The 56628-nt window shown below is 66.8% G+C and carries 51 protein-coding genes (2 of these 51 cut by a window edge); 33 read left to right on the top strand and 18 right to left on the bottom strand.

What is annotated here, in order from left to right; translation table 11 throughout:
* From SCA01S_RS00665 to SCA01S_RS00630, 7 genes are all read left to right on the top strand, one after another.
* Window positions 1–224, top strand: partial view of an efflux transporter outer membrane subunit gene (locus SCA01S_RS00665; protein WP_062781843.1) — the 3' end only. Its footprint begins 1180 nt before the window's first position; only the last 224 of its 1404 coding nucleotides appear in the window; its start codon lies beyond the left edge, outside the window; the stop codon is at window positions 222–224.
* A 152-nt stretch (window positions 225–376) separates the two neighbouring features.
* A complete protein-coding gene (locus tag SCA01S_RS00660; RefSeq protein ID WP_245652395.1) occupies window positions 377–1810 on the top strand; it encodes a polysaccharide pyruvyl transferase family protein in 1434 nt (477 codons plus the stop codon).
* Window positions 1810–3231, top strand: a complete 1422-nt coding sequence (locus SCA01S_RS00655; RefSeq protein WP_084390693.1) for a glycosyltransferase family 4 protein — start codon at window positions 1810–1812, stop codon at window positions 3229–3231. Before SCA01S_RS00660 ends, SCA01S_RS00655 begins: the two co-directional genes overlap by 1 nt.
* A gap of 735 nt (window positions 3232–3966) precedes the next feature.
* The gene (locus SCA01S_RS00645) at window positions 3967–5220 is read left to right on the top strand and encodes an outer membrane beta-barrel protein (RefSeq protein ID WP_062781838.1); all 1254 of its coding nucleotides are present in this window, start codon (window positions 3967–3969) and stop codon (window positions 5218–5220) included.
* A 15-nt stretch (window positions 5221–5235) separates the two neighbouring features.
* Window positions 5236–6579, top strand: coding sequence for a cell wall hydrolase (locus SCA01S_RS00640; RefSeq protein ID WP_062781835.1), 1344 nt, complete (start codon window positions 5236–5238; stop codon window positions 6577–6579).
* Between the two features lie 93 nt (window positions 6580–6672).
* The gene (locus SCA01S_RS00635) at window positions 6673–8289 is read left to right on the top strand and encodes a SulP family inorganic anion transporter (RefSeq protein WP_084390691.1); all 1617 of its coding nucleotides are present in this window, start codon (window positions 6673–6675) and stop codon (window positions 8287–8289) included.
* A 17-nt stretch (window positions 8290–8306) separates the two neighbouring features.
* Window positions 8307–8936 (top strand): ParB-like protein, encoded by a 630-nt coding sequence (locus SCA01S_RS00630; protein ID WP_084390690.1) that lies wholly within the window; start codon window positions 8307–8309, stop codon window positions 8934–8936.
* 18 nt (window positions 8937–8954) lie between these two features.
* Here the strand turns inward: SCA01S_RS00630 and SCA01S_RS00625 are convergent, their stop codons facing one another.
* The 3 genes from SCA01S_RS00625 to SCA01S_RS00615 form a co-directional block, all read right to left on the bottom strand.
* Window positions 8955–9821: an SMP-30/gluconolactonase/LRE family protein gene (locus tag SCA01S_RS00625; protein ID WP_062781832.1), complete on the bottom strand. Its 867-nt coding sequence runs from the start codon at window positions 9819–9821 to the stop codon at window positions 8955–8957.
* 84 nt (window positions 9822–9905) lie between these two features.
* Entirely contained in the window at window positions 9906–11702 is a 1797-nt protein-coding gene (locus tag SCA01S_RS00620; RefSeq protein WP_062781829.1) for an IlvD/Edd family dehydratase, read from the bottom strand.
* Window positions 11703–11711: 9 nt separating this feature from the next.
* Window positions 11712–12848 (bottom strand): aldose epimerase family protein, encoded by a 1137-nt coding sequence (locus SCA01S_RS00615; RefSeq protein ID WP_412103042.1) that lies wholly within the window; start codon window positions 12846–12848, stop codon window positions 11712–11714.
* Window positions 12849–13040: 192 nt separating this feature from the next.
* Here SCA01S_RS00615 and SCA01S_RS00610 point away from each other — a divergent pair, with 192 nt between their 5' ends.
* A complete protein-coding gene (locus tag SCA01S_RS00610; protein WP_157088811.1) occupies window positions 13041–14336 on the top strand; it encodes a sugar MFS transporter in 1296 nt (431 codons plus the stop codon).
* 133 nt (window positions 14337–14469) lie between these two features.
* On the opposite strand, the gene SCA01S_RS00605 is transcribed toward SCA01S_RS00610, so the two are convergent.
* The gene (locus tag SCA01S_RS00605; RefSeq protein ID WP_022674850.1) at window positions 14470–15291 is read right to left on the bottom strand and encodes a FadR/GntR family transcriptional regulator; all 822 of its coding nucleotides are present in this window, start codon (window positions 15289–15291) and stop codon (window positions 14470–14472) included.
* Window positions 15292–15404: 113 nt separating this feature from the next.
* Here SCA01S_RS00605 and SCA01S_RS00600 point away from each other — a divergent pair, with 113 nt between their 5' ends.
* The 4 genes from SCA01S_RS00600 to SCA01S_RS00585 are packed head-to-tail and all read left to right on the top strand — an operon-like array spanning window position 15405 to window position 20490.
* Window positions 15405–16931, top strand: a complete 1527-nt coding sequence (locus tag SCA01S_RS00600) for an aldehyde dehydrogenase (NADP(+)) (RefSeq protein ID WP_084390689.1) — start codon at window positions 15405–15407, stop codon at window positions 16929–16931.
* Between the two features lie 29 nt (window positions 16932–16960).
* Window positions 16961–17959 carry an AraD1 family protein gene (gene araD1, locus SCA01S_RS00595; RefSeq protein ID WP_062781818.1) on the top strand — a complete coding sequence of 333 codons (999 nt, stop codon included), beginning with the start codon at window positions 16961–16963 and terminating at the stop codon, window positions 17957–17959.
* A 3-nt stretch (window positions 17960–17962) separates the two neighbouring features.
* Window positions 17963–18889 (top strand): Gfo/Idh/MocA family protein, encoded by a 927-nt coding sequence (locus tag SCA01S_RS00590; RefSeq protein ID WP_062781815.1) that lies wholly within the window; start codon window positions 17963–17965, stop codon window positions 18887–18889.
* Window positions 18890–18924: 35 nt separating this feature from the next.
* The gene (locus SCA01S_RS00585) at window positions 18925–20490 is read left to right on the top strand and encodes an alpha-N-arabinofuranosidase (protein WP_062781812.1); all 1566 of its coding nucleotides are present in this window, start codon (window positions 18925–18927) and stop codon (window positions 20488–20490) included.
* 108 nt (window positions 20491–20598) lie between these two features.
* On the opposite strand, the gene SCA01S_RS00580 is transcribed toward SCA01S_RS00585, so the two are convergent.
* Entirely contained in the window at window positions 20599–22833 is a 2235-nt protein-coding gene (locus SCA01S_RS00580; RefSeq protein ID WP_062781809.1) for a TonB-dependent receptor, read from the bottom strand.
* Window positions 22834–23271: 438 nt separating this feature from the next.
* Between SCA01S_RS00580 and SCA01S_RS00575 the strand changes: the two genes are divergently transcribed.
* The 6 genes from SCA01S_RS00575 (at window position 23272) to SCA01S_RS00550 (ending at window position 29358) form a co-directional block, all read left to right on the top strand.
* The gene (locus tag SCA01S_RS00575) at window positions 23272–24285 is read left to right on the top strand and encodes a sugar phosphate isomerase/epimerase family protein (RefSeq protein WP_043610597.1); all 1014 of its coding nucleotides are present in this window, start codon (window positions 23272–23274) and stop codon (window positions 24283–24285) included.
* The gene (locus tag SCA01S_RS00570) at window positions 24285–24674 is read left to right on the top strand and encodes a C-glycoside deglycosidase beta subunit domain-containing protein (protein WP_062781806.1); all 390 of its coding nucleotides are present in this window, start codon (window positions 24285–24287) and stop codon (window positions 24672–24674) included. Before SCA01S_RS00575 ends, SCA01S_RS00570 begins: the two co-directional genes overlap by 1 nt.
* A gap of 15 nt (window positions 24675–24689) precedes the next feature.
* Window positions 24690–25190, top strand: a complete 501-nt coding sequence (locus SCA01S_RS00565) for a nuclear transport factor 2 family protein (protein WP_245652394.1) — start codon at window positions 24690–24692, stop codon at window positions 25188–25190.
* A 171-nt stretch (window positions 25191–25361) separates the two neighbouring features.
* On the top strand, window positions 25362–26465 hold the full coding sequence (locus tag SCA01S_RS00560; RefSeq protein ID WP_062781803.1) for an LLM class flavin-dependent oxidoreductase: 1104 nt from the start codon (window positions 25362–25364) through the stop codon (window positions 26463–26465).
* Window positions 26466–26470: 5 nt separating this feature from the next.
* Window positions 26471–27028, top strand: a complete 558-nt coding sequence (locus SCA01S_RS00555) for an NADPH-dependent FMN reductase (protein ID WP_062781993.1) — start codon at window positions 26471–26473, stop codon at window positions 27026–27028.
* The gene (locus tag SCA01S_RS00550; protein ID WP_062781800.1) at window positions 27025–29358 is read left to right on the top strand and encodes a glycoside hydrolase family 3 C-terminal domain-containing protein; all 2334 of its coding nucleotides are present in this window, start codon (window positions 27025–27027) and stop codon (window positions 29356–29358) included. Before SCA01S_RS00555 ends, SCA01S_RS00550 begins: the two co-directional genes overlap by 4 nt.
* Before the next feature lie 164 nt (window positions 29359–29522).
* Here the strand turns inward: SCA01S_RS00550 and SCA01S_RS00545 are convergent, their stop codons facing one another.
* The 8 genes from SCA01S_RS00545 to SCA01S_RS00510 all read right to left on the bottom strand — a co-directional run bounded on the left by SCA01S_RS00545 (window position 29523) and on the right by SCA01S_RS00510 (window position 36217).
* Window positions 29523–30074 (bottom strand): F0F1 ATP synthase subunit B family protein, encoded by a 552-nt coding sequence (locus SCA01S_RS00545; protein WP_022677866.1) that lies wholly within the window; start codon window positions 30072–30074, stop codon window positions 29523–29525.
* Entirely contained in the window at window positions 30067–30561 is a 495-nt protein-coding gene (locus tag SCA01S_RS00540) for a F0F1 ATP synthase subunit B family protein (protein ID WP_022677865.1), read from the bottom strand. The genes SCA01S_RS00545 and SCA01S_RS00540 overlap by 8 nt, the downstream gene beginning before the upstream one ends.
* An 86-nt stretch (window positions 30562–30647) precedes the next feature.
* Window positions 30648–30875: a F0F1 ATP synthase subunit C gene (locus SCA01S_RS00535; RefSeq protein ID WP_022677864.1), complete on the bottom strand. Its 228-nt coding sequence runs from the start codon at window positions 30873–30875 to the stop codon at window positions 30648–30650.
* A gap of 59 nt (window positions 30876–30934) precedes the next feature.
* Window positions 30935–31717 carry a F0F1 ATP synthase subunit A gene (locus SCA01S_RS00530; RefSeq protein WP_022677863.1) on the bottom strand — a complete coding sequence of 261 codons (783 nt, stop codon included), beginning with the start codon at window positions 31715–31717 and terminating at the stop codon, window positions 30935–30937.
* Window positions 31718–31808: 91 nt separating this feature from the next.
* On the bottom strand, window positions 31809–32126 hold the full coding sequence (locus tag SCA01S_RS00525) for an AtpZ/AtpI family protein (protein ID WP_022677862.1): 318 nt from the start codon (window positions 32124–32126) through the stop codon (window positions 31809–31811).
* Window positions 32127–32335: 209 nt separating this feature from the next.
* On the bottom strand, window positions 32336–32728 hold the full coding sequence (locus SCA01S_RS00520) for a YdbL family probable chaperone protein (protein WP_022677861.1): 393 nt from the start codon (window positions 32726–32728) through the stop codon (window positions 32336–32338).
* Window position 32729: 1 nt separating this feature from the next.
* Entirely contained in the window at window positions 32730–33008 is a 279-nt protein-coding gene (locus SCA01S_RS00515) for a YnbE family lipoprotein (protein ID WP_084390687.1), read from the bottom strand.
* Window positions 33005–36217 carry an intermembrane phospholipid transport YdbH family protein gene (locus tag SCA01S_RS00510; RefSeq protein WP_062781794.1) on the bottom strand — a complete coding sequence of 1071 codons (3213 nt, stop codon included), beginning with the start codon at window positions 36215–36217 and terminating at the stop codon, window positions 33005–33007. Before SCA01S_RS00510 ends, SCA01S_RS00515 begins: the two co-directional genes overlap by 4 nt.
* Window positions 36218–36345: 128 nt before the next feature.
* Here SCA01S_RS00510 and radC point away from each other — a divergent pair, with 128 nt between their 5' ends.
* Window positions 36346–37095 (top strand): RadC family protein, encoded by a 750-nt coding sequence (gene radC, locus SCA01S_RS00505; RefSeq protein WP_062781791.1) that lies wholly within the window; start codon window positions 36346–36348, stop codon window positions 37093–37095.
* Between the two features lie 54 nt (window positions 37096–37149).
* Here the strand turns inward: radC and dapA are convergent, their stop codons facing one another.
* A complete protein-coding gene (gene dapA, locus SCA01S_RS00500; RefSeq protein WP_022674870.1) occupies window positions 37150–38031 on the bottom strand; it encodes a 4-hydroxy-tetrahydrodipicolinate synthase in 882 nt (293 codons plus the stop codon).
* 167 nt (window positions 38032–38198) lie between these two features.
* On the opposite strand from dapA, the gene SCA01S_RS00495 reads away from it, so the two are divergent.
* The 6 genes from SCA01S_RS00495 to SCA01S_RS00470 all read left to right on the top strand — a co-directional run bounded on the left by SCA01S_RS00495 (window position 38199) and on the right by SCA01S_RS00470 (window position 42427).
* Window positions 38199–40244, top strand: coding sequence for a lytic transglycosylase domain-containing protein (locus SCA01S_RS00495; RefSeq protein ID WP_084390686.1), 2046 nt, complete (start codon window positions 38199–38201; stop codon window positions 40242–40244).
* Between the two features lie 150 nt (window positions 40245–40394).
* Window positions 40395–40883 (top strand): transcription elongation factor GreB, encoded by a 489-nt coding sequence (greB, locus tag SCA01S_RS00490; RefSeq protein WP_062781788.1) that lies wholly within the window; start codon window positions 40395–40397, stop codon window positions 40881–40883.
* Window positions 40880–41539: a histidine phosphatase family protein gene (locus tag SCA01S_RS00485; protein WP_062781785.1), complete on the top strand. Its 660-nt coding sequence runs from the start codon at window positions 40880–40882 to the stop codon at window positions 41537–41539. The genes greB and SCA01S_RS00485 overlap by 4 nt, the downstream gene beginning before the upstream one ends.
* Window positions 41539–41739 (top strand): DUF4169 family protein, encoded by a 201-nt coding sequence (locus tag SCA01S_RS00480; RefSeq protein WP_022675981.1) that lies wholly within the window; start codon window positions 41539–41541, stop codon window positions 41737–41739. The genes SCA01S_RS00485 and SCA01S_RS00480 overlap by 1 nt, the downstream gene beginning before the upstream one ends.
* On the top strand, window positions 41739–41942 hold the full coding sequence (locus SCA01S_RS00475) for a hypothetical protein (protein ID WP_022675982.1): 204 nt from the start codon (window positions 41739–41741) through the stop codon (window positions 41940–41942). Before SCA01S_RS00480 ends, SCA01S_RS00475 begins: the two co-directional genes overlap by 1 nt.
* Before the next feature lie 131 nt (window positions 41943–42073).
* The gene (locus SCA01S_RS00470) at window positions 42074–42427 is read left to right on the top strand and encodes an invasion associated locus B family protein (protein ID WP_354489619.1); all 354 of its coding nucleotides are present in this window, start codon (window positions 42074–42076) and stop codon (window positions 42425–42427) included.
* Between the two features lie 55 nt (window positions 42428–42482).
* On the opposite strand, the gene SCA01S_RS00465 is transcribed toward SCA01S_RS00470, so the two are convergent.
* Window positions 42483–43160 (bottom strand): outer membrane protein, encoded by a 678-nt coding sequence (locus SCA01S_RS00465; RefSeq protein WP_022675984.1) that lies wholly within the window; start codon window positions 43158–43160, stop codon window positions 42483–42485.
* Between the two features lie 200 nt (window positions 43161–43360).
* Between SCA01S_RS00465 and SCA01S_RS00460 the strand changes: the two genes are divergently transcribed.
* Complete coding sequence (locus tag SCA01S_RS00460; RefSeq protein ID WP_062781780.1) at window positions 43361–44080, top strand: 2OG-Fe(II) oxygenase; 720 nt, start codon at window positions 43361–43363, stop codon at window positions 44078–44080.
* Between the two features lie 58 nt (window positions 44081–44138).
* Window positions 44139–45416, top strand: coding sequence for a dual-specificity RNA methyltransferase RlmN (gene rlmN, locus SCA01S_RS00455; protein WP_022675986.1), 1278 nt, complete (start codon window positions 44139–44141; stop codon window positions 45414–45416).
* A 115-nt stretch (window positions 45417–45531) separates the two neighbouring features.
* On the opposite strand, the gene SCA01S_RS00450 is transcribed toward rlmN, so the two are convergent.
* Window positions 45532–46368 (bottom strand): PhzF family phenazine biosynthesis protein, encoded by an 837-nt coding sequence (locus SCA01S_RS00450; protein ID WP_062781777.1) that lies wholly within the window; start codon window positions 46366–46368, stop codon window positions 45532–45534.
* Window positions 46369–46549: 181 nt separating this feature from the next.
* On the opposite strand from SCA01S_RS00450, the gene SCA01S_RS00445 reads away from it, so the two are divergent.
* Complete coding sequence (locus SCA01S_RS00445) at window positions 46550–46906, top strand: glycine zipper 2TM domain-containing protein (RefSeq protein WP_022675988.1); 357 nt, start codon at window positions 46550–46552, stop codon at window positions 46904–46906.
* Window positions 46907–47027: 121 nt separating this feature from the next.
* Complete coding sequence (locus SCA01S_RS00440) at window positions 47028–48347, top strand: SAM-dependent methyltransferase (protein ID WP_084390704.1); 1320 nt, start codon at window positions 47028–47030, stop codon at window positions 48345–48347.
* Here the strand turns inward: SCA01S_RS00440 and SCA01S_RS00435 are convergent.
* Both SCA01S_RS00435 and SCA01S_RS00430 read right to left on the bottom strand, forming a co-directional pair.
* On the bottom strand, window positions 48305–50377 hold the full coding sequence (locus SCA01S_RS00435) for a S46 family peptidase (protein WP_245652393.1): 2073 nt from the start codon (window positions 50375–50377) through the stop codon (window positions 48305–48307). The two genes, SCA01S_RS00440 and SCA01S_RS00435, sit on opposite strands and share 43 nt — an antisense overlap.
* 816 nt (window positions 50378–51193) lie before the next feature.
* Window positions 51194–53602: a TonB-dependent receptor gene (locus SCA01S_RS00430; protein ID WP_062781774.1), complete on the bottom strand. Its 2409-nt coding sequence runs from the start codon at window positions 53600–53602 to the stop codon at window positions 51194–51196.
* Window positions 53603–53770: 168 nt separating this feature from the next.
* Here SCA01S_RS00430 and SCA01S_RS00425 point away from each other — a divergent pair, with 168 nt between their 5' ends.
* The 4 genes from SCA01S_RS00425 to pyrF form a co-directional block, all read left to right on the top strand.
* Complete coding sequence (locus SCA01S_RS00425) at window positions 53771–54514, top strand: DUF2490 domain-containing protein (RefSeq protein WP_370525384.1); 744 nt, start codon at window positions 53771–53773, stop codon at window positions 54512–54514.
* 209 nt (window positions 54515–54723) lie between these two features.
* A complete protein-coding gene (gene purB, locus SCA01S_RS00420; protein ID WP_062781771.1) occupies window positions 54724–56037 on the top strand; it encodes an adenylosuccinate lyase in 1314 nt (437 codons plus the stop codon).
* An 87-nt stretch (window positions 56038–56124) separates the two neighbouring features.
* Window positions 56125–56442, top strand: coding sequence for a LapA family protein (locus SCA01S_RS00415; protein ID WP_022675994.1), 318 nt, complete (start codon window positions 56125–56127; stop codon window positions 56440–56442).
* On the top strand, window positions 56439–56628 hold the beginning of the coding sequence (gene pyrF, locus SCA01S_RS00410; protein ID WP_054131949.1) for an orotidine-5'-phosphate decarboxylase. Its footprint extends 494 nt past the window's final position; only the first 190 of its 684 coding nucleotides appear in the window; its start codon is at window positions 56439–56441; its stop codon lies off the right edge, out of view. Before SCA01S_RS00415 ends, pyrF begins: the two co-directional genes overlap by 4 nt.

Below are 56628 nucleotides of genomic sequence, written 5' to 3'. Positions count from 1 at the left end.
TCGATGACAAGGTCGCTGCGCAGGAAAGCAATCTTGCCAACGCCGAAAAGGCGGCGCGCATCACCCAGTCGCTCTATCAGAACGGCATCAACACGTTCCTGGAACCGCTCGACGCCGAACGTACCGCCTACACGGCGCGGCAGGCGCTGGTCACCGCGCGGCTGGCGCGGGCGACCAACATGGTTACGCTGTATGAAGTGCTCGGCGGCGGGCTGACGCCCTGATCGGGGCGCCGATCGGTCCGTAACGGTCGGGTTGTGGCTGCATCGATCCTTGCCGCAGCGCAGCAGGACAGGAACACTAAGGGCATCGGGACAAGGCCGCGCGCGGCCGTTCCGGTGCCCTGCTGTTTTCCGGCCCAAGGACGCTGCCTGCGATGTCGCTCTCATCCGCTTCCCCTGCCCCGCTTGCCGCGGACCTGCCGGCCAGCATGTCGGCAGCGCGGCGGCCCTTGCGCGTGGCGCTACTCAACGTGAAGTACAGCCCCAACCTGGGCGATGGGCTGCTGGCCGAATGCCTTGAGCGCGAACTGGCCCATGCGCTGGGCGGGGCCGATGTCTATTCGATCGACATTGCCGGGCGCCATGGCTGGTCGGCCGCATCGGCGAGGCGGCGGCGGCGCATGCTGGCCGTGCTCGAGGCGGTGCCGCCGGCGCTGCGCCGCGTGATGGCTGGCGTTGCACTGATGGCGTTGAGCCGGCTGGCGCTGCGCCGGCATGTCGCCCGCGCCCTGGACGGGGCCGATGCCGTAGTGATCGGTGGCGGCAACCTGTTGACCGATGCCGATCTCAATTTCCCGATCAAACTGCGCAGCGCCGCCGCAGAGGTTTCCCGGCGTGGGTTGCCGCTGGCGGTCCATGCCGTGGGCGCCAGTGCGCACTGGTCGCCGCGCGGGCGGGCGCTGTTTGCCCGCGCATTGGCCCGCCGCCCGCTGGCGCATGCCGCCGTTCGCGATGAAGCCAGCCGCCTGGCCTGGGCTGGCCAGTTGGAAACCCGTGGCGCCGTGGCGGCAGAGGTGGTGGGTGATCCTGGCCTGCTCGCCAGCCTGCACTATCCGCGCGGGCCATCTGCCCCTGCCGAGGCAGCCCCGGCCACCGGCGCCCCGCGCGAACGCCGCGTGGGGCTGTGCATCACCGATCCACTGGCGCTGCGCTATCACGTGGGGCAGCATCACGGCGCAGCGGCGCAGGCTGCTGGCGCCTTGCACGATGCGGCGGTGATCGACTGGTACGGCGCGCTCGCCACCGCCCTGGCGCAGCAGGGGCTGCACGTGATCCTGTTCACCAACGGCAGCCCGGAAGACCGCGCCTGCCTTGCCCGCAACGCGCCGCGCTGGACAGCCGAACGCGCTGCCGCAGATTGGCGCGGCGGTGTGCCGCGCCAGGGCCATGGGCGTGTCAGCATGGCCGCGCCTTTTGCCGCGCCGGCCGATCTGGCGGGGTTCGTTGCCGGGTGCGATCTGGTCATCGCCCACCGCATGCATGCCTGCATCGCCGCCCATTCGTTTGCCGTGCCCACCATCGGGCTGACCTGGGATGACAAGCTCGCCAGCTTCTTTGCCCTGGCCGGGCGTGCCGCCTATGCCGTCGATGGCCCGGCGATGACGGCGGCCGCGATGGTCAACCTCGTGCACGCAGCCCTGGCCGAAGGGGTGGACCGCGCGGCGCTCGCCAGCCTGATCAGCCGCACCCGCGCCGATGTGGCACGGCTGGCCCGGCGCCTGGCCCATGCAGCGCAGCCTCGCCTTGCCAAGGGCCCAGCGCCGCACCCGCGCGCAACGGCAAGTGCCAGTGCAGTGGTGCCAGCCTGATGCGCGGGACGACGATCGATCGTATCGTGGTGATCAACGATCTGGCGCGGCCGATGGGCGGCGCCAGTGCGCTGGCGCTGTCCTCTGCCCACGCGTTCCGCGCGCTGGGGCATGACGTGACGCTACTGGTTGGCGATGCCGGCGACGATGGCTGCCTGGCGGCAGCGGGCATCGCATGTGTTGCGCTGGGCCAGGGACGGCTGCTTTCCCGCCCCCGGATGGAAGCGGCGCTGGCCGCCTTGTGGAACCGCCGCGCGGCGCAGATGGTCGCGCGCTGGATCGCGCAGCATGATACGCCGCGCACGGTCTATCACCTGCACGGCTGGCTGCAGATCCTGTCCCCGGCCGTGTTCCATGCGCTCGCCCCGGTGCGCGATCGACTGGTCATTTCCGCGCATGATTTCTTCCTCGCCTGCCCCAACGGGGCCTTCGCCGATCTGCGCACCGGGCAGCCCTGCCCGCTGGTGCCGCTGTCGCGCGCCTGCATCACCGCCAATTGCGACCGCCACAGCCGCAGCCACAAGCTGTTGCGGGTGCTGCGCCATGCGATCCAGACGCGGGTGTTTGATCCTGCGCATGCGCCGCCGGTGCTGGCGATCCATGCCGCCATGGCGCCGCTGCTGATGCGCGCCGGCATTCCCGCGCAGGCGATCCACGCCCTGCCCAACCCGGTGGTGCCATGGTCGGCCACGCGCATCGCTGCCGAAACCAACCGCGAAGTGCTGTTCGTTGGCCGGCTGGAGGAAACCAAGGGGCCAGACCTGGCCGCCGCCGCCGCCCGCGCCGCCGGAGTGCCGTTGCGCCTGGTGGGTAGCGGCGCGCTGGAAGCAACGCTGCGCGCCCGCCATCCTGAGGCGCGCTTCAGCGGGCGCCTATCCCCGGCAGAGATCGCCCGCGTGGCGCAGCGCGCGCGGCTGCTGGTGATGCCCAGCCGCTATCCCGAACCCTATGGACTGGTGGCGATGGAGGCGGCGCGCTCGGGCATTCCGGTGATCCTGCCGCCCACCGCGCTGCTGGCGGGCGATCTGGTGCGCCATGGCGCGGGCCTGGCAATCGACCCGCGCGACACATCAGGCTTTGCCGCGCAACTGGCGGCATTGGCGCAAGACCATGCCCGCATCCGCACGATGAGCGAGGCGGCCTTTGCCCTGCCCGATGATCTGGCGCTATCGCCCGATGCCTGGGTTGCGCGGCTGCTCGATTTCTATGCCGCACGGCTCGCCGCCCGGTCCGTGGCAGAACACGCACAGGCGCAGGGTCAGCCGTGCGACGAGCGGCGCCAGCGTGCCGCCGACGGGCCAGACGCATCGCCACCATCAGCCGGTTGGCCCGGCCTTGGCCGCACTGGCCGCACCCGGCCATTGAGCACGGCCGAACTGGCCAACGGCGCACGCCGTTCGAGATCGCGCAGCAGCGAATAGGGATGGCTGCGCGCCAGGTTGCGCCAGTGCTGGATCTTGACGGACAGCAGCACCACCGCCAGCGCCGCGACCGACACCGCCCAGCGCCACACCTGCATCTGCCCAGATTGCGCGGCAGCCAGGAATTCGGCCACGCTCATCCACACCGCCTGCGCGCCGAGCAATTCCGGACTCGGCTGGTCCGGCACGGCCAGAAGGATCAGCAGCCCTAAAACATAGGCCATGATCGCCGTACTCTCGGCCGATGCCCAGCCGGTGACATAGCCGGCGGTCATCAGCGTGGCCATGGCGAGCGCCAAGGCGCGGCCAAGGCGGACGAGTTGCACAGGAGCAAAGCGGGCAAGCAGGTGGTTCACCCTGCCATGGGTGGCACAGCAGCCCTCAACGAATGCTTGCGCACGATCGTTAATGCCCAGGCATATGCGCTACGCACAACGCCTGAGGAAGACTATCCCGGCTTTGGCAGCAATCTGCCCCACGCCTTCGGCATACCAGACCGCTGAATCGCTTGGATTTGACCGGATCGCTTGATCGTCAACGCGCAGTTTCAGCCACCATGTCGGGCCAAGTGGCTCGGCAATGGGGGCGATTGCTGCCGCGAGGGACGCGCCCCGGTGATACCAGACAGCCATGGCGATGGTGGCAGGAGGCATGGTGCAACAGCAGCGACAGGGGGGTGGCGCGCTGGCGCGTGGGACGGCGGCTGGTTGGAGGCACCGGGCGCGCTGGGCACGAATGGCAGCGCGGTGGGGTGCGCTCGCCGGGGCGCTGTCGTGGCCGATGCTCGCCGCGGGGCAAAGCGCGCCAGAGCGCCGCGCCGGCCCCGAAACCGTGGAGAACCGCATTCGGCCGGGCATGGAGGGCACCGGGCTCATGGCCGGATCGCTGCGAATCCTGCCCACGGTGGCGTTCGGCGTAGTGGCGACGGACGATCTCTATGCCCGCCGCGTGCCACGCGTGGCCGATGTCGGGGCCAACCTGGCCCCGGCCGTCACCGTGCAATCGCAATGGAACCGCCATTCCCTCACGCTGCGTGCCGATGGTCTGTTCGAACGCTATACCCGCCACGGCGCCGAAGGCACCGATCGCTATGGCGCCGGCGCTGCCGGGCGGATCGACATCGGGCGCGATACGCGGGTGAATCTTGACGCCGCGATCGATCGCCGGATCGAGGCGCGCGGCACCACCGGCGATACGCTGTTCGGCGTCAAGCCGATCGCCTATCGCCAGGTAAGCCTGGGCGGCAGCGTGGAGCAAGCCGTGGGCGCCACCCGCTTGGCGTTCGACCTGCGGTTCGATCGCTTCCACTATTTCAACCGGCACGATGGCAACACCACCATCGTGCTTGCCCCGCGCGACTATCAGGCGCTGGCTGGTGGAGCCAAGCTGGTCCGCCCGATCTCTTCGGCGGTGGCAGTATCGCTCGCCCTGCGCCTCAACAGCACGCGCTATCCCCATGAAGATCGCACGCAGCCCAGCCGGCGCGGCCATGGCTATGCCGTGATGGCCGGCATTGCCTTTGGCCAGGATCGCCTGCTCGAAGGGCAAGTGGCGCTGGGCTATCTGCACCAGCGCTTTGCCAGCCGGGCCTATCCCACCATCACCGGGCTGGCTTACGATGCCAATGTCCAATGGCACGTCACGCCGCTGACCACCGTGTCGCTCGCCGCCGACAAGACGATCCAGCGCTCCCCAATCATCGATGTCGCGGGAATCGAGCAGCAGCAGTTCAGCCTGGGCGCCGCGCACGAATTGCTACGCACGCTGATCCTGCGCCCCAGCGTGAGCTATACCATCAACCGCTTCCGCGGCGGGGCGCGGGTCGATCGCTATGCCAGTGCCGGGCTTGCGGCGACGTGGCAGGCCGCGCCCCATGTCATGGTGGAAGGGGCGCTGCGCCATGCCCTGGGCCGCACCAGCGCGCCCGTGGCCAAGCCGCGCGAATATGACCAGAACCGCGCCACGATCACCTTGAAATACGTGTTCTGAAAGAGTCGCGCCGCGATGGCCAGCCTGCCGCTTGATCCGCATCTGACGCCCGATCACCACGGCCCTGACGGCGCCGATGATCCCGCAGCGCGGCGCGCCGAACTCGCGCTGCGGGCGGCCATCGCCTTGCTGTTTCTGGTGGCGCTGGCGGCGGCGTTGCGCCTCTTCGCGCCGGGCCCGGATCATGCCGCGCTGCGCCTCGATCTGGCTGGCGCGCCGGCCGCGCTGCATGGCCCACCGCCCCCCGCGCTGCCCGATCCGGCTGCGCTGCTGGACGTAAGCGCCCAGGATGCCCGCGCGTCCAATGCGGCCGTGCCGATTGCGGTAGCGCCAGTGGCCGCCGCGCCCTTTGCAGTGGGCGAGGCAGCGCCCGCAGCACTGGAACGGGCACGAGATTGCCTGGCCGCCGCCGCCTGGTACGAGGCGGGGGATGATCCTTCGGGAGAGCGGGCCGTGGTGCAGGTCGTGCTCAACCGCGCGCGCCATCCCGCCTTTGCCGGCCCCGGCGGCATGGCCAGCGTGTGCGGCGTGGTGTTCCAGGGATCGCAGCGCCAGACCGGTTGCCAGTTTTCCTTCACCTGCGATGGCAGCCTGGCGCGCCGCCATCCCGGTCTTGCCGCCTGGGCGCGCGCACGCGCCATTGCCGGGGCGGCGCTTGCTGGTGCGGAGGACCCGCGCGTGGGCTGGGCAACGCATTACCATGCCGATTACGTCGTGCCGAAATGGCGCGACGGGCTGGCCAAGCTGGCGCAAGTGGGCGCGCACCTGTTCTATCGCTGGCCGGGTTGGTGGGGCACCGGCCCGGCGTTTCGGCTGAGCGGCACCAATCTCGCGGGAGAGCCGGTGGAGCCAAGCCTCGCCGCCCTGTCTCCAGCGCATGACGGCACGCTCGCTGCGGCTGACCCCACCCTCCTCGCCGGCCTGACAGACACTGACGACGCGGTGACGGTCGACACCCGCCTGGCTGCTATAAACCAGTTGCCGGGTACCGCTCTGCGCGATGCCGGCCCCGCGGCAGCGCTGGCGCCCGGCCGCGCCGCGTTGATGGCGCTGCATGGCGGCGGCGATGACACGCCGCTCGACGGCGCGCCGATCCGCATCACCTTTGACGCCGCGCTGTTTCCCGGCCGCTATGCCATCCAGGCGCTGGAGGCCTGTGGGCACCGGCCGCGGTGCACCGTGCTGGGCTGGCGTGGCGCGCCGGGGAGCCTCGATACGCTGGCCTTTGCCTATCGTCGCAATCGCAACAGCGGCGGCGAAGGTGCCTGGTGGGATTGCACCCTCACCCCGCGCACCGATCGCGCGCAGTGCCTGCCGCCCGCTGGACAGCGCCAAGCCCTGCTCTCCAGCGGCGGCTGAGCATACTGGGCGTCGTCAACCCTTGCCCGCCGCGCGGCCCGGCTTCACAAGGCGTTGGGGGCCGCGGCGGCGCAGCTGGCAGGAGAGTGGGCAATGGCGGGACTGGCGCGCAACGCCTTGGCAGGGCTGGCGATGGCCGGGCTCATGCTGCCCGAGGCGGTCGCCTATGCCGGGATTGCCGGGCTGGCACCGGGCCGCGCGCTGATTGCGGCCGTGGTCGGCGGGCTGGCCTATGCCCTGGTCGGGCGCAGCCGCTTTGCCGTGGTTTCGCCCACGTCGTCTTCCGCCGCGATTCTGGCGGCGAGCCTGGCCAGCCTGGCGACGGGCCAGGCCGGAGCAGCGATGCTGGCGGCCAATGCCACGGCGCTGACGCTGCTGGCCGGCGCCCTGTTCCTGGCCCTGGCCGCCGCGCGCCTGGGCAGCCTGGCCGGGTTTGTCGCGCGGCCGGTGCTGCGCGGCTTTGCCCTTGGGCTGGCGCTGACCATCATCATCCGCCAGTTGCCGGCCTTGACCGGGCTGCCCGCGCCGCAAGGCAGCGTGGGTGTGGTTGGCTGGACCATCCTGCGCCAGGCAGGGCAGTGGCACGGCGCCACGCTCGCCTGTGGCCTGGGCGCGCTGGCGCTGCTGTTGCTGCTGCGCCGCTGGCCCGGCGTGCCTGGCGCGCTGATCGTGCTGGTCCTGGGCATTGCCGCGGCCAGCCTGCCGGGCTTTGCCGCGTTGGGCGTAGCGCAGGCCGGCCCCGCCCCCCTGCTGCTCGCCGCGCCAGTGCTGCCCGGTGATCCGGCGCAATGGCTGCGCCTGGTGCCGCTGGCCGCGCCGCTGGTACTGATCCTGTTTGCCGAAAGCTGGGGCACGATGCGCAGCCTGGCCCTGGCGCGCGGCGATACGCTGGATGCCAATCGCGAGCTGGCCGGGCTGGGCCTGGCCAATGCCGCCGCCGCGCTGGCGCAGGGCGTGCCGGTGGGTGCGGGCTTTTCCGCCGGATCGGCCAATGCCGCCAGCGGCGCCAACAGCCGCGTGGCCGGCGTGTTTGCCGCGCTGGCCCTGCTTGCCCTGGCACTATGGGCCGGGCCGCTGACCGCGCGCCTGCCGCAGCCGGTGCTGGCCGCTGTGGTCGTCGCGGCGCTGACCCACGCCCTGTCGCCCGCGCCGCTGCTGCGGCCGTGGAAAGTGGGGCGCGACCGCTGGACCGCGCCCGTTGCCGCGCTCGGCGTGCTCACGCTGGGCGTGCTCGATGGCCTGCTCTTGGCCGTGGGCCTCAGCCTGGCGCAATTGCTCTATCGCCTGGCCCATCCCTCGCTCAGCCAGTTGGGGCAGTTGGGCACCAGCCACGATTATGTCGACATGGCCGCCCACGATACCGCGCGCGCAGTGGGCGGGCTGGCGATCTTCCGGCCCAACGCGCCGCTGTTTTTTGCCAATGCCGAAACCGTGCTGGGTCTGGTGGCGCGCCGCGCGCAAGGGCTGGGCGTGCCGGTGGTGGTCTTGAGCCTGGAAGAGAGTGACGATCTCGATACCACCGCCGCAGAGGCGATCGGCGAATTGCACGCCACGCTGGCACGGCGCGGCGGACGCCTGATCCTGGCGCGCACGCATGATCGCGCGCGCGCGGTGCTAGCGGCATCGGGCCTGGGTGATCTGGCACGCGATGCCACCTTCAGCGTTGCCGATGCCGTGGCATTGGCGCAGACTGCGCCGCGGCAGGCGTGAAGCATGGAGCGTGAGTCATGGGGCTGGCCGGTCCGATCCAACCGATTCTCAAGACCGTGGCGATTGCCGACCTGCGCCCCACGCAGATGACCGTTGGCCTGCGCGAGGTGGAGCGCAAGCGCCGCGACTGGGCGCGCCGCAACGAAGCCAGCGCCGCCGGCGAATTCCTGGGCGCGCACATGATCCCGGCCGTGATCGGCCCCGATGACCAGCTGTGGATGCTCGATCACCATCACCTGGCCCTGGCGCTGCATCTGGAAGGGGTGGAAGAGGTGCTGGTGTCGGTGGTGGCGCGGCTGGCGCACCTGCCGCGCAAGCGGTTCCTGGCGTTTCTCGACGCCAACAACTGGCTGCACCCCTATGACGCGCGCGGCCGCCGCCGCGAATGGAAGGCGCTGCCCCATCACGTGGGCAAGCTGGAGGATGATCCCTGGCGCTCGCTGGCCGGCGATGTGCGCCGCGCCGGCGGCTATGCCAAGACGACGCGGCCCTATGCCGAATTCCTGTGGGCCGATTTCTTTCGCGATCACATCGGCCCGCGCAAGCTGGCCAACAAGTTTGACCAGGCCCTGCGCGAGGCGATCGACCTGGCCCGTGGCCACGGCGCGCGGCACTTGCCCGGCTATGCCGGCGTAGAAAGCTATTAGGCACGCGCCTGACCTGCGTTAGCCGTAGACACCCGGCGCAAACCCGGTGGCGCCGCTTTCCACCTCGAACAGGGCGCCATCATATTCGCCCGGATCGGCAAGGCCAACGCGCGCGCTGGTCACGAACATGCGATCATGCCGTTCGCCGGCAAAGGCGATGTTGGTGATACGCCGCGCCGGCAGGGCAATCGCGCGGTCGAGCCGGCCATCGGGGGCAAAGCGGCTGATGCGCCCACCATCCCAATGCGCCTGCCACAGGAAACCCTGCGCATCGCAGATCATGCCATCGGGATAGCCATCTTCTTCGGCAAAGCGCACGAACACCTCGCGCGGGCCAACGCCTTCGTCGGTCAGCGCAAAGCGGTAGATCACCCGGCGCGCGCTGTCGGCATGATAGAGCCACTGCCCGCATGGCGAGAACGCCGGCCCGTTGGGCACGCCATAGCCAGTGTCGATAACCTGGAACGCGCCATCGCTGCCCAGGCGATAGAGCGTGCCGTTGTCCTGCTCTTCGGCCATGTCCATCGTGCCGCACCAGATGGCGCCATGGGCATCGGCCTTGCCATCGTTCATGCGGTTTCCGGGCAGATGCGGCTCTGGCCCACTGCGCGGCCCGATCACGGGCATGGCTGACGCGGGATCAAAGGTGATCGAGCCGACACCGCCGCGAAAGCCGCCGATCAGGCCGCCCGTCTTGGCTGCCGCCACCCACCCCAGTGGCTCTGGCATGGTCCAGCGATCGATGGCGCCGCTAGCCAGATCCATGCGGTTGAGCGCGGGGGCGAGAATGTCGGTCCAATAGAGCGCGCCGTCGCGCGGGCACCACAGCGTGCCCTCGCCCAAGATATCGGCCACGTCGCGGTCGATCTTGCGCCACAAAGCCATCGCGCTCCGGTCCTTTCTATCGTGCCGGGTGGGAAAGCGCGGCAAGCGCCACCCTTTCCCACCCCGATCGCTGGTCTGTTCCGATCAGTGATTGTCGCGCGGCAGGCCCATGGTCTGGGCGATCCGCTGATACTTTTCCGCACCCTCAAGAATGGCGCCCGTGTTGAGTTGGCCGACCACGGCGCGCTGGATTTCCTGCCACGGCGTCTGGCTGGCGGGATAGGGATAGCCCCCCTTGGCCACCAGCGCGGCACGGCGCGCTTCCAGCACGTCGTCGGCCACCAGCACGTTGACCGTGCCGGCCCTCAGATCGATGCGCACGCGATCGCCGGTTTCGAGCAGGGCCAGGCCGCCCATCGCCGCCGCTTCCGGGCTGGCGTTGAGGATCGACGGGCTGCCCGAAGTGCCCGACTGGCGCCCGTCACCAATGCATGGCAGCGCGCTGACGCCCTCGGTGATGAGGTAGGACGGCGGCCGCATGTTGACCACTTCGGCCGCGCCGGGATAGCCGATCGGCCCGGCGCCGCGCATGAACAGCAGGGTTTCGGGCGTGATCCCGACGGCAGGATCATCGATGCGGTGGTGATAGTCTTCCGGCCCGTCGAACACCACGCAGGGGCCTTCGAATGCTTCGGGATCGGCCGGGTTGGACAGATAACGTGCGCGGAATTCCGCGCTGATCACGCTGGTCTTCATGATCGCCGCGTCGAACAGGTTGCCCTTGAGCACCAGGAACCCGGCTTCTTCCACCAGCGGCTGGGCGAACGGGCGGATCACGCGTTCGTCCTCGATTGCCACGCCACGGCAGTTTTCGCCCATGGTGCGACCATTGACGGTCATCGCCCCTTCGCGGATCAGGCCCTGGCCGATCAACTGGCCAACCACGGCCGGAACGCCACCGGCGCGGTAGTAATCCTCGCCCAGGTATTCGCCCGCTGGTTGCAGGTTGACCAGCAGCGGCACCTTGTGGCCCAGGCGCTGCCAATCATCGAGCGGCAGGTCCACGCCGACATGGCGGGCGATGGCGGCAAGGTGGATCGGCGCGTTGGTCGATCCGCCAATCGCGGAATTGACGACGATTGCGTTGTGGAATGCATCGAGTGTCAGAATGTCTGACGGCTTAAGGTCTTCGCGCACCATGTCGACGATGCGCTTGCCGGTGCGATAAGCGCATTCCTGGCGATCGCGATAGGGCGCGGGGATCGCCGCCGAACCAGGCAGCATCATGCCCAGCGCCTCGGCCAGCGAGTTCATCGTGGTGGCCGTGCCCATGGTGTTGCAATAGCCAGTGGACGGCGCCGAGGAGGCGACGAGCTTGATGAAGCCATCGGCATCAAGTTCACCGGCGGCCATCATCTGGCGGCCCTTCCACACGATGGTGCCCGAACCGGTGCGTTCGCCCTTGTGCCAGCCATTGAGCATCGGCCCTACCGACAGGGCGATGGCCGGGATGTTGACCGTGGCCGCCGCCATCAGCAGCGCCGGCGTGGTCTTGTCGCAACCAGTGGTCAGCACCACGCCATCGATGGGATAGCCATAGAGCGCCTCGACCAGGCCAAGATAGGCTAGGTTGCGATCGAGCCCCGCCGTCGGCCGCTTGCCGGTTTCCTGGATCGGGTGAACCGGGAATTCCAGCACGATCCCGCCCGCCTCGCGCACGCCCTCGCGGATGCGCTCGGCCAGCACGAGGTGGTGGCGGTTGCACGGGGAGAGGTCGCTGCCGGTCTGGGCGATGCCGATGATCGGCTTGCCGCTGCGCAGTTCTTCCAGGCTCAACCCGAAGTTCAGATACCGCTCCAGATAGAGCGAGGTCATGTCGATATTGTCGGGATTGTCGAACCAGGCGCGGCTGCGCAGCTTCGGGGTCTGGTGCTCGGTCATAAGGGCCTATCAGCGCGAGGTGGAAACGCGATAGACCATGACATGCCGATACGGCTTGCCAGGATCGACGCGCGCGGAAACGAACGACGGATGGTTGGGCGCATCGGGGAACTTCTGCGGTTCCAGCGCGATGCCATCGCCCATGCGATAGAGGTGGCCCTGCTTGCCGACCAGAGTGCCATCGAGGAAATTGCCGGCATAGAACTGCACGCCTGGCTCGGTGGTGAGCACTTCGAGCACGCGGCCCGAGGCAGGATCTTCCAGCCGCGCGGCAAGGCCCGGCTGCGCCGTCACGCCCTTGTCGAGCGCGAAGTTGTGGTCATAGCCACGGCCATAGACGATCTGCTGGTCGCGCCCATCGCGCAGGCCATCGGCGACGCGGCGCCCTTGCGTGAAATCGAATACGGTGCCGGCCACCGGGCGCAATTCACCGGTGGGGATCAGCGTGGCATCGATTGGGGTGAACGCCTTGGCCGGAATGGTCAGCACATGATCCATCGCGCCCTGCGACGATCCTTCGCCGGCGAGGTTGAAGATGGCGTGGTTGGTCATGTTGATGATCGTGGGCTTGTCGGTGGTCGCCTCGAACGCGATCGTCAGGTTGCCCGCTTCGTCCAGCGAATAGGTCACCGTGGCCTTGACCGTGCCGGGATAGCCGGCGTCGCCATCGGGGCTGACATGGCTGAGCACGACGCTGGCCACAGCGCCGGATTTCACCGAAACCACTTGCCACACCTGCTTGTCAAAGCCCTTGCCGCCGCCATGCAGGCTGGCGGCCTTTTCATTGAGCGGCAGTTGATAGGCCTTGCCATCGAGCGTGAACTTGCCGCCGGCAATGCGGTTGGCATAGCGGCCCACGGTGACCCCGAAATAGTTGGGGTGATCGACATAGCCAGCGAGGTCGTCATAGCCGAGCAGCACGTCGGCCGGCTTGCCCGCGCGATCGGGCACGACCAGCGCCTGCAGCGTGGCGCCATAGCTGAGGATGCGGGCCGAAACGCCATTGGCGGCCTTGAGCGTAACGGCAACAACCTTCTGACCATCGGCCAGCGAACCTGCCGCCTCCTGGCTTGCCTGGGCAGCATGGGCACCGGAAAACGGCGCAAGCGCCAGCAGCGCGGCAAGGGAAGCGGCCTTGGTGTTCATCCTGGTCTCCATGGTCGGCCTTTCTTGCCCGCTGGGCGGCACGTGAAAACACGTGCGCAGCCATTGACGTGGCCGTACCTGCGCATATAGTCCGACAAATAGAAAGAGCGCAAGCCGGTTCGCAAGCATCATGACGGGATGGCGAGGCCGCGCATTGCCGTTGCACACACACCCCTTCGAGAGAGGATGGACATGCCCCCAGTTGCTTCTTCGGCTGCGGCTTCCGCTGCCCCTGGCGAGGGCTTGCCGCCCGGCGCCAGCTATGGCCGCGCGCTGGCGCTCCTGGCCACGCTGTTCTTCATGTGGGGCTTCATCACGGTCATCAACAACACCCTGCTGCCGCATCTGCGCGCGGTGTTCGACCTCAACTATACCCAGACCACGCTGATCGAATCCGTGTGGTTCATTGCCTATTTCGTCGCCTCGATCCCCTCGGCCAAGCTGATCGAGAAGATCGGCTACAAGATGGCGATGGTTACCGGCCTGCTGATCATGGCCGCTGGCGCGCTGGGCATGATGGTGGCGGCCTCGATCCCGTCCTATGGCGTCACGCTGGTCATGCTGTTTGTCATCGCCAGCGGCATCACCCTGCTGCAAGTCGCGGCCAATCCCTATGTCGCCGTCGTCGGCCCGGCCGAAACCGCATCGTCGCGGCTCACGCTGGTGCAGGCGCTCAACTCGGCCGGCACGATGCTGGCCCCGCTGTTTGGCGCCTATCTGATCCTGGGCCGCTCCAAAAGCGGGACAGCCAGCGCCACCACCGTGCTTACCCCGGCCGAGCGCCTGGCCGATGCGCATTCGGTGATCCTGCCCTATGGCCTGGTGGCCGCCGTGCTGGTGGTGCTGGCCGTGGTGATCGCGCGCTATCCCCTGCCCGCCATGGGCAGCGCGACCAGTCGCATGGCTGCAGAAGAACGCAAGCACCACTCGCTGTGGTCACACCGCAACCTGGTGTTCGGCATTCCGGCGATCTTCATCTATCTGATCGCCGAAATCGGCGTGGCCAACCTGTTCGTCAACTTCGTCAGCCAGGGTGACATCGCCAATCTGACGCACGAGCAGGCTGGCCGCTATCTGACGTTCCTGTGGGGCGGAATGATGGTGGGCCGCTTTGCCGGCGGGGCGATCATGCAGAGGGTTCGCGCCGAAACCGTGCTGGCCCTGGCTGCCGTGGGCGCATTCGTGGTGATGATGATTACCGTGTTTACCCACGGGCCCGTGGCGATGTGGGCGCTGATCAGCGTGGGGCTGTTCCACTCGATCATGTTCCCCACGATCTTTACCCTGGGGATCAAGGGCCTTGGCCCGCTGACCGAGGAAGCATCGGGCCTGCTGATCATGGCGATTGCCGGCGGCGCGCTGGTGGTGGTGCAGGGCAAGCTGGCCGATGCCTTTGGCCTACAGACCTCGTTCCTGCTGACCGCCGCGTGCGAACTTTACATCATCTTCTACGCGCTGTGGGGCGCCAAGGCCAAGGCAACAGACTGATAGCTCCTCCCCGAAACGGGGAGGGGGACCGCGCGAAGCGTGGTGGAGGGGATTGGCCGCCTGAAACGGCGTGCAAGGCGGAAGCTCCCCTCCACCAGCCTGCGGCTTGTCCCCCTCCCCGTACCGGGGAGGATCAGCGGTTTACGGCAGCTTCGATCGCGCTGGCGGTGTCTTCCAGGGCCAGTTGCACCAGAACGCCCATCGCCTGGGAGGCTGCCTCGCCATCGCCTTCGGCAATCGCGTCATAGACGCGCGCATGATCGGGAATGGGATTGCGTGGCAGTTCCCGGCTGCGCTGCTTGAACCGCGTGGTCCAGTGCACCGCCGCGCCGATGCTGGCTGAGAGCACCATGAGCGCGGCATTGTGGCTGGCGCGCAGCACCGCATCGTGGAAATCACGGTCAGCCGCGCGGCCGGCATCGTTGGTCAGCGTGTGCCGCCGCATCGCCGAAAGGGCATCACGGATCGCCTTGAGATCGGCCTTGTCGCGGCGCTGGGCCGCCAGGCGCGCGGCGGCCGGTTCCACCACGGCGCGCAGTTCGAACAGATCGCGCACGAATTGCAGATCGGGTTCGCCGGCAAAGGCCCAGGCGAGCACTTCAGGATCGAGCAGATTCCAGCGGTCGCGCTCCAGCACGCGGGTGCCGGCCTTGGGGCGGCTTGCCACCAGGCCCTTGGCGGTCAGTACCTGGATCGCCTCGCGATAGGCGCTGCGCGACACTTTGAGTTCTTCGGCAAAGGCCACCTCGCCCGACAGGATATCGCCTGGCTGGTATTGGCCCGACAGGATCGCCGTGCCCAGCTTGTGGGCGATGGCCCCATGCAGGCGCCGGCCAGGGCCGCGCGCCGGGCTATCGCGCTCCTCGGCCGCGACACTGTCCGGCGCCGCGCTGTCGGCGGCGCTTTCCATTGCCTTGCCCTTGCGCGATTTGTCCGGGAACTGCCGTTGCGTCACTGTCTCGATCGCCTCCTGTCAAACGTGGGTAGCAGGGAGCGACACGGGGTGAAACGACTATTATTGCGTTTGTCATGCTGGCGGAATATGTCGGAGTAAATAGGGAGAATCCGATGACCGAATTCCGCTCGACCGACGCCCACACCGGGCAGCCCCATGGGCCCGCCCTGGCGGTGCACGGCCTTGACGATGTGGCCCGGCTGTGTGCCGCGGCCGAAGCGGCGTTCGACATCTATCGCGCCACGAGCCGCGAAGAGCGCGCCCGCTTCCTGGAAACCATCGCCGAGGAAATCCTTGCCATCGGCGATCCGCTGATCGTGGCCGCCATGCGCGAAAGCGGGTTGCCGCGCGCGCGGCTGGAGGGCGAGCGCGGCCGCACCGTGGGCCAGTTGCGCCTGTTTGCCGGCGTGGTGCGTGCAGGCGCATGGCAGCAGTTGCGCATCGACCCAGCCCTGCCCGATCGCCAGCCCCTGCCCCGCCCCGATCTGCGTCTGCGGATGATCCCGCTTGGCCCGGTGGCGGTGTTCGGCGCGTCCAACTTTCCCCTCGCGTTCTCTACCGCCGGGGGTGATACCGCCTCGGCGCTGGCGGCGGGGTGCCCGGTGGTGGTCAAGGGCCACCCGGCCCATCCCGACACCGGCGCGCTGGTCGCGGGTGCGATTGCCCGCGCGGTGGCCGCATGCGGCCTGCCCGAAGGCGTGTTCGGCCATCTCGTTGGCCCCGGCAACGAACTGGGCGCAGCGCTGGTGGCCGATTCGCGCATGGCCGCTGTCGGCTTTACCGGATCGCGCGGGGGCGGCCTGGCGCTGGCCCGCATTGCGCAACAGCGCGAGGTGCCGATCCCGGTCTATGCCGAAATGTCGAGCATCAACCCGGTCGTGCTGATGCCGGCAGCGCTCGCTGCACGCGGCGCGGCGCTCGGCCAGGCGTTCGTCGCCTCGCTCACCATGGGCGCCGGGCAGTTCTGCACCAACCCCGGCCTGGTACTGGCCATCGCCGGCGAAGGCCTCGACGCCTTCCTGGCCGCCGCGCGCGAGGGCGTGGGCCAGGCCCAGCCGCAGACCATGCTGACCAGCGGCATCCACGCCGCCTATGAAGCCGGGGTCAAGGCGCTGGCCACGGCCCCCGGCGTGGAAACCGTGGCGACCGGCCCGATGGGCGAAGGCCCCTGTGGCCAGGCCGCGCTGTTCGTAACCACGGCCCAGGCCTTCCTGGCCGACAAGGCGCTCGGCCACGAAGTGTTCGGCGCCAGTTCAATCGTGGTGACCTGCGCCGATGCGGCCGAGCTGGCCATGGTGCTCAAGGGCCTGGAGGGCCAGCTGACCGCCACCCTGCACATGGACGCTGCCGACGAGGCATTGGCAGGCGAATTGCTGCCGATCCTGGAGCGCAAGGTCGGCCGCATCCTCGCCAATGGCTGGCCCACCGGCGTCGAAGTGTGCCATGCCATGGTGCACGGCGGGCCGTTCCCGGCCACGTCCGATCCGCGCACCACCTCGGTCGGCAGCCTGGCGATCGATCGCTTCCTGCGCCCGGTCAGTTACCAGAACCTGAGCCAGGCGGTCTTGCCAGCCGAACTGACCGATGCCGCACGCGGCGATGGCGCGCCGCGCCTGATCGACGGCACGCTCACGCTCTGATCCCCTTCTCTCGCGAAAGATCCTCTTCCATGGCAACCCGCCTTCTTCAGCATCGCAGCGCCGATGGCACGCGTCGCGTGATCCTGGCCACCGGTGACAGCGCCGTGTTCCTCGACAGCCCCGCGACGGTGCGCGAGCTGGCCCAGGCGGCGATCGCCGCCGGGCACAGCCTGGCCGATGCCGCTGCCGCCCGCGCCGGCAGCCAGGTGGTGGACATCGCCGCCGAGCTCGCCGCCGGCACGCTGCTGCCCGCGATCGACCATGATGACACCGCGCGCGTCTGGTTGACTGGCACCGGCCTTACCCATCTTGGTTCGGCGGAAGGGCGCGACAAGATGCACCGCGATGCCGCGCAGGCCGAAAAGCAGACCGATTCCATGCGCATGTTCCTGGAAGGGCTGGAGGGTGGCAAGCCCGCCGCTGGCAGCGAAGGGCAACAACCGGAATGGTTCTACAAGGGCGATGGCACGCAGCTGGTCGGCCCGGGCCAGCCGCTGACGATGCCGGCATTTGCCAAGGATGGCGGCGAGGAACCGGAACTGGCCGGGATCTATCTGATCGGTGCCAATGGCACGCCCTGGCGCCTGGGGCTGGCACTGGCCAACGAGTTTTCCGACCATGTGACCGAGCGCCACAACTATCTGTGGCTGGCCCATTCCAAGCTGCGCCAGGCCGCGCTGGGCGCCGAACTGCTGCTGGGCAGCCCGCCGGCCGATATTCGCGGCACCAGCCGCGTGCTGCGCGATGGCGCCACCCTGTGGGAAAAGCCGTTCCTTTCGGGCGAAGACAATATGTCGCACAGCCTGGCCAACCTGGAACACCATCACTTCAAATACGGGCTGTTCCGCCGGCCCGGAGACATTCACGTGCACTTCTTCGGCACGGCCACGCTTTCATTCAGCGACGGGATCAAGACGCAGGAAGGCGATGCCTTTGAAATCGCGGCTGCGCCCTTTGCCCTGCCGCTGCACAATCCGCTGGCACGCGCCGAAGCCGGCCCCGTGCCGTTCGCAGTCAAGGCGCTCTAAGCCATGGACCCGATCCGCATTGCCGTGGTCGGCATGGGCAAGATCGCCCATGACCAGCACCTGCCCGCCATCGCCGGCAACCCCGCCTTTACCCTGGCCGCCACGGTCAGCCGCAGCGACAGCGGCGTGGAGGGCGTGCCCCATTTCCACGATCTGTCCGCCCTGCTCGACAGTGGCGTGGCCATCGATGCGGTGGCGCTCTGCACCCCGCCCCAGGTGCGCTATGATCTGGCAGCACTGGCACTGGACCAGGGTCTGCACGTGTTCCTGGAAAAGCCGCCGGGCGCCACCCTCGCCGAAGTCGATGCGCTTGTGGCCCATGCCGCCAAGGCCGGCACCACGCTGTTTGCTTCCTGGCATTCGCGCTATGCCGCTGGCGTTGCCCCGGCGCGTGCCTGGCTGGCCGACCGGCAGATCACCGGCGTCAAGGTGATCTGGCGCGAGGATGTGCGTGTGTGGCATCCGGGCCAGGCGTGGATCTGGGAGCCGGGCGGCCTGGGCGTGTTCGATCCGGGGATCAATGCGCTCTCGATCATCACCCACATCCTGCCCGATCCGTTCTTCCTGGCCGAAGCCACGCTGGAAGTACCGGGAAACCGCGCCGCCCCGATTGCGGCAGACGTGCATTTCCGCGATTCCCGCGGCACGGCCATCCACATGGATCTCGATTGGCGCCAGACCGGCCCGCAGAGCTGGGACATCGTGGTGGAGACCGCCGATGGCACGCTGCGCCTTGCCAACGGCGGTGCGGTCCTGACCCTGCCAGGCGAAACCCTGCGCCACGACGACCACGAATATCCTGGCCTCTATGCCCGCTTTGCCGATCTCGTCGAGCAGGGGCAAAGCGATGTCGACACTCGCCCCCTTACCCTGGTGGCCGATGCATTCCTGCGCGGCAAACGGCTGGTGACAGACGCCTTTTTCGGTTGATCCCGCCACCTTCGCAAACAAGGACGCGCCCTCGCATGATCAAGATGCTTTGCTCCGCCGCCGCCGCGCTGCTCGCCGCCACTGCCCTGGCCACGCCAGCGCTGGCCGATACCGGGGGCACGCCCACCACCGCCACGCTGCACGCTGACAAGCCCGGCCCGACCTATGACCGGCATATCTTCACCCAGTTTGCCGAGCATCTCGGCAATGGCATCTATGGCGGGCTGTGGGTAGGCAACGACAAGTCCATCCCCAACACCAACGGCTTTCGCAACGACGTGGTCGGCGCGCTGCGTGATCTCAAGGTGCCGATGGTGCGCTGGCCTGGCGGCTGCTTTGCCGATGAATACCACTGGCGCGAGGGAATCGGGCCGCAGGCGAAGCGCCCGGCCAAGGTCAACACCAACTGGGGCGGCGTGACCGAGCCCAACAGCGTGGGCACGCACGAATACTTCGAACTGCTCCGCCAGATCGGCGCGGAGGCCTATATCTCGGGCAACGTGGGCAACGGCACCCCGCGCGAAATGGCCGAATGGATCGAATATGTCACCGCGCCGGCCGGCAGCCTGGCTGACGAGCGCGCCCGCAATGGCCACAAGCAGCCCTGGGCCCTGCCCTATTTCGGCATCGGCAACGAGCTGTGGGGCTGTGGCGGCAACATGCGCGCGGAATACGCGGTTGACGAAACACGCCGCTATTCCGCGTTCATCAAGCCCGTGGCCGGCACGCAGATCCTGCGCGTGGCCTCTGGCGCCAATGCGGATGACACCAACTGGACCGAAACGATGATGCGGTCGGCCCGCGACCAGGTCGATGGCCTGTCACTGCATTATTATACCGTGCCTGGCCGTGGCACCTGGCCGCCCAAGGCGCAGCCGGTTGGTTTTGACGAGCACGACTGGGCCGATGCCCTCGCAGGGGCGCGCCGGATCGACGATCTGCTCGCCCGGCACACCGCGATCATGGACAAGTATGATCCGCAAAAGCGCGTGTTCCTGGCAGTGGACGAATGGGGCGCCTGGTATGCCCAGGATGCCGGCACGCACCCCGGCTTCCTGCGTCAGCAGAACAGCCTGCGCGATGCGCTGATCGCCTCGACCACGCTGGACATCTTTGCCCGCTATGCCGATCGCGTGCGACTGTCGGCGATCGCGCAGATGGTCAACGTGCTGCAGGCCATGATCCTGACCGACGGCAAGAAGATGGTGCTGACGCCCACCTATCATGTCTTCATGATGTATCGCCCGTGGCAGGATGCCACCGTGCTGCCGATCGACATCGTCACGCCGTGGTATGCCAAGGACCAGTTCACGATGCCGACGGTGAGCGGCTCTGCCGTGCGCGACAAGGCTGGCGTGGTGCACGTGGCCCTGTCCAACCGCGATCCCGCCCAAGCCAATACGGTGACGGTCAAGCTGGATGGGATCGCCGCCACCAGCGCGAGCGGCCAGGTGCTGACCGGCGCCGCGATCGATGCGCACAATACCTTTGCTGCGCCTGATACCGTGCGCCCGATGCCGTTCAGCGCGGCAACGATCCAGAACGGCGTGCTCAGCGTCACGCTGCCCGCCAAGTCTGTCGTCGTGCTCGACCTGCGCTGATCGCCAGCGCGCCTGCTTAAACAAATGGTGCCGGGCCGCTGTCCCGGCCCGGCACCTGGAAGGCCAGCCCGGCATGCGCCGGGCTGGCCTTTTTCCGTTGTGTGGCGATCAGATCTTGAAGCCGAAGCGCACGCCATAAGTGCGCGGCGGCTGGAACTGATAGGTATTGAGGCGCGAGTTGAAGTTCTGCGCCGCGTAGGCGAGGACGACCTTGTCACCCACGTTGCGCACGAACGCCTGGAGCGTCCAGCGCGCGCCCTCGGGGGCATACTGCAGCGACAGGTTGCCGGTCACATAGGGACGCGACTGCGTGTCATAGGTGTTGAACACCGAGTAGTAGAACGACGAGCTGTACTTGGCATCGGCGCGCGGGGTCAGCGTGCCACCGAAAGCCGGGATGGCATATTCGATGCCGCCCGAGACAGACAGCTTGGGCGCGTTGGGCAGCTGGTGGCCACCGATGCTCTGCGGCGTGCCACCACCATCGTTGACGGTGATGTTGTCGCCAAACCGGGTGTGCAGCCACGCGGCGTTGAGGTCGATCCGCCCGCCTTGGCCGAACAGGGCCACGGCCTGCGCTTCGGCGCCATAGATCTTGGCCGTACCGACGTTGAACGTGCCGGCCGCGCCATTGAGCGAGTCTGCCGTCTGCGAAGCCTGGTAACCGCGATAGTTGAAGTAGAACGCCGAGGCGTTGAGCTGCAGGCGGTTGCCCATGAAGCGGTTCTTGGTGCCCACTTCAAACGCGTCGAGGGTTTCGGGACCATAGGGGATCGAGGCTGCCGAACCGTTGGAGTTGAACCCGCCCGACTTGTAGCCGCGATCATACTTGGCATAGACCAGCGAATTGCTGGCCGGGGTATAGTCCAGGCCCACGTGCCAGGTCGGCTGCGACTTGGTCATGCGGCCCGCACCATCGGTGAAACCCGTGGTGAAGGGGAAGACAAAGCCCCATTCCGGGAAAGCCAGCGCCGGATAATTGAGCGTGGCGCCGCCGGTGCGCACCTTTTCATCGCGGGTATAGCGCCCGCCAACGGTGAGCTTCCACTGATCGCCCAGCTTGTAGGCGATCTGGCCGAACACCGCGTCAGACTTGGTCTTGACGTTGTAATCGAAGTGGATGCCGTAGGTGTTGGAGAAATCCAGGAACGACAGCGGCCCGCCGGGCGCATAAGGGCCGGTCATCGCCAGGTTGTAGATCCCGGAATTGATCGTGTTGGTTTCCTGGAAGTGGAACAGGCCAACCTGGAAGAACAGCGGGTTGTTCGACCCGTTGGACAGGCGCACTTCATGGTTCCAGGTGGTCGGCGCCTCGTTCTGGATGAAATTGCGGATCGCCGGATAGGCGGGGCCCGTGGCATCGAGCTTGTGCGCCCAGGTCTGCTTGTCCCAGCCGCCGGCATAGGTCAGCGTCAGGTCACCAGCAAAGTTGGCCACGGTGCCTTCCCAGCGGATGCGATCGCCCTTTACCCGGTTAGACGTGAGCGCCTGGTTGGGAAAGCTGCGCGCGTCGCCGAAATCGGGGCGTGTGCCCAGCGCCGCAACCATCGCCACGTCGCCCACGTTGCGGATGTCGTCATGCTGGTACGACGCCCAGAGCTTGACGTTGTCGGTCGGCTTCCACTGCAGCTGTACGCGGCCGGACGAGGTATTTTCATCATCCCCGTCCAGGTTGATGCCGGTGAGGTGGCGATAGCCATCATGCTGACGGTGGATGCCCGAGAAACGCACGGCCAGCGTGTCGGTCAGCGGCACGTTGCCGCCCGCTTCCACGTTGAGCGCGCGATAGTTGCCCACTTCGAACGAGCCATAGGCGCCCGCCGTGTCGCTGGGGCGGTTGGTGATCAGCGAGATCAGGCCGCCGGTGGAATTGCGGCCGTTGAGCGTGCCCTGCGGGCCTTTGAGCACTTCGATGCGGGCGATGTCGTACATCGAGGTGCCGATGGAGAACGAGCGATTGGTATAGAACCCGTCGCGCGCGATCGGCACGGATGGATCGCCGATTTCGGTCACGTCGGTCGACGCGATGCCGCGCACGGCGACATAGGCCGAACCCGAGCTGGTGCTGAGATTGACGCTGGGATCGACCGTCGCGAGCGACTGGACGTTGCTGATGCCCTTCTGGGCCAGATCCGCACCGGTATAGACGGTCAAGGCCACAGCAGTCTTCTGCGCCGAGCTTTCGGTGCGGTTGGCCGTGACGACGATTTCAGCAAGGCCAGCATCATTGCCGCCCGTGCTGCTGGCAGCGTCTTGCGGCGCGGCGCCATCCTGCGCGTGCGCAACCGTGGCAATCGTAGGCATGCTGGCACCGATCAACAGTGCCGCGATCAGGCGGTTCATCCGACGTCCTCCCCTTTTGAGCATAGCGAGATCGTGACTCGCCATTTATAAAATCAAAATGCTGGTTCTTATTATGGCGGATGGAATTTCCGGTCAAGATGGTTTGACGCAGATCAACCGCGCGGCATTTTACCGTGATTTTCCAGCAGTTTGATCCATAAAAAACCACATCTTGACAGAGCGGCCCGGGAAAGCGATACGAGGATCAATAAGAACTAAAGTTCTAATTATGGCGTGGCGCCTGCCCGCCGCTGGGGAGAGCCATGATCACCACCGCCTTCGTTCCGCGCCACGCCACCGGGCCGGCCACAATGGCGCTGGCAGTGCCCCGCAGCCGCCAGGGCGCGGGCCTCGCGCCGGCCGCGCCAGTTCCATCCCATTTCCTTTCCCAGCGCGCAGCCCTTCGCTGCCGCCCCTCCTGACGGAGCCATGAAAGCCATGTCCAAGATCCAACGGGGCGTCAGCCTCTACTCGTTTCAGGAAGAGCTCTTCCTGGGCACCATGAGCGTGGAGGACTGCATCGCGTTTGGCAGTTCGATCGGCGCCAAGGGCATCGAAATCCTGCCCGAGCAGAACATGCCCGAATTCCCCAACCTGAGCGATGCCGATGTGGCGCGCTGGCAGGACATGCTGGCCCGCCATGGCGCGCATTTCACCTGCTATGACATGTTCCTCGATACCAAGCTGCGCAAGGATCGCCCGATGAGCGATGCCGAGCAGGTGGAAAGCATCGTGCGCGACATCAAGCTGGCCAACCGGCTGGGCATTCGCAACATGCGCGTGCTGGTGTTCGTGCGGCCCGATATCCTGGCGGCCTGCGTGCCCTATGCCGAGCAGTATGACGTGCACCTGGGCGTGGAAGTGCACGCGCCGTGGCATCTCGAACATGCCTGGATCCTGCGCACGATCGACGAGGCAGACCGCCTGGGCACCCGTCACCTGGGCATCCTGCCCGACATGGGCATCTTCATGAAGCATTATCCGCCGGCCTTCCGCGCGCGGTTCGAACGCCAGGGCGCGCGGCCCGAGGTGACGCAGTTCATCGTGGACAGCCACGAGGCCAAGATCATGGCCGAATACACGATCTACGAAGTGGCCGTGAAGATGGGCGGCAACAAGGCCGAGGTGGCCATGGCCGAGACCTTGCGCCATGCCCCCTATGCCAACCCCAAGCGGATCGGCAATTACGCCCCCTATTTCCGGCACATCCAGGCCAAGTTCTATGAAATGGACGAGGACTGCACCGACCCGTCGATCGCCTATGACGAGGTCATCCCCGAACTCGTCAAGTGCGGCTGGGAAGGCACCCTGTCGAGCGAATACGAAGGCAATCGCTGGATCCAGGACGTCCACCCGGTGGATAGCCGCGAGCAGGTGCGCCGCCAGCATGTGATGTTCGAGCGCCTGATCGACCAGGCAGAAGCCGCATTCGGCGCCAAGGAGACCGTGTGATGTTCGACAAGTACCTGATCGATGCTGCCACGGTGCGCAATATCGGCCCGGCGGAGGCGCCCACCGGCTTCGCGTTCGAGGCCAAGCTGGGCTATTACCGCGGCCTGACCCTGTCGATGATCGAAGAACTGGCGATCACGCTCGATGGCGTGGAACTGCCGCGTGAAGCGGTGCAGTTCGATGAGGGCCAGGGCCCGATCACACTGGATGCCATGGAAACCGCCTATGACCGGCGCTGGGCATTCGGCACGCCGGCCACGATCATCGTCAACCATCCCGGCGGCTTGCCGGCGGGCGAACACACCCTCGCGCTGCGTCAAAAGCTGCGCGTGTCCTACCTGCCCTTCCCCGCCTTCAACACCGACGAAAAGACGGTGCAGGCGGCCTGAAAGGACAAAAACGCCATGCATGCTGCCATCAAATCTGCGCTGGCCCTGGCCCTGTTCACCGGTGCGATGGCAGCATCGCATGCCGTTGACGCCAAGCCCACAGCGCCGCACCACGTCACCGCGGCCACCGCTGCTGCGCGCGAAACCGCCCGCAACCGGGCGATCATCACTGACTTTGCCCGCCGCTTCTATACCCTGCGGCAAGTACGCAGCGCGTTCGAAGCCTATGTCGCGCCGGATTATATCCAGCACAATCCCGGGCTTGGCGATGGGCGCGAGGCGGCCATCGCGGCGCTCACACCTATGTTTTCCGATCCCGGGCACAGCTTTTCGATCCGCCACATCGTGGTCGATGGTGATCTGGCGGCGATCCACATCTTCGTAAAGCCCGACCCGGCAGCGCGCGGCGCGGCCGTTGCCGATTTCTATCGCCTGAAAGATGGAAAGATCGTCGAGCACTGGGACGTGATCCAGCCCATCCCCGAAAAGGCCGCCAACCCTCATCCGATGTTTTAATCGCTAGGCAGGCAAACGCGGCGCCGGCGCACCCCGCGCCGCCCGGAAATGCGGCTAGACAAACAATAATAATAGTTCTAATTCTAAATAGCATCAGCCGCAGCGCGATCGGGGGGCACGGGCGTGTTCCGAAAGTCCACGCCGGCTGCGCCGACTTTTTGGGGAGAGATCATGCGTTTTTCCGTGTTCCTGAATGCCCGTTCGATGAGCCCGGCCGAGGATGGCCGGTTGATCACCGACCTGATCGACCACGCCGAACAGGCCGCCGCCAACGGGTTCGAGGCGATCTTCATGCCCGACCACCACTTCAACGGCTATATGCCGGTGGCGAGCGACAGCTTCATCCTGGCCGGCTATCTCGCCGCGCGCCTGCCGCAGCTGCATTTCGGCTTTTCGGTGGTGTCGGTGCCGCTGCACCATCCCGTGCGCTTTACCGAGCGCGTCAACGTGCTCGATCATCTGACCAAGGGCAAGCTGCTGGTCGGCGTCGGTTCGGGCACCACGCCCGAGGAAATGATCGGCTTCAACGTCAACTACAAGGAAGCCGGCCCGCTCGCCGAAGCCAATCTTGCCGTGGCCGAGGAGCTATGGGCCAAGCGCATGGATGATCCGGCGGTGCGGATCGACAACGGCCCATACCAGGGCCGCGTGCTGCAACGCATCACGCCCTCGCCCTATGGCGAACAGCATGCCCGGCTGATGCCTGTGGCGATGAAGGAAAGCAGCGCCCGCCGCGCCGCGCGCCATGGCTGGCCGGCCTTCATCCCCGCGTTCACCCCGCCCAAGATCGGCGGCACCGAACCGTTCACGCATGTGAAAAAGTACTTCGACATCTACAAGGGCCTGCTGCTGGAAGCCGGTCACAGCGATGACGTGGTCAAGGATGCGCTGTCGTGGACGACGCACACCTATCAGGCGGTGCACGTGGCCGAGACCGACGAGCAGGCGCGCGAGGAACTCATGGTGATCCTGCGTTCCTACCAGGACGCGATCGAGCGCGAGGCCGAATTCAACGCCCGCGCCGAAAACGATGAAGCCAATACCAAGACCGACCGCACCCCCAACGCGCTGACCGACGACTGGATCGGCACGTGGTGCCTCTATGGCTCGCCCGAAACGGTGATCGAGCATCTGCGCCCTTATGCCGAACTGGGCATCGGCAACGTGCTGTGCGGCACCACCACCGGGCCGCTGACCGACGAGCGCCTGCGCCTGGGCCAGCAGACGCTTGACTTGATGGGCAGCAAGGTCATCCCGGCCCTCAAGGGAGCGTGAACGCCATGAAAATCGTGGGGATCGGCGGAACCCTGCGCGATGGCTCCAGCACCGAACGCCTGGTGGCGGCGGTGCTGGACGCGTGCGCAAGCATGGGCGCCCAGACGCAGATGTTCGGGGGCAGCGCCTTGAAGGCCCTGCCCCATTTCAACCCGGAAAGCACCGAACGCACCACGGGCGAGCGCGCCCTGGTCGACGCGGTGCGGGATGCTGACGCGGTGGTGATCGGTTCACCCGGCTATCACGGCGGGGTATCGGGCCTGGTCAAGAACGCCATCGACCTGCTCGAAGACTTGGCGCGCGACGCACGCCCCTATTTCGACGGGCGCCCGGTCGGGCTGGTGGTCAGCGCCGCCGGCTGGCAGGCGACTGGCGTGACCCTGGCCGCGTTGCGCGGCATTACCCATGCCATGCGCGGCTGGCCCACCCCGCTGGGCATTGCCGTCAACACCGTGGCGCAAAAACCGTTCGCCGCCGATGGCAGCCTGGCCGATCCCGAAATCGCCGGAGCCGTTGCCATGCAGGCCCGCCAGATCATGCAATTTGCCAAAGGTGCCGCATGACGCTTTCCCTTGCCGACGCCGCCCGCCTCACGGCCGGCGCCACGATGTGGACCACGGGCGCCGTTCCCGAACGCAATGCCCGCAGCCTGATGCTGGCCGATGGCCCGATGGGCGTGGCCAGCGGCCGGGTGGACGAACGCGACGTTTCCGTGCTCACCCCCGCCCCAGTGGCGCAGGGCGCCAGCTGGGATCTCGATCTCGTGGCGCAGATGGGCGCGCTGGTGGGCAACGATGCCATCACCATGGGTGTCGATGCGCTGCTTGCACCCAACGTCAACATGGCGCGCAGCCCGCTCGCCGGGCGGGCGTTCGAATACTATTCGGAAGATCCGCTGCTTACCGGGCTGTGCGGCGCGGCCTGGGTGCGCGGCATCCAGTCCACCGGCACCGCTGCCGTGGCCAAGCACTTTGTCTGCAACGACAGCGAGACCCAGCGCGACACGATGAACTGCGTGGTGGACGATGCCACGCTGCGCCAGGTCTATCTGCTACCCTTCGAAATGGCCTGCACCGCCGGCTGCGGCGGCATCATGACCGCCTACAACCACGTCAACGGCGATTGGTGTGCCGAGGCTTCGGGCCCGCTGGCCATCGTGCGCGATGAATGGGCCTATGGCGGCGTGCTGATGAGCGATTTCTTCGCCACGCATTCCACCGCGGCCACGCTCAACGCCGGGCTGGACCTGGAAATGCCCGGCCCCGCCCGCTTCCTGGGTGCCAAGGCGGAAGATGCCGTGGCCCAAGGCCTGGTCAGTGCAGACCGTGTGCAGGACGCCGCCGAACGAGTGATCCGCTTCAACCAGCGTTTTGGCGGCGCCAAGACACCCGCCACGCTCGATAGCGAGGAACTGCTCACCGCCGGCGCTGCGGCAGGCTTCGTGCTGCTGCGCAACGATGGCCTGCTGCCGCTCGCGCCAACGATTCGCACGCTGGCGGTGATCGGCCCCAATGCCACCGCGCCGTGCTATCAGGGCGGCACCTTTGCCCGCATCGCCGTGACCCCGGATGCGCTCACGCCGCTCGAAGCGATCACCGCCACGCTGGGTCAGCACATGGCGATCGTCCACGAACCGGGCGTCGATCCCCAGCCCCGCCTTCCCGCCATGCCGGTGACCCCGGCGATGGACCTGGGCGATGGCTGCACGACCGGCCTGACCGTGGAATACTTCGCCGGGCACGATCTCACCGCAGAACCACTCTCGCGTGAGACGCGGGCGACCAATTCGCTGGTCTGGTTCCATGGCGTGCACGATCAGGGCCGCTTCAACGAGACCGGCGCCGTGCGTGCCAGCGGCTGGTATGTCGCGTCTGGCGATGGCGCGCATCGCTTCTATGCCGGGGCAACCGGCCCAGTGGTGCTCAAGGTCGATGGCGTCGAAATCATCCGCCGCGATGTCCAGCCGGCGGCGTCCGACATCATGGGCGTGCTCAAGGCCGGCGATGCCGACGAAGGCGTGGTGACGCTCCGCGCCGGGCAGCGCGTGCTGGTCAAGGTGGAACTGCGTTACGCCCCGGCCCGCGTGCAAGGCCTATGGTATGGTGTGCGGGCGCCCGATACGCCCGATGCCATGCTCGCCCGCGCCATTGCCGCGGCAGCCCAGGCCGATGCCGTGGTGCTGATGCTGGGCGAAACCGCCGATGCCAGCGTGGAAAGCAAGGACCGCAGCGATACCCGGCTCGATCCGGCGCAGTTGCACCTGGCCCAGGCCGTGCGCGCGGCCAATCCGCGCACGGCGATCGTTGTCAACGTCGGCCACGCGTTTGACGCCAGCTTTGCCACGGATGCCGCCGCGTTGCTGGTGGCCTGGTATCCGGGGCAGAACTTCGGCAAGGCCCTGGCCGACGTGCTGATCGGCACGCGCGAACCCGGTGGCCGCCTGCCGATGACCCTGGCGGCGCAAGAAGCCGATTATCCCGCCTATGGCCTGACGCCTGATGACGGGGGTGACCTGCGCTATGATGACGGGTTGCTGGTTGGCTATCGCGGCTTCAAGGCGCAGGGCAAGGCCGCGCTGTTTCCGCTTGGTGCCGGCATGGGCTATACCAGCTTTGCCCTGGGCGAGGCCCGCGTCGCCGATGGCCGGATCGTGGTGGAGGTGACCAACACCGGCACCCGCGCCGGCAGCGAGGTGATCCAGGCCTATCTGGCGCAAAGCCCCTATGCCCTGGTCGGCTTTGCCAAGCTGCACCTGGCGCCGGGCGAAAGCGCGACCGCCACGATCGAGCCCAGCCCCTATATCCTGCGCAGCGTGCCGGGCAGCGATGCCGTACCGCTGGTGGTGGGGCGCAACGCACAGGACGCCGCTTTCACGCTACGCTTGCCGCGTTAGGCACAGCCCGCAGCGGCAGCAGATAGGCCCGGAATGCCCATGTGGCGTTCCGGGCCTTTTGCCGTGGTGCCCAATCCGCGCCAAGGCGCTTTCAAGGCTGACGCAAAAAGGCCCCGTCCGGTTTCCCGGCGGGGCCTTGTTTGATGCGCTTGGCGCAGGACTGCTTAGTGGGTCAGTCCGGCAATCGCATTGTCGACCAGCGCGCGGTCAGCATCGGCGCCGTGGCGGGCGGCGATGATCTGGCCAGCGGCCGAAGCAGCAGCGGCAGCGGCCGTGGCGCGCAGATCGTCAACAGCGGCGCGTTCGGCAGCGGCGATCTTGTCCGAAGCCATCTTCTCGCGGCGGGCAATGACCTCGCGGGTATCGGCTTCGGCCTTGGCCACGATCGCGGCGGATTCGGTGCGCGCATGCTCGAGCATGGCGGCCGCATCCTTTTCCGCGTTGGCGATGCGCGCGGCGTATTCGGCGCGCAGCGCTTCGGCTTCGGCACGCAGCGCCTTGGCATCGGCCAGTTCGCGGCGGATCGCGGCGATCTGGTTGTCGAGGCCCTTGGTGATCGTGCCAGGCACCTTCTTCCACGCCAGGATCAGCAGGAAGACGAACATGGCAGCGGCAACGATCGCGCCGGCACCGATGCCGTGGATGGTGGGTTCGGCTGCTTCATGGCCGCCGGCGTGCTGTTCGACCGTGGCGGTCGTGGCGGTCGCGTTAGCCATGAGCGAGCACTCCCTGCACCGCACCGCGCGCGTCTTCGGCCGAAACCGAAAGGCCCGCCAGGCGGCTGACGATATCCTGCGCGGCCTGCGCGGCCACGTCTTGCACTTCCCCCTGCGCGGCGGCGCGGGCGGCGGCAATGCGCGCCTCTGCTGCGGCAGTGGTTTCCTCGATCCGCGCCGATGCGGCATCGAGAGCAGCCTGCGTGTTGCGGGCAGCCTCGGCCTTGGCGGCGGCGATCAGGTCATGCGCCTGGGCGCGCTGTTTGCCTTCGGCAATGCGCCAGGCCTGTTCTTCGGCGTCGGCGGCGGCCCGGGCGGCTTCTGCCGCGCCAAGATCGTCGGCGATCTGCTTGTTGCGCTGGTCGATCGTCGACACCACGCCCGGGAGCATGCCCCGGCCGATGACGAAGAAGACCAGGCCAAAGCACACCAGCAGCCAGAAGATCTGGCTGGCATAGGTAGCGGCGAGTTGGGCTATCTGGGGCATCGCGTTGGTCCGCGCTTCCTGTCTGTCGTTCTGGCCGGCCGGGGGTCACCCCGGCCGGATGTCAATCAATGGTCCGCTTCGCTGCCTCAGGCAACGAAGATCAGGATCATCGCGACGACGAACGAGAGCAGGCCCAGAAGTTCGGCGGCGGCGAAGCCGATGAACAGACGGCCCTGCTGGCCATCAGCGGCGCCCGGATTGCGCAGCGCGCCTTCGAGGAACTTGGCGAAGACGTTGCCCACGCCCAGCGAGGCCAGACCGGCGCCGATGGCAGCGAGACCAGCGCCGAGAAGCTTTGCGCTCTGTGCGTCCATGATAAAAACTCCCTCTTTGTCGTAAACCGGTGTGAAGCGGTATCAGGTGGTGGTGACGGTCAGTGAAGGTTTTCCGCGTCGTTGAGATAGACGCAGGTGAGCAGGGCAAAAACGTAGGCCTGGATGCCGGCAACCAGCAGTTCCAGCGCGCAGATGCCGATCATCAGCAGGAAGCTGGGCACGCCGGCCAGGAAGAAGGTGCCCACGCCCGCATTGGTGCCCGAGATGACGAAGCCCGAGAGCACTTCGAGGAGCACGTGGCCGGCCATCATCGCGACGAACAGTCGCAGGCCAAGCGAGAACGGACGCACCAGGAACGAGATCAGCTCGATCGGGAAGATCACCGGCACCATCACCGCCGGCGTGCCATGGGGCACGAACAGCGAGAAGAAGTGGAAGCCGTGCTTGGCAAAGCCCACGATCAGCACGATCGCAAAGCTCATGATCGCCAGCACACCGGTCACGGTAAAGTGGCTGGTGGCGGTAAAGGGATGGATGCCGACCAGCGCCAGCGGCAGCAGGCCGAGCAGGTTGGCAAACAGGATGAACGTGAACAGCGAGAACACGTAAGGCAGGTACTTGCGGCCCGCGTCACCGATGTTGGACTGCAGCAGCGTGTCGACAAAGCCGGTCAGACCTTCGACAGCCATCTGCCAGCGGCCCGGAACCTGGGCCTTCTTGGCGCCACCACCCACGAACACGATCAGCACCAGGGTGGTGATGACCATCCACAGCGCCGAGTTGGTGAAAGCAATGTTATGACCGGCAATCGCCCAATGATCGGTGCCAAACAGCGGCTCGATCGTAAATTGGTGTACCGGATCGACCTTTCCTTCGGCCACAGTGCTTGTCCCCGTTACGCGCAAAAACACCAAGGCGCCCCCTGCTCCGGCCAGTGTAATGGCCGGAAACCCATCGGATGCAAAGACCCGATCAGGAACGCCCGTTCGAGATCCTGATGATATTGCGGAAGGCCACGCCCATCCCCACAAACAGCATCACCAGAAGCCCCCATGGTCGCGTTCCGGCAAACTGGTCGATGACCCAGCCAATGAACGCGCCGCCCGCAAGCCCGCCGATCAGGTCGGCCAAGACCCGGTTGCCCATGCGATAGTTCGCGTCGGACTTTGCCTGGTCTGGCGTTGGCCTGCGCACCTGTTCCTTCTGGCGTGCAGCATCAAGCCGCGCGTTCAGGTTGGAAAGGCGTGCATCCTCACCGATGGGCTCTGCGTCGGTCTGTTCGTCACTCATGCCATGCTCCGCCAAAGGATCGGACAGGGTATGTCCGTTCACCCAACAGGGCATATCATGCGCAACGGCATCCCGCCGAGGGCGCCTGCCCCTTAGGCGGGGGGTTTTCCCGAGTCAACCGCCGTGCGCCGAACTTGCCACAGTTGCACGCATACGTTTGCGTCAATCTTGCGACATACCAGTCGCAAGATCCTGAAAAACAGAAATTTTTACAGACAGCGCGAATCCCGCTGCGGCGGGGCGCTGGTGCGGGTCTGCCAGGTACCATTGGGCGCCTGATACTTCTCGCCCGGCTGGGTCTGGGCAATCAGCAGACAGCCCGAGGTAAAGGCATATTCCTCCACCGTCGCCTTCTGGGCCTGGGCCTTTTCAGAATAGACCGCCCGTCGCTTGAGATTGATATCCTCGACCACCGCCTTGAGCGCGGGGCTCGGCGGGGTGACGTAGCCGAGATAGCCATCCATCTTCTCGCCCACCTGGCCGGCGGAACGCGCGGCGGCATAGGCCGGATCGCGCTGCGCCAACGCGGCCACGGGGGCGATCGCCAGCGGCAAGGCCACGGCGGCGGCAATGAGGGCGGAAAAAGCAGTGGTGCGTGCCATCTCAGAAGATGTCCTTGTTCTTGTCGATCGTCTGGCTGGCATCCCCGGCCAGGCGATAGACGACTTCCTGCTTGATATTGATATTCAGCTCGATGACGATCGGCTTATCCGGCGCCTTGACGGAAATGCATCCGCACAGCGTTGCGGCAAACCCTGCCAGCGCGCCTGCGGCCAGAACCTTGCGCCTCACGTCAGCACCCCCCTTTTGGCCGTTGTACCCGGCAATCGTTGCAGTGCCATGATGCACGGTCAAGAGAGGGCAATGCGATTTGCGGCTCATGGCATGTTTCCACTTGCTGAAGGCTGAATGGCGGGCTGGCCGGCCGGCGAGGCGGCCGATGCTGGCGTGCGTGGCACGACGCGCCCCTTGGCATCGAGCAGGCCCACGGTGCGGGGATCGGCCACGACCGAGGGGTCATACATCGACTTGTAGGTGCCCAGCAGGCTGTAGAACGGCGCCCGGACGTTGAGATTGAACTGGATCGGCAGGCCTTCGATCTGGCGCGTGAAGAAATTTCGGCTCGCCCCTGTCCCCTGGCTCACCCCGCCGAACTGCACCTGCGTAACGAAATCGCCGGCGATATCGCCGCGCAGGGCGATGGTCATGTGCTTGTAATCCAGGGACCGCAGCGCCTGGAATGCATAGTTGGCCATGAACGAGAGGTCTTTGTAGGTCAGCGCGCCAACATAAGAGACATTGCCGCCACCGCGCGAGGCCAGCGCCCCGCCAACGATATGCCCGCCCGTGGCATCGAACACCACCGGCAAGCGCCCATCGAACGTGCCCGTGGCCGAAATATTGGCCATTTCCATATGCGAGACAAACTGCGCCGCATCGAGCCCCTCGATCACCAGGGCAAAGCGGCGCTCCTCGGCCAGGGCAAAGCGCAGCGTGGTCGGCTCGAGCGACAGGCGCCCGCCCATGAACGGCCACTGCGCGCCGTTGAGTTGGACCACCTGGCCCGCCTTGAGCTGCAGATCGACCTTGCCGTCGGTCACTTCCACACCGGGATTGATCGAGGCAACCTTGAGAATCTGGTGCGGGGCGGTTTCCATCGCCAGCAGGTCGGTAAAGTCCAGCGTGCCGGAAAGCCCCTTCACCGGACCGAACGCAGCGGCAAAATCCAGGCCCTGGCTGCCGAATCGGCCAGACGAGGTAACCTTGTCGTCCTGCCAGTCGATCCGCCCCCTGCCGGTGATCGCGCCATTGGCATTGGCGATCAGGCCCAGCGCCAGCGGCGTCAACTGTGCGGGCTGGAGGTCCTTGTCGAACACCAGCTTGTCCACCACCAGATCGGCATGGCCGGTGGCGTGCGCCAGATCATGCTCGACATTGACGGTGGTGACCGGGCGGTCGCTGCGTGCATCGCGCAGCACGGCTTGCGCGGCGATTCGCCCATCGGCCAGCGTCAGCGTGGCATCGCGCGCGGCCAGCTTGGCAAAGCGGGCCGGGCTGGCGCGATCGGTCAGGTCAAACGCGGTGTTGTCCAAGGCCAACTTGCCATCGGCAAAGCGCCAGGTGCCGGTGGCGCCCGTGATGTCGAGCGGCACGGCGGCCATGCGGGCTTCCACGCCGGCAAAGCTGCCGGTGAAATCCTTGCCCAGCCGCGCGGTGAGGTCGGCCAGGGTCAGGCGGGTGGCGGTGGCCTCTGGCCCCAGCGCCACGTTGACGCCGCGCGCGGTGAGCGTGCCGGGCCAGGCTAGGCCCACGGCCCCGGTTTCCAGGCGCAGCGGGGTTTCGCCCATGCGCCCGGTCATGCGCAGGGCCGATGTGCCCAGCGCCACGCGCAGCGGCGTGCTGCCGGCAGAAACGATCGCCTGCCCGCCCACCGGGCACACCGTGAGCGTCTGCCCGTCGATCGCCATCTGGCCCAGTTCCAGCGAATCGAACGCGGGCTGGATGCAGCGCCGCCACAGCGCCAGCGCGCCATGGCGGCCATAGGCGCCGTTGATCGGCAGGCGCAGGTTCTCCACCCGCCCGCCGGGAATGGCGCCAGTCAGACGCGTCTGCCCCGAAAAGCCCAGCGCGCCGTCGGGCATCTGCACCACGACCAGTTCCGGCACGGCCAAGTGCCCGCCGCCCACGGCATAGTCCGCCATGGTCAGGTGAAACTGCGCGCCGCTGTTGCCGAGCCGCTCCATCGTGCCCGACAGGCGCGGCAGGCCATTGCCTCCGGTCACGAAATTGCCGGCAAAGCGGGGCGTCGCCGCGCTGCTGCCAAACACGCGCACCTTGTTGAGGCCCAGCAGCGCCTGCCCGCTGCCGCCGCGCAACGCGCCTTGGGCCACGACCACGTCCCAGGCGCCATCATGGCCGTGGCGCAGCGTAAGATCGGCGGCAAAGCGGCTGCCGCGCTCTTCCTCGTGCAGGCGGCGGCGCACCTGTGCCACCATCGGGGCGGCCAGCGTGCCAGCCACCGCGGCCTGGGCCGAGGCGAGCGCCTGGTCGAGCATCGGCCCACGGCGCAACCCGCGCGCATCGATCGTGCCGCGAAATTCGGCATCGGGCACGCCGCCTGCAGCAGCCGCCGGCCGCGCCTTGACCAGGCCATCCAGTTCCAGCAGGCCCACCCCGCCCTGCGCGGTGCGCACGCCGCCGGCCGTTGCCGCCACGCGCCCGCGCAGCGCGCCGCCGCGCCAGGCCAATGCCGTATCGAGGCCCAATGTTTCGCCAGAGACGGCGCCGGCGCGAAAGGCGCTGGAGCGCAACTGCCCCTTGACGCTCAGCCCGGCAAGATCGCGATCGGCCAGCGCATCGAGATTGAGGTCAGCACCGCGCACCGCCAGGCCGGCGCTGCCACAGGCCAGGTTGGCCACACGCACCGGGCCGACAAAGCGCGGCTGTTCGTTGCGGATCGTCACGCGGCCAAACGCGGTTGCCCGCCCGGTGCTGCAGGCGCCCAGCGCCAGGCGCGGCGCCACCACCGCCAGCGTGCCGGCAAACCCGTCGCGCAAGGCCCCCGCCCCGTCGGCCTTGAACGCCACCCGCCCCTGATCGGCATCGACCAGGCCGCGCCCATCGATGATCGTCAGCCGCCAATCGGGCAGGCGAAACGGCTGCTTGGAGGAAGACGGCGCATAGATCACCTTGTCGAGCGCGCCAAAGCTCGCGTGCCCACCATGGACCGTGCCATAGAGCCGCGGCCGCACCAGCGTGACCTGGCCGATGCGCGGGCCGGTCAGGCTCCACGCCAGGCTCAATTCGGCCCGCTCGATCACCAGATCGGGGCGCGCAGGATCGCCCACCACCACATTGGCGAGCACTTCACGGCCAGGCCCGATCGACACGACGGTATAGCGCGCCGGCAGGCCCAGCGCCGCCAGTTCGCGCGCGATCACCCCATCGGCGATGCGGTTGCGCGTCAGCCACAGGCCGCCACCGGCCACGAGCACGGCCGCGCCGGTGGCCCACAGTGCCACACGCCAATGGCGCCGCCGCCCCTTGGGCACCGGACCATCGGGTTCCGCCAAATCGGTCGTATCCGCCATTCGCCCCCTTCTTGCGCATGGCCCGCGCTTGGGCAATGCAAATCACCGTAACATTCTGCCCGCCAACGCGTGCCGGTCGTTCCGGTGCCGTGCTTTTTGCGCCTACACCTTCTTGCCCGCACGAGGTCATGCCGGACGAACCCCGACTCTTTCCTGAACGATCGGCGCCCGAACGCGATCTGTTGTCGGATCGGGTGCGCGAGGCGGCGCACGATCCATCCGGCCACCGCGCCCGCCTGCGCCGCCGCCTGTTGAGCGGCAGCGATGATGCCTTGGCCGATCACGAGGTGATCGAGGCGCTGTTGATGACCGTGATCCCGCGCATGGACGTAAAGCCGCTGGCGCGCATGCTGCTGCAGCGCTTTGGCTCGCTGCCCGGCGTGTTCAACGCCGATCCGCGCGCGTTGCAGGCGGTGCCCGGCATCAAGGAGGCCGCCGCTGCCGCGCTGCGCATTGCCGGCGTTGCCGCGCGCCGCCTGGCCCGTGCACAAGTGCAGGAAATGCCCGTGCTTTCCAGCTGGCAGGCACTGATCGACTATCTCACCATCGACATGGCGCACCTGAACCACGAACGCGTGCGCGTGCTCTATCTCAACACCCAGAACCGCCTGCTGCTCGACCAGATCGTGAGTGATGGCACGCTGGACGAAAGCGCGATCTACACGCGCGAGATCATTGCCAAGGCACTGGCGATCGGCGCGGCCGCGCTGATCCTGGTCCACAACCATCCCTCGGGCAGCACCCAGCCAAGCCGCGCCGACATTCAGATCACCCACAAGATCATGGAAGCAGCGCGGCTGCTGGGCGTGACCGTGCACGATCACGTGATCATCGGCCGCGAAGGCCACACCTCGCTCAAGGCCAAGGGCTTGATTTAACCGCGACTCCCCCTCCTCTTCAGAGGAGGGGAGAAATTACTTCAATCCAGCCGCTTACACCAGGCCAGCATGCTCCAGCGCGGCATCCACCGCCTGGCGCGCGGCGTCGCTGCACGGAACCATCGGCAGGCGCAGTTCCTCGCCCATCCATTCGTGCACGCGCGACAGCGCATACTTGACCGGCCCCGGCGAGGCATCTTCGAACATGGCGTAGTGCAGCGGATAGAGCTTGTCGTTCAACTCGCGCGCCAGGGCGAGGTCGTTGGCCGCGCAGGCCGCCTGGAATTCGGCGCAGAGCTTGGGTGCGACATTCGCCGTCACCGAAATGCAGCCCACCGCCCCGGCAGCATTGGCCGGCAGGGCCAATTCATCATCGCCCGAAAGCTGGCAGAAATGCTTGCCGATGCCCATGCGGTGATCAGTCACGCGCGAAAGATCGCCGCTGGCGTCCTTGATGCCGACGATCTTGTCGGGATAGCGCTTGGCCAGCTCGCACACCGTTTCGGGCAGGATGTCGGTCACCGTGCGGCCCGGAACGTTGTAAAGAATGATCGGCAGGTCGTTGTTTTCGGCCAGATAGCTGAAATGCGCGATCAGGCCGGCCTGGCTCGGGCGGTTGTAATAGGGCGCCACGCACAGCGCCGCCTGGGCGCCGCACTTCTTGGAAAAGGTCATGTGCAGCAGCGCGTTCATCGTGTCGTTGCTGCCGCACCCGGCGATCACTGGCACGCGGCCGGCGGCCTGTTCCACGCACAGCTCGATCACGCGGTGGTGTTCGGCGTTCGACAGGGTCGATGCTTCACCGGTGGTGCCGCAGGGCACCAGCGCGGACGAACCGTTTTCGATCTGCCAGTCGACCAGACGGCGAAATGCTTTCTCGTCAACGGCTCCATCGCGAAACGGTGTCACCAATGCCGGAATGGAGCCGGAAAACATGGACATTATCCCTCGTCTTGTCGCACAATGCGGTTCTGGGCAGGTCTCGACGCTTGCCGTGGGGCGCTTACCCCGGCAAACATGGGTCCGTCAAACATCGCCCCAGCAAACTTTGCTTTGCCACGGCAAAAAGACATTCAGCGCCGGATAAGGAGGCCACAACGACGATGTCCACCATGGACATGCCCCGAATCCCCGTTTCCCACGCCCTGCGCAATGGCTTGTGCGGGCTGGCCGCGCTGGTGGCGCTGTCGATGCCCACGCATGCCAGCGATGCCGGGCCCGATACCGATGGTAGCGCCTGGGATCGCGCCCGCGCGCAGCTGGTCGCCGGGCAGCAGGGGCCGATGGCGCTGGCCATTTCCCGCTGGGAACTGCTTACCTCGTCCAACCGCTTTGCCTTTTCAGACTATGCCGGCTTCCTGCTGACCTACCCGGGTTTCCCCGAGGAAGAGCGCCTGCGCCGCTATGCCGAAGGTGCGCTCGATCGCGAGGTCGGCGCGGGCGGCGGTGGCGACGTGCGCGCCACGGTGGCCTATTTCGATCGGCAGCCGCCGCTGACCAATCCCGGCCGCGCGCGCTATGCCTTGGCGCTGAGGGCCCTGGGCCGGCCCGATGCCGATGCCATGGCCAAGGCCGCCTGGCGCGGCGGGCCGATGAACGATGCCGACGAGGCCGCTATCCAGGCCACCTGGGGTGCCACGTTCACGCCAGACGATGCCGATGCGCGGATGGACGCGCTGCTGTGGGCCGGCGCCACCGACCAGGCCAACCGCGCCTTTGCCGCTGTCTCTCCGCAGCGGCGCGGCATCGATGGCGCGCGGCTGATGGCGCTGCAAGGGCTTGATCCCTTTGCCGCGGCGGCCGGCACCCCGGCCGACCAGCTCAACAGCGATCCCGGCTTTCTCTATGCCCGCGCCCGCGAATTGCGCAAACAGGGCCAGGGCATTGCCGCGCAGGCGCTGCTCGCCAACCGCCCGCTGCTGCGCGCCCGCCCGCTGGCGCGGGGCAAGTGGATCGATGAACTGCTGGCCAATGCGCAAGGCGCGGCATCGATGGGCGACGCACGCAGCGCCGTGGCCATTGCCCGCGGCGTGGACGATGCCTTTGCCCCTGGCGAAGACATCAGCCAGATGCCGTACGATCTGCGCGATGACTACACCTCGCTGGTGTGGCTGGGCGGCACGCAATCGCTGTGGCGGCTCGGCGATGGCGCCGGCGCGGCCCCGCTGTTCTGGCGCTATGGCAACGCCGCGCAAACCCCCGGCACCAAGGCCAAGGGCTACTACTGGGCCGGCCGCGCCGCCGCGCAGGCCGGGCTGACCGGCGATGCGCAGCGCTATTTCGCCATGGCCGCGCGCTATGCCGACCAGTTCTATGGCCTGCTCGCGCTGGAACGGCTGGGCCAGCCCGTGCCCAACTTTGCCTATGATTCGCGCGCCATGCCCACGGCCGAGGAACGCGCCCGCTTCAACGCCAGCCCGCTCACGCTCGCCGTGCGCGAAGTGGCGCGCAGCGGGCAATGGCGCACCACCGTGCGCTTTTTCAAGGAAATCGCCGCCCAGCAGCAGACCGAGGGCCAGCACATGCTGGTGGCCGAACTCGCGCGCGAACTGGGCCGGCGCGACCTGGGCGTGATCGTCGGCCAGGCGGCCGGCGCGCGCGGCTATCTCGATTTCCAGCACATCGCCTTTCCGCTGATCCCGGTGCCGCCGGGCACCGAGCAATCCTGGACGATGATCCACGCCATTACCCGCCAGGAAAGCCAGTTTGCCCAGAACGCGATGAGCCACGCGGGCGCGCGCGGGCTGATGCAGTTGATGCCGTCGACCGCCAACGAGCAGGCGGGCAAGCTAGGCCTCGCTTATTCCGCGCAGTCGCTGACCGATGACGCCGGGTTCAACCTGATGCTGGGCAGCGCCTTTTTCGGCCGGCTGATGGATATCTATGGCGGCTCCACCCCGCTGGCCGTGGCCGCCTACAATGCCGGGCCGGGCAACGTGAACAAGTGGCTGCGCGCCAATGGCGATCCGCGCACCGGCGCGGTGGAATGGGTGGACTGGATCGAGCGCATTCCCCTGTCGGAAACCCGCAACTATGTGCAGCGCGTGCTGGAAAACGCCGTGGTCTATGACGCGATGAATCCCGACAAGGCCGAATGGCACGGGCCTAATCCGATGAGCCACATCCTGGGCAAACCGACGCCGGGTTGATCGGGGCGGTTGCGTTGTGCCGCGCACCACCCCCAACCCCCTCCTCTGAAGAGGAGGGGGCTTATTTATCAGCGCACTACTCCCCCTCCTCTTCAGAGGAGGGGGGCGGGGGGTGGTGGAAGCCTGCCCCACCCGCTAAAGGCGGGAGTGATGAAACCCGATGGCAACCCGATCACGCCGGCCGGCCTGGCTGCCCTGCGCGCGCGCTATGACCACCTGCTGGGCACGGAGCGGCCGGCGATCGTCGAGATCGTCAGTTGGGCCGCCGGCAATGGCGATCGGTCGGAAAACGGCGACTATCTCTATGGCCGCAAGCGCATGCGCGAGATCGACCGCGAACTGGCCTGGCTCGCCCGGCGGATGAAGGCGGCGCGCGTGGTCGATCCGGCGCGGCAGGACGACCAGAGCCGCGTGCTGTTCGGCGCCACGGTGGAACTGGCCGACGAAGACGACAACCGCCGCACGCTGACCCTGGTGGGCGATGATGAGCAGGACGCGTCCAAGGGCCTGATCGGCTGGAGCGCGCCGATCGCGCGGGCGCTGCGCGGGGCACGGGTGGGCGATCTGCGCGTGGTGCGCCTGCCCGGCGGCGAAAAGGAGTGGGAAATCATGGGCATCAGCTACCCGGTGTTGGCATGAGCGAAGACCAGGCCCTTCCCGCGCACGCGTTGCCCGGCCGCTTTTTCGTGCTGCGCCATGGCGAAACCGTGTTCAACGCCGCGCGCCGCCTGCAATCCAATGCGATGCACACCCCGCTGACGCGCCGGGGGTTTGAGCAGGCGGTAATGATGGGCCAGGCCCTGCGCGGTGCGCTGGGGGAGCGGCCCGTGGTGCGGCTGCACATTTCCGATACCGGCCGCGCCCTGCAGACCGCCTCGCTGATCGCCGAGGAACTGGGCATCGACTGGTTTGCCGCCAACCGCACGCCCGACCTGTTCGAGATCGACATGGGATCGTGGATCGGGCGCGGCTATGACGATGTGGAGGCCGAACACGGGCCGATCACGCTGGCCGATCACCTGCTGCGCCCGGCGCCCGATGGCGAGGATTACCCGGCCATCGCCGCGCGGCTGCAACGCTGGATCGATGCCGTGGGCATCTCCGAGGAAACCCACATCGTGGTGATGCACGGCATTTCCAGCCGGGTGCTGCGTGGTCTGTTGGCCGGGTTGCCACCCCATCCCGACCATGGGGCGCCCATCGCGCCCTCTTTGGTGCAGGGTTCGATCGCGCTGATCGAGAACGGCCGCGAAGAGGTGTTCTTCGGCTCGTCCCGCGGCACCGAGCACGCCTGATGGCGCAGGTGATCAATCTGCGCCAGGCGCGCAAGGCCCGCGACCGCCAGGCCGCACAAGCGCAGGCTGCCGCCAACCGGGCGCGGTTTGGGCGCACCAAGGCGGAAAAGGCCGCTGATCTGGCGCGCGAGGAACAGGCCCGCCGCCAGCTCGATGGGCACCGCCTGGATCATGACGGCAAGGAACAAGGGCAAGACTGATGCGCACCACTTATGAAAGCGCCACCGTGCGGCTCTATCACCTGTCCGATGGCCCGGAAGGCGGCGCGGCGCAAACGCTGTTCTATGGCCCGCTCGACCAGGCCATGGCCCTGGCCGCGCAGCAGAGCGAGGATATCCAGGCCGACCTGTTCATCGCCACCGACAACGATGTGATCGCATGGCTCGACCTGGCCGAAGGCTGAGCGCCGCGCTCTTTGCTGCCGGCCTGGCTCTTGCGGGAGCCGGGCCTGCATATGCACGGGACTCGCTGGGCGTGTGGGAGGATTGGGGGGCATTTCGCGATTCCGCCGTACCGCGCTGCTATGCCATCGCCATGCCGCAACCCAGCAGCCGCCCGCGCGACGTGGTGCCCTATATGACGATCGGCACCTGGCCGCGCCGCAATGTGCGTGGCGAGGTGCATTGGCGGCTGTCGCGCCGCATTGCGCCGAACAGCAAGGTTACCGTGTCGGTGGACGGCGAAACCTTTGTGTTGATGGCCAGCGATGCGGTGGCCTGGGCGCAGGACCGCCGCATGGATGCCGCCGTGGTGGCGCGGCTGCGATCGGCGGGAACATTAACGGTCAGCGGCAAGGCCCGCGATGGCCGCACGTTCCGCGACAGCTATCGCCTGGGCGGCGCGGCTTCGGCGATGGACGCCGCCACCGTGGGTTGCGCGGGGCAATAAAGAAACGGGCCGGGGTTTCCCCCGGCCCGCCCTTGCAACAACGGTTCGGCTACGATCAGAAGCGCAGGCCGTAGGTGGCGACGATCTGGTGGCGATCGGTGTCCACGTCGAAACGGTCGCTGGTGTTGCCGTTGAAGTTGAAATTGGCGCGGCTGTAGTTCGAATAGCGATATTCGATCTTGCCGAAGGTCTTGGGGCTGAACGCATATTCCAGACCGCCGCCGACGCGATAGCCATCGGTGGTGATGCGGTAGTCTTCCGAGGTCTGGCCGTCGGTGCCCTGCAGCTTGTAGTGCATGTTGGTGTAGCCGCCCTTCACGAACAGCAGCGCCTTGGGCGAAACGGCATAACCGACGCGCGCACCGACATAGAGGTCACGCCCGGCGCTCACGCGGCCCAGGTTGAACGTGTTGGGCTCGAACGTGTTGGACCACTTGGCCGTGCTGCCGGTCGCTTCACCTTCGACACCAACAACCAGATTGGTTCCCACCGGCACGTCAAAGCCGATTTCACCACCATAGAGCAGGCCATTGATCGACTGCTTCTGGTTACGCGTGTTGTCGTTGTCCACCGAGCTGCCCGAGCGGCTCAGGTCATAGCCCAGAACGGCGCCGACACGCGGGCCGGAGAACGTACGGTTCGGAGCGTCGGGGGTGCCGGCGTCCTGCGCGAAGGCCGGAACGGAAACGGCGAGCGCCGAAACGGCGACAACGCTGGCGAGAATGGTCTTCATAATGGTTCAACTCCATTCGAACTGTTCTTTTTCTGTCGGCTGGCTGCCTGGCCTCTTGTGAGAGGTTCCAGATTGGCAACCTTGCTGCGACCCGACAGACCTGCAACGAACGGAGGGAGAGGCGATCCGGTTTCATGAACGTAGCACAACAAGAAATCTGTGACATTTGCGCCACAGCCATTCGCGGGCTAGAACGCGGCATGGCCACCCCCCTTTCCCCCGCTGTCAGCGCCGCCGCAGCCCAAGCCGCTGCCGCCGAATTTGCCGCCAATGGCCATGTCCGCGTGGAGCCGGCCTTGCCGGCGGCGGGGGCCGACGTCCTGCATCGCTGGCTGGATGGCGAGGCACCGTTCTCACGCGTGCTCAACCAAGGGGACAAAGTGTGGGATCTCGATCCCGCACAGCGCGCCGCGCTCGATCCAGAAGCGCAGGCCGCGCTGCTCGACGCGGTGCACGGCCAGGCGCGCGACGGGTTCCAGTTCCTGTTCGATTCCCTGCGCGTGTCCGACGATGCCGCTGCGCGCACCGCGCGCAATTGGCCGGTGGACCGGCTGGTGTCGGCATTCAACACGCCGCCCTGGCTCGATCTGTTTCGCGCGCTGACCGGGGAACCGGCGATCTCCATGGTCGATGGCCAGGCCACGCGCTATCTGCCCGGCCATTTCCTCACCGGCCATGATGACAATGTCGCGGGAAAGAACCGCGTTGCCGCCTATGTCCTCAACCTGACGCCGCGCTGGCGGGTGGAATGGGGCGGGCTGCTGATGTTCCACGATGGCGCGGGTGACGTGCACCGCGCCCTGGCGCCACGGCACAATGCGCTGCACCTGTTCAGTGTGCCACAGGCGCATTCGGTCTCGCTGGTGGCACCCTTTGCCGGGGCTCCGCGCCTGGCGATCACCGGGTGGTTGCGCCGCTAAACCGCAGGGTCACTCGCGCCCACTGGCGATTTTCCCATAAATGCGTATATGGCGGCGCATGAACGCCCCCACCTCGCTTCCCGTGTCCATGCCGATTCCCGGCCATGTCGATCCCGTGCCCGTGCCGCGCCCGGTTACCCCGCGCGAAGATGGCCGCACCGATCTGATCGGCCTGCCCCGCCCGCAGATTGCCGCCCTGTTCCAGGAAGCCGGCCTTGATGCCAAGGCGGCCAAGCTGCGCGCCAAGCAGGTGTTCCACTGGCTGTATCATCGCGGCGTGACCACGTTCGAGGCGATGACCGACATTGCCAAGACCATGCGCCCGTGGCTGGCCGAACGCTTTGTCATCGGCCGTCCCCAGGTGGTGGAAGCACAGGTTTCCACCGATGGCACGCGAAAGTGGCTGCTGCGCACGGCCGATGGCCATGACTTTGAAATGGTGTTCATTCCCGATGCCGACCGCGGCACGCTCTGCGTATCGAGCCAGGTGGGCTGCACGCTCAATTGCCGGTTTTGCCACACCGGCACGATGAAGCTGGTGCGCAACCTGACGCCGGGCGAGATCGTCGGCCAGGTGATGCTGGCGCGCGATGCACTGGGCGAATGGCCCAAGGGATCGATGGCGGGGCTGGACCTCACCGACGAAGTGGAAGAAGACGCCGACGAAGGCAGCTACACCGCTGACGGGCGCCTGCTTACCAACATCGTGATGATGGGCATGGGCGAGCCGCTCTACAACTTCGACAACGTGCGCGATGCGCTCAAGCTCGTGATGGATGGCGATGGCCTCGCCCTGTCCAAGCGCCGCATCACGCTCTCCACTGCCGGCGTCGTGCCGATGATGGCCCGCGCGGGCGAGGAAATCGGCGTGAACCTGGCGGTTTCGCTCCACGCGGTGACCAAGGACGTGCGCGACGAGATCGTGCCGATCAACCGCAAGTTCGGCCTGGAAGAACTGCTCCAGGCCTGCGCCGATTACCCCGGCGCCAGCAACGCGCGGCGCATCACGTTTGAATATGTGATGCTCAAGGACCGCAACGACAGCGATGACGATGCGCGCGAACTCGTGCGCCTGCTCAAGCAGTACAAGCTGCCGGCCAAGGTGAACCTCATCCCGTTCAACCCCTGGCCGGGTGCGCCCTATGAATGCTCCACCCCGGAGCGGGTCAAGCGCTTTGCCGAGATCGTGTTCGAGGCGGGCATCTCTGCCCCGGTGCGCACCCCGCGCGGGCGCGATATCGATGCGGCCTGTGGCCAGCTCAAGACCGCCGCCGAACGCCGCAGCCGCGCCGAGTTGGACCGCCTGGCTGCCGAGAAGCAGGCGGCTTTGGGCTGAGGCGCAGCGTAACGCTTCACACCGCCCCCAACCCCCTCCTCTGAAGAAGAGGGGGCTTTCCCGTTTGCTACTCCCCATCCTCTTTAGAGGAGGGGGTCGGGGGGTGGTGCCGGGCCTAGCGCAGCACCCCGCCCTGGCTGACCATCTCTACAGCCCCGGCCACCCACACCGCGCCATCAGCATCGCGGGTCAAGACCACGCGGCCATCGGCGCCGGTGCAGCGGCCTTGCGCGGCAACATACTGGTCCTGTGCCAGCCCGGCGGCAAACAGATACTGCGCGGCGGCGGCATTGAGGCTGCCGGTCACGGGATCTTCCACAATCTTGCCCTGGGGATCGGCAAAGAACGCGCGCAGTTCGAAATCGGCGGCATCGCCCTCGTCGCAAGGACCGATCAGCCCCACGTCGGTGGGCACCGGCGCCTCGGCCACCGGCTTGGCTGCCAGGACATCGGCCGCGCTGCGCAAGCGCAGCAGGCGCCAGCCGGGGCCGTTGCAGGCATGGATCGCATCGACCACGGCATCCTCTGATACGCCGGCCACGCGGATCGCCTCGGCCTGCTCGGCCGCATCCAGCGGCCCGCCGCGCAGCAGCGGCGGCGCGCGAAACGCCAGGGTTTCCTCGTCCATCCGCACCTCGACCAGGCCCACGCCGCATTCCTGCACGAGGCGGCCAGCCGTACGCGGCACGCCGCCGGCCATCAGCCAGGCCTTGGCCGTGCCCAGCGTGGGGTGCCCGGCAAAGGGCAGTTCACCGGCAGGGTAGAAAATGCGGACGCGGTAATCGGCGCCGGGATCGCTGGGCGGCAGGAGAAACGTGGTTTCGGAAAAACCCAGCCAGCGGGTCAGCGCGAGCATGGCCGGCGTATCGAGCCCGTCACCGCCGCGCACCACGGCCAGCGGGTTTCCCGAAAGCGGGCCAGAGGCGAATACATCGACGAGATCAAGCAGCATGGCGCCATGCCTATCGGGCGGGCGCGTCAGGGGCAAGCGTCGGCCGGTCGCACACTAGGCGCGGTTCATCGCGGAACGCGCAACACAACGAGACGTTCATCGGGCGTTGTGGATCGGATCGCTCAAAACCGTGTTCACCGTCACGAAATTCTCGGGACCCAAAAAGCAGGGAACAGTAGCTATGAAGAAGACCATCCTTGCCGCCGTGATGGCGGCCATCGTTCTCCCCGCAGCACCCGCCATGGCCGATCCGGGTCACGGCCGCGGCCATGGCTGGGGCCGTTATGACGATCGCGGCCGCTATCGCGAACCGCGCCCGATCGGTGCCAACGAACGCATCTGGCGCGGCCGCGATGGCCGCTACTACTGCAAGCGCAGCAATGGCACGACCGGCCTGATCATCGGCGCGGCCGGTGGCGCCTTGGTGGGCCGCGCGATCGACACGCGTGGTGACCGCACCATGGGCACCCTGCTCGGCGCCGTGGGTGGTGGCCTGCTCGGCCGCGAAATCGATCGTGGCGGCGCGCGCTGCCGCTGATCTGCATTTCCTGAAAAATCAGGATAATCAATAAAAGGCGCGGTCCGCTTGCAGGCGGGCCGCGCTTGTGCATAGTGGCTGGACACGGGACGGGACCGTCGGAGCTTTTTGAACGATGTCCATGCTTATCCTGGGTCCGGTGCTCAAGCGCCTGATCCGCCACGGTACTTTGACGGTAATTGAAGCTGATGGCCGCAGCCGCGTTTTCGGCACCAAGGAACAAGGCTGGCCCGATCTTACCCTGCGCCTGATGGACAAGAAGGTGCCGGGTTTCCTGGCCCGCAACCCCAGCCTGGGTCTGGGCGAAGCCTATATGGATGACCGCGTTCGCATCGAAGGCGGCGATATCATGGATTTCATCAGCTTCGTGCGGGCCAACAACCCGTGGGAGCGTGCCGGCGATATCGACAACCCCGGCCCGATGCGCAAGCTGTGGCTCAACATCGTCGGCCGGGTCGACCGGGTCAACGCCCGCGCCGCCTCGCGCCGCAACGTGGCGCACCACTACGATCTCGATGACCGGCTCTACGATCTGTTTCTCGACCCGCTGCGTCAGTATTCCTGCGCCTATTGGGCCGATGGCGTCACCACGCTGGAAGAAGCGCAACACGCCAAGGTTGAGCATATCGCCGCCAAGCTGGCGCTGCGCCCGGGACACCGCGTGCTCGATATCGGCTGCGGCTGGGGCGGTCTTGCCATCCAGTTGCACAAGCTGACCGGCGCGAGCGTGCATGGCATCACCCTGTCCAAGGAACAGCTCGCCTATGCCAAGGGCTGGGCCGCGCGCGAAGGCGTGGACGGGCAGGTCACTTTCAGCCTGACCGACTATCGCGACGTGACCGACCACTATGATCGCATCGTCTCGGTGGGCATGTTCGAGCATGTCGGCGTGCCCAATTTCGGCGCCTATTTCCAGAAGTGCCACGATATCCTGGCCGAGGATGGCGTGATGCTGATGCACACGATCGGCCGCGTCGGCCCGCCCTCGGTCACCGATGACTTCACGCGCAAGTACATCTTCCCCGGCGGCTATATCCCGGCGATGAGCGAAACCGTTGCCGCGATCGAGCCCAACCGCCTGATGGTCACCGATGTGGAAGTGCTGCGTCGCCATTATGCGCCCACGCTGCGCGCCTGGTACGAACGCTGCGTGGCCAACAAGGACAAGATCGAGGCGCTGTTCGACGCGCGCTTCTATCGCATGTGGCTGTTCTATCTGTCAGGCGCGGCGACCGCGTTCGAGCATGCCGACATGGTCAATTTCCAGTTCCAGCTGGTGCGTCACCGCGATTCCCTGCCGCTTACCCGCGATTACATCGGCACTGAAGAGGCCAGTCTGCGCGCGCGCCGCCTGGCTGCCGCCGGCGCCGATAACGACGCCGACGGGACCAAGGTCTTTCAGTTCGATGCCAATTCGCGCACCAGCGCCGGCGCCGGATAGATCTTTTCCAGCGCCTGCTGCACGGCGGCGGTGCTGACCACCACGGTGCGGTTCACATCGCCCTGGTAGCCATAGTTGCCACCCAGCGAGTGGATGTTGCCGTCAAAGGCGGCGCCGATCACGGCGCCGTTTTTGTCCACCACGGGTGAGCCGGAATTGCCGCCGATGATATCGTTGGTGGTGACGAAATCGAACGGCGTGGCCTTGTCGATCTGGGCGGCGTGGTCGGTAAACTGCTTGGCCAGCAGGAACGGCTGCGCCCCGGTGGCGCGATCGAACGCGCCGCCCATGGTGGTCACCGGCGCCACATCGGCGCCGCGTTCCTTCCACCCGGCCACCTTGCCATAGCTGATGCGCAGGGTGAACGTGGCATCGGGATAGAGCGTGGCGCCATAGGCGGCAAAGCGCGCATCGGCGAGCTTGGCCCCGGCAGCAGCCAACGGACCCTGATACTGCGAATCCACGGCCTTTTGCAGTTCGCGCTGGCGCGGCTCCAGGCTGCGGGCATAGACGATCATCGGATCGGTGCTGGCCGCAATCGCCGCAGCGCCCCCTTCCCACAGCGCCTTGCGCACCGCCGGATCGCCCAGCTTGGTGCCGGTCACCAGCCGCGCCGAAAGGTCTTCGGGGCTTTCCTTGCCCAGCATCAGGCGCGTGTCGGGATCATCGGCGCCCAGGTATTCGCGCGCCTTGGACAGGCTCCATTCCATTTCCAGCTGTTCGAGCCAAGGATAGATCGGCTTGGCATCGAGCACCTGCTTTTCCAGCAGGGGCAGCGCGCTGTCGGTATAGCCGGGCAGGCGCTCGCCATTGGGCTTGGCCTTTTCGATCGCGGCCTTCACCAGCGTTTCGGCATAGCCATAGAGATCGCCCATCGGCTGGGTAAAGCGATAGGCGGGATAGATGTTGCGATAGGCGGCCACCGCCTCGCTCACCTGGCTCCACGGATCACCGATCGCGGCATTGCCGGCGACCTTGGCCTTGAGCGTGGCTTCGTTGTCGGCCAGCATCTTGACGAACGCTGGGTCGTTCAGCGCCTTTTGCCGGCCGATATAGACCTTGAGCGCGTTTTCAAAGCCGAACAGGCTGTCGCCGCCCTCGCGCTTGCGCTGCGGGCTTTGCTCCATCGCGGTGATCAGGCGGCCGCGCAGTTCCGACAGCACGGTGTTGGTGATCGGCAGGGAAACTTCGCGCTGGAACGCGATCTGCGACATCGTGAACAGGCGCTGGGTGGAACCGGGATTGCCGACCACGAACGTTGCCTCGCCCGGCTGCGGCGCGCGCGGGCTCCACTTGAGGTGCGCGGCCACCTTGACCGGCTTGCCGTTTTCATAGGCGCGCAGGAACGCGGCATCGAGGGCATAGCGCGGATAGTTGAAGTTGTCGGGATCGCCACCAAAGAACGCCGCCTGGAATTCCGGCGCCCAGACCAGCCGCACATCGGAATACTTGCGATAGGTATAGAGCTTGTACTGCCCGCCGCCGAACAGGGTGACGACCTGGCAGCGCGTGGTGGCCAGGTCCTTGCAGCCGGCCTTTTCGATCTCGGCGATCTTGGCGTCGCGCGCCTTGACCAGCGCTTCCCCGGCGAGGCTGCCGATCGCGCCCTTCACTGCCCCGGTCACATCGGTGATGGCCGTCACCACTTCGGCCTGCTGGCCCGGGCACTTGCGCTCGTCCTCGCGCTGCGCGGCAACAAAGCCGTTGGCCACGAGGTCTTCCTTTTCGCTCGACAGGTTCTGCGCGCATTCCACCACGCAGTGATGGTTGGTGAGGATCAGGCCCTCGGCCGAGACGAAGCTGGCGGAACAGCCGCCAGTCAACCGCACGGCAGAGGCGCGCACGCGATCGAGCCAGGCCTGGTCGGGCGCCCAGCCATAGTCCTGCTTCATCTTCGCGGCGGGAAAGGCATCGAACGTCCACATGCCCTCGTCGGCCTGCGCCGGAGTGGCAAGGGCAAAGGGCGTGGCCAGCATGGCGCCGGCCATCATGGCCTGGCGCAGACGCGAAAGCGCGGGTGAAGACAGCATGATAGACATCCTCTTGCAGGGCATTGCGATGCGCGCAGGGGTGCCATGGACCGCGGCGCGCCGCAAACCGAAACGAAGGCAAAGAATGGAAATCTTGGGCCACGCCAATCGGTCCGAAACCGACAGAATGCCGCAGCACGGTAAGCACTGAACCGCGCTGAACATTTTTACGGTTCTTTGCAAACCACGCCGCAACAAACGGCAATGTCGCTCGGAACCCAAACTATCGCGGGATGACTTTGCCGCCCGATTGAGGCCCAACGCTACAGGTCTTCACTTAGCAGGGGGTATAAGGGAAGCGACATTGGCATTGATGGAACAAGGCCGGATGCAGGCGGATTGGCCATAGCTCCGGAGGGTTGCCAACGGCTGGGGAAGTCGTGGCATCTGCTATCCGTCGGGCGGTGTCGCTGCCCGACCCGCCCACCCACGCGCCCGGCCACCCGGCATGGCGCGGCCGTTTCTGCCTGCTCCATCGGCAGCCATTCGACCATGCCTTGTGCCCCCTGCCTTGCGGGGATGATCGAGCCGCAAAAGTGCAATGGCGCCGGCTCTCCGGCCTCCTTAGGCCCGATGGCGTGGCGCCGTCACCTGCCGCCTGTCACCTGCCTGGCCCGGCGCCTGCCTGCCTCGGCGGGAGGAGCGCAGCGGCGGATCACAATGAGGTAATTGGTCAGCGGGGACGGCCCGCCCCGCGCCATCACGTCGTTCCGCGCCTCATCCGCGGCCCGGCGATGGCGCGGCCGATCAATTCCCATCCATCGGCGTCACCATCCGAACCGGCGCTGGCACAGCCACCCGGGGCCGCGCACCGCCTCACTGCCAGGCGCGGAACGTCACGCCCAAGGTGCGCGGATCGCTTGGCGTGCCCAGGATCAGGCCGGAATTGCCGGCCTGGATCGTCAGGTTCTGGATATAGTTGGCCTTGAACAGGTTGCGCGCAAACACGCCCAGTTCCACGCCCGGCCCGCCATCGCGGCGGCTGCGCCAGGCCAGGCTGGCGTTGGTCAGCGCATAGCCATCGATCCAAGTATAGCGCGAGAGCGAGGGATCGCCGTTATAGCTGCTGCGCCACGCGGTATCGCTGTGCAGCACCCATTCGCCCCGGGCCATCGGCAGGCGATAGTCCACGCCCAGCGTCTCGCTCCAGCGCGACAGCCCGGTCAGCGCCTTGCCGGTCAGGTTGCACGCGGTGGTCGCCGCGGTCTGCGCCTCCAGCGGGCACGGCCCCTTGGGATAATCGGTATAGCGCCCATCGGCATAGGCCAGGCCCGCCGTCAGCACGAGGCCGCCCCAGTGCAGTGCGGCATCGGCCTCAACCCCCTGCACCCGCACGCGCGGGATGTTGGCAAGATAGCCACGCAGGGCCACGGTCTGGCTGGAATCGACCACCGTTGCCTGGAAATCGCGCACCGTGGTGCGATAGGCGGCCAGGTTGAGCAGCAGGTGCCGATCCCACCACTCGCTCTTGATCCCGCCTTCCCAGGTGATGTTGCGTTCGGGCCGGATCACGGCCGTGGCCAGGACTGGCTGGTTGGCGCTGTCGAGCGGCAGGCCCGACATGTTGATCCCACCCGATTTGAACCCCTGGGCATAGCCGCCATAGGCCATCACCGTATCGCTCACCTGCCAAGCCAGGTTGGCGCGGCCCGACAGGCTGGAATCGCGGGTGCTGGCGCCATAGGCCTGCGGCCGCAGCACCGACAGTTGCGCGGCGAGCAGCGCGGCGTTGGTCACCTGTGGGCCGCCGAACACGCTGGTGGTATATTGGCCGTTCTTGTCTTCCCAGGTCTGGCGCAGGCCGCCGGTCAGCGTCAGGCGCGGTACGATCGTCCAGTTCGCCTCGGCAAAGGCGGCATAGCTGTTGACGGCAAAGCGCGTGTCGCCACCCTGGCCATAGCCGTCGAGCAGGTTGGCCGGGATCGCCGTGCCATTGCTGGTGGTTGTGCCGAGCAGCCACGGCGCACCATAGGGGCCATAGATCGAGATCGGATGCCCGGTGATGACCTGGCGGAAGTAATAGAGCCCGGCGACATAGGACAGCGCGCGCTGCCCGTCAGAGGCAAGGCGCAGTTCCTGGCTTATCTGGTCCTGACGTGAGGGGATGTGCTGCGTGGTCTGGATCGGCAAGCCGGTATAGTCGCGGTCATTGGCCGCGTCCCAGTTCCAGAAGCGCCAGGCGCTGATCGACGTCAGCGTGGCTCCGCCCAGATGCCAATCGAGCGTGGCGGCAATGCCGCCCTCGTTGGTGTTCACCCCCAGTCCGGCGTCGATGTCGGTCAGCCGGTCATAGGGGTTGGTGCTGGGCGGCGCATAGTGCGCGGCTGCCGCCAGCGCGGAATATTGCCGCGACGGGCTGCGCAGGCTGGTGCCGACGCGCAGATAGACCTGGGTGCAGCAGTCCCCGCCAAAGCGGGCATAATCGGCCACCACGCGCAACTGCACGCTGGCAGAAGGGGTGAACAGCAACTGGCCGCGCAGCGCCTGGTTATCGACGCTGTTCTGATCAGCCCCGGTGCGCACGTTATGGATCACGCCATCGCGCCGCGTCAGCAGGCCCGAAAGGCGATAGGCCAGCACGTCATCGATCAGCGGCCCTGTGGCCATGGCTTTGGCCTGCACCAGGCGGCGTTCGCCCACGCTCACCTCTTCGCTCGCCGCCGGGGTGAACGAGGGCAGGCGCGAGGTGATGGCAATGGCGCCGGCCGTGGTGTTCTTGCCAAACAGGGTGCCTTGCGGCCCGCGCAAGACCTCCACCCGCTCAACATCGGCAAAGTCGAACGCCGCCGTGGCCGGCCGTGCATGATAGACGCCATCGACATAGAACCCCACGCCCGGCTCGAGCCCATCGTTGGCCTGGCTGACCGCCACCACGCTCGATCCCAGGCCACGGATGGTAAAGGCGGTGTTGCGCGGGTTCGCCGAGGAATAGGTGAGCGCCGGCACCAGCGTGGTGAGCGCCTGGGTGTTCACCGCCAGCGACCGATCGAGCCACGCGCCATCGACCACGCTGAGCGCGGCCGGCACCGATTGGGCCGGTTCAGGGCGTTGACGCGCCGTCACCACGATATCGCCGGCCGTGCGCAGGGCATCCGTGCCCGCGACCGGAACGCTGGCGGCGTCGGGCGAATCAGCCCAGGCTGGGTTCGCTATGCCGAGGCCGGTTGCCAGCGCCAGGGCGCACGGCACAGCCCGCCGCCAGCGGCGATCGATCACGTTTTGCATGGAATGTCTTGCCCCTGCACCGACGGCCCGCCCGGCAGACCGTCATAAAATGTCACTTCAAGCTATATTCACTGAAACATAGCATGGCGCAAGAGCGGATCGAAGCTGCGGAAATGGCAGCACATTCACCATCAAATCCGTCTATTTCACGTCAATCCTTTGTCACGAATGTGTCATCAAAACGTCATAGGGGCAGCCAACAGCCCTGAACGGACACCCTTTCCCATGCGTATCCTGCCCTCTCTCTGCAGTGCCGTTGCCCTGGCAGCAGTCCTGTTTGCCCCGGTCGCTGCGCGGGCCGATACCGATACCCAGGGATGGGGAACGCTGCTGGTCACAGCCAAGGCAGGCAAGAACTGGCGCCTGTCCAACGAAACCATCCTGCGCACCGGCAATGCGCGCGGTTTCTACGAACTCGAAAACAACTTCATGGTTGGCTACAACCTCGACAAGACGTTCACCGTCTGGCTGGGCTACACCCATGATCCCAACTACCTGCATGGCGATTTCGCGGTGATGGAGCGGCGCTTTCGCCAGCAGGTGAGCTTTGACAACTTTGCCCATCTCGGCCCGGTGCGCTTTAACGGCCGTATGCGGCTGGAACAGCGCTGGCGCGACAACATGCCCGGCACCGCCTGGCGCCTGCGCCCGTTCCTCAAGGCCAGCCTGCCCGTGGCGCAGGGCAGCAAGGTGATGATCGTGGCTAGCCACGAAAGCTTCATCGATCTCAACAAGACCGTGTTCCAGACCGTGAACGGCGAGGAGCGCATGCGCAATTTCATCGGCATCAATGCGCCGATCGCCAAGAAGCTGACGATCGAGGCCGGCTATCTCAACCAGCACGGCGTGCGCCCCGGCAAGCTCGACACCAGCGACCATGTCGCCTCGGTGGCGCTCAACATCGCGCTCTAAGCGTCTGAAAGGCAGCTGCCTCCCACACCCCGCGCCCCGCCTGGCGGCGCGTGCGGGGCAGGCCCGCCCTGCTGTGCCGAACCGGGGGGAACGGCGCCGTGGGGCGGGCCGATCCGCGCGGGGCCAATCCGCGCAGGGCTTGCCTTAGCGGCCGTGCGCCCCTAGCGGGCGGGGCACAGCCGAGCAAACCGCAAACCCGGAGTCGAACCATGGTCCCCCGTTATGCCCGCCCCGCGATGACCGCGATCTGGGAGCCCGAAGCGCGCTATCGCATCTGGTTCGAGATCGAGGCCCACGCCACGCAGAAGCTGGGCGACCTGGGCGTGGTGCCCGCAAGCGGCGCCAAGGCGCTGTGGGACTGGTGGGCGACCAATCCCGCCATCGACGTGGCCGCGATCGACGCGATCGAGGCGGTGACCAAGCATGACGTGATCGCGTTCCTCGATTGGGTGGCGCAGCAGGTTGGCCCCGAGGCGCGCTTCATGCACCAGGGCATGACCAGCTCTGACGTGCTCGACACCACGCTGGCCGTGCAACTGGCCCGTGCCGCCGACATCCTGCTCGAAGATATCGACGCGCTGCTCGCCGCGATCAAGCGCCGCGCGCTGGAGCACAAGTACACGCCCACCATCGGCCGCAGCCACGGCATCCATGCCGAACCGACCACGTTCGGCAAGAAGCTGGCCGAAGCCTATGCCGAGTTTTCGCGCTGCCGCGCGCGCCTGGTCAATGCCCGCGCCGAAATCGCCACCTGCGCCATTTCCGGCGCGGTCGGCACCTTTGCCAACATCGATCCGGAGGTGGAAGAATACGTGGCCGAGCAGCTTGGCCTGAGCGTGGAGCCGGTTTCCACCCAGGTGATCCCGCGCGATCGCCATGCCATGTTCTTTGCCACGCTGGGCGTGATCGCCAGCTCGATCGAGCGCCTGGCCACCGAAGTGCGCCACCTGCAGCGTACCGAAGTGCTCGAAGCGGAAGAATACTTCTCGCCGGGGCAAAAGGGTTCGTCGGCCATGCCGCACAAGCGCAACCCGATCCTGACCGAAAACCTCACCGGCCTGGCCCGCGTGGTGCGCTCGGCCGTCACCCCTGCGCTGGAAAACGTGGCGCTGTGGCATGAACGCGATATCTCGCACTCCTCGGTGGAGCGCTTCATCGGCCCCGACGCCACGATCACGCTCGACTTCGCGCTGGCGCGCCTCACCTCGGTGGTCGACAAGCTGGTGGTCTATCCCGAGCGCATGCAGAAGAACCTCGACCGCATGGGCGGCCTGGTCCACTCGCAGCGCGTGCTGCTGGCGCTGACCCAGGCCGGCGTGACCCGCGATGAAGCCTATCGCCTGGTCCAGCGCAATGCGATGAAGGTGTGGGAATCCGACGGCCAGCTCTCGCTGCTCGAACTGCTCAAGGCCGATGCCGACGTGACCAAGGCGCTGAGCCCGCAGACGATCGAGGAAAAGTTCAACCTCGATTATCATTTCAAGGCTGTGGATACCATCTTCGCCCGGGTGTTTGGCGAATAATGCAAGTGCTGGCGCTTCGTCTGCAATCTGCCTAAGGTCCGCCACCCGTGCGTACGGCACGGCAGGTTGAAGGGTGAAGCGCCGCACATGAAGCAGATCCGCATCGTCTTGTGGCTGGCCTTGATCGCGGCCTTTGCCGCGTTCATCGCCATGAACGCGGACACCGCCCGCGTGAATTTCTGGCCATATGGCGCGGGCTATCTGCACTTCGATTGGCCGGTGGGCTTTGTCGCCCTGGTCTTTTTCCTGGCCGGTTTCGTGCCGCCGTGGGCGGCGGGCCGGCTGCGCCGCTGGCGCCTCAAGCGCCGCATCGCCACCCTGGAGTCGAGCCTGGTGAGCCAGGCCGGCGCCTTTCCTGCCACCGACGCCGCCAGCGATGCGGCCCAGACGGATATCCACCCGTGAGCAACCCGATCTTTCTTGCCGTCGACCTTCCCCGTCTCGATGCCGCCGTGGCGCTGGGGCAAAAGGTGAAAGGCCACGTCGGCGGATTGAAGCTGGGGCTGGAATTCTTCTGCGCGCATGGCCACCACGGCGTGCATGAAATGGCCAAGATCGGCATGCCGATCTTCCTCGATCTCAAGCTGCACG

This window comes from Novosphingobium capsulatum NBRC 12533 (genome assembly GCF_001598375.1).
Classification (GTDB): Bacteria; Pseudomonadota; Alphaproteobacteria; order Sphingomonadales; family Sphingomonadaceae; genus Novosphingobium; species Novosphingobium capsulatum.
Note: the sequence above shows the minus strand (reverse complement) of the source record. Positions and strands in the feature narration are given on the sequence as shown.

Excerpts from the sequence above, each read along its gene's own strand:
- SCA01S_RS00660 (WP_245652395.1), top strand. The coding sequence starts at position 377 with ATGTCGCTCTCATCCGCTTCCCCTGCCCCGCTTGCCGCGGACCTGCCG.
- SCA01S_RS00655 (WP_084390693.1), top strand. The coding sequence starts at position 1,810 with ATGCGCGGGACGACGATCGATCGTATCGTGGTGATCAACGATCTGGCG.
- SCA01S_RS00645 (WP_062781838.1), top strand. The coding sequence starts at position 3,967 with ATGGCAGCGCGGTGGGGTGCGCTCGCCGGGGCGCTGTCGTGGCCGATG.
- SCA01S_RS00640 (WP_062781835.1), top strand. The coding sequence starts at position 5,236 with ATGGCCAGCCTGCCGCTTGATCCGCATCTGACGCCCGATCACCACGGC.
- SCA01S_RS00635 (WP_084390691.1), top strand. The coding sequence starts at position 6,673 with ATGGCGGGACTGGCGCGCAACGCCTTGGCAGGGCTGGCGATGGCCGGG.
- SCA01S_RS00630 (WP_084390690.1), top strand. The coding sequence starts at position 8,307 with ATGGGGCTGGCCGGTCCGATCCAACCGATTCTCAAGACCGTGGCGATT.
- SCA01S_RS00625 (WP_062781832.1), bottom strand. The coding sequence starts at position 9,821 with ATGGCTTTGTGGCGCAAGATCGACCGCGACGTGGCCGATATCTTGGGC.
- SCA01S_RS00620 (WP_062781829.1), bottom strand. The coding sequence starts at position 11,702 with ATGACCGAGCACCAGACCCCGAAGCTGCGCAGCCGCGCCTGGTTCGAC.
- SCA01S_RS00615 (WP_412103042.1), bottom strand. The coding sequence starts at position 12,848 with ATGAACACCAAGGCCGCTTCCCTTGCCGCGCTGCTGGCGCTTGCGCCG.
- SCA01S_RS00610 (WP_157088811.1), top strand. The coding sequence starts at position 13,041 with ATGCCCCCAGTTGCTTCTTCGGCTGCGGCTTCCGCTGCCCCTGGCGAG.
- SCA01S_RS00600 (WP_084390689.1), top strand. The coding sequence starts at position 15,405 with ATGACCGAATTCCGCTCGACCGACGCCCACACCGGGCAGCCCCATGGG.
- araD1 (WP_062781818.1), top strand. The coding sequence starts at position 16,961 with ATGGCAACCCGCCTTCTTCAGCATCGCAGCGCCGATGGCACGCGTCGC.
- SCA01S_RS00590 (WP_062781815.1), top strand. The coding sequence starts at position 17,963 with ATGGACCCGATCCGCATTGCCGTGGTCGGCATGGGCAAGATCGCCCAT.
- SCA01S_RS00585 (WP_062781812.1), top strand. The coding sequence starts at position 18,925 with ATGATCAAGATGCTTTGCTCCGCCGCCGCCGCGCTGCTCGCCGCCACT.
- SCA01S_RS00580 (WP_062781809.1), bottom strand. The coding sequence starts at position 22,833 with ATGAACCGCCTGATCGCGGCACTGTTGATCGGTGCCAGCATGCCTACG.
- SCA01S_RS00575 (WP_043610597.1), top strand. The coding sequence starts at position 23,272 with ATGTCCAAGATCCAACGGGGCGTCAGCCTCTACTCGTTTCAGGAAGAG.
- SCA01S_RS00570 (WP_062781806.1), top strand. The coding sequence starts at position 24,285 with ATGTTCGACAAGTACCTGATCGATGCTGCCACGGTGCGCAATATCGGC.
- SCA01S_RS00565 (WP_245652394.1), top strand. The coding sequence starts at position 24,690 with ATGCATGCTGCCATCAAATCTGCGCTGGCCCTGGCCCTGTTCACCGGT.
- SCA01S_RS00560 (WP_062781803.1), top strand. The coding sequence starts at position 25,362 with ATGCGTTTTTCCGTGTTCCTGAATGCCCGTTCGATGAGCCCGGCCGAG.
- SCA01S_RS00555 (WP_062781993.1), top strand. The coding sequence starts at position 26,471 with ATGAAAATCGTGGGGATCGGCGGAACCCTGCGCGATGGCTCCAGCACC.
- SCA01S_RS00550 (WP_062781800.1), top strand. The coding sequence starts at position 27,025 with ATGACGCTTTCCCTTGCCGACGCCGCCCGCCTCACGGCCGGCGCCACG.
- SCA01S_RS00545 (WP_022677866.1), bottom strand. The coding sequence starts at position 30,074 with ATGGCTAACGCGACCGCCACGACCGCCACGGTCGAACAGCACGCCGGC.
- SCA01S_RS00540 (WP_022677865.1), bottom strand. The coding sequence starts at position 30,561 with ATGCCCCAGATAGCCCAACTCGCCGCTACCTATGCCAGCCAGATCTTC.
- SCA01S_RS00535 (WP_022677864.1), bottom strand. The coding sequence starts at position 30,875 with ATGGACGCACAGAGCGCAAAGCTTCTCGGCGCTGGTCTCGCTGCCATC.
- SCA01S_RS00525 (WP_022677862.1), bottom strand. The coding sequence starts at position 32,126 with ATGAGTGACGAACAGACCGACGCAGAGCCCATCGGTGAGGATGCACGC.
- SCA01S_RS00520 (WP_022677861.1), bottom strand. The coding sequence starts at position 32,728 with ATGGCACGCACCACTGCTTTTTCCGCCCTCATTGCCGCCGCCGTGGCC.
- SCA01S_RS00515 (WP_084390687.1), bottom strand. The coding sequence starts at position 33,008 with ATGAGCCGCAAATCGCATTGCCCTCTCTTGACCGTGCATCATGGCACT.
- SCA01S_RS00510 (WP_062781794.1), bottom strand. The coding sequence starts at position 36,217 with ATGGCGGATACGACCGATTTGGCGGAACCCGATGGTCCGGTGCCCAAG.
- radC (WP_062781791.1), top strand. The coding sequence starts at position 36,346 with ATGCCGGACGAACCCCGACTCTTTCCTGAACGATCGGCGCCCGAACGC.
- dapA (WP_022674870.1), bottom strand. The coding sequence starts at position 38,031 with ATGTTTTCCGGCTCCATTCCGGCATTGGTGACACCGTTTCGCGATGGA.
- SCA01S_RS00495 (WP_084390686.1), top strand. The coding sequence starts at position 38,199 with ATGTCCACCATGGACATGCCCCGAATCCCCGTTTCCCACGCCCTGCGC.
- greB (WP_062781788.1), top strand. The coding sequence starts at position 40,395 with ATGAAACCCGATGGCAACCCGATCACGCCGGCCGGCCTGGCTGCCCTG.
- SCA01S_RS00485 (WP_062781785.1), top strand. The coding sequence starts at position 40,880 with ATGAGCGAAGACCAGGCCCTTCCCGCGCACGCGTTGCCCGGCCGCTTT.
- SCA01S_RS00480 (WP_022675981.1), top strand. The coding sequence starts at position 41,539 with ATGGCGCAGGTGATCAATCTGCGCCAGGCGCGCAAGGCCCGCGACCGC.
- SCA01S_RS00475 (WP_022675982.1), top strand. The coding sequence starts at position 41,739 with ATGCGCACCACTTATGAAAGCGCCACCGTGCGGCTCTATCACCTGTCC.
- SCA01S_RS00470 (WP_354489619.1), top strand. The coding sequence starts at position 42,074 with ATGCCGCAACCCAGCAGCCGCCCGCGCGACGTGGTGCCCTATATGACG.
- SCA01S_RS00465 (WP_022675984.1), bottom strand. The coding sequence starts at position 43,160 with ATGAAGACCATTCTCGCCAGCGTTGTCGCCGTTTCGGCGCTCGCCGTT.
- SCA01S_RS00460 (WP_062781780.1), top strand. The coding sequence starts at position 43,361 with ATGGCCACCCCCCTTTCCCCCGCTGTCAGCGCCGCCGCAGCCCAAGCC.
- rlmN (WP_022675986.1), top strand. The coding sequence starts at position 44,139 with ATGAACGCCCCCACCTCGCTTCCCGTGTCCATGCCGATTCCCGGCCAT.
- SCA01S_RS00450 (WP_062781777.1), bottom strand. The coding sequence starts at position 46,368 with ATGCTGCTTGATCTCGTCGATGTATTCGCCTCTGGCCCGCTTTCGGGA.
- SCA01S_RS00445 (WP_022675988.1), top strand. The coding sequence starts at position 46,550 with ATGAAGAAGACCATCCTTGCCGCCGTGATGGCGGCCATCGTTCTCCCC.
- SCA01S_RS00440 (WP_084390704.1), top strand. The coding sequence starts at position 47,028 with ATGCTTATCCTGGGTCCGGTGCTCAAGCGCCTGATCCGCCACGGTACT.
- SCA01S_RS00435 (WP_245652393.1), bottom strand. The coding sequence starts at position 50,377 with ATGCTGTCTTCACCCGCGCTTTCGCGTCTGCGCCAGGCCATGATGGCC.
- SCA01S_RS00430 (WP_062781774.1), bottom strand. The coding sequence starts at position 53,602 with ATGCAAAACGTGATCGATCGCCGCTGGCGGCGGGCTGTGCCGTGCGCC.
- SCA01S_RS00425 (WP_370525384.1), top strand. The coding sequence starts at position 53,771 with ATGTGTCATCAAAACGTCATAGGGGCAGCCAACAGCCCTGAACGGACA.
- purB (WP_062781771.1), top strand. The coding sequence starts at position 54,724 with ATGGTCCCCCGTTATGCCCGCCCCGCGATGACCGCGATCTGGGAGCCC.
- SCA01S_RS00415 (WP_022675994.1), top strand. The coding sequence starts at position 56,125 with ATGAAGCAGATCCGCATCGTCTTGTGGCTGGCCTTGATCGCGGCCTTT.